Origin of the sequence: Herbivorax alkaliphila, assembly GCF_030848475.1 — a bacterium.
Classification (GTDB): domain Bacteria; phylum Bacillota; class Clostridia; order Acetivibrionales; family Acetivibrionaceae; genus Herbivorax.
The window spans coordinates 1-57671 of the sequence record NZ_JAVDDS010000011.1 but is presented as its reverse complement, the minus strand read 5'-3'; the positions used below and the strand labels follow the sequence as shown (position 1 = coordinate 57671).

Sequence of the window (57671 nt, the reverse complement as noted above, 5' to 3'; positions counted from 1 at the left end):
AGCCCTCCTTAACATATCTACAATTCCTTCCAACATATGCAATGAATTGTCCAGTTTAACAGGGTCACCAATAACTTTTATAGTAAAAGGCGGCATATATTGTCTTCCATTTATCATCCATTTAGTAAAATCTTCCACTCCTTTAATCTCTGACATAGCTACTACTCTTTCATCATTTATCGATATTGCTTGAGCTTCTGATGCCTTTAAATCATTAATTAGCTCACCAAAACTATATGGACGTCTCATCCAAACAGCCATGTCAGCATCAACTGTTATAACAACACCATCTCCTTTTACATCAACTAGTCCTGCAATTATTTCAGCTCTTTCTATTTCTCTTATAATAGTTCGTTCAAGCATTTCAACATCGTCTATAGCATTCTTATACTCAGAGAGCTGATTTTGCAATTCCTCATTTCTACTTTTTAAGCTCTCATTTATTCTCTTTTCTTCAATAAGCTCATCTCTTAAATCTCCAAGCCCTTCACTATATATAGCATCAACAGCTCCCTCACTGTTAATACTTCTATACTGCCAAGACAGCATAGCACCTAACACAACACATACTAAAGCTATAGATATACTTCTGGCAAATTTCATCATCTTAAGCCTCCACTTTTTCTTTGCTGATTTTCCTTTCTTGAATCAATATACATATTTTAACAACGGATCCTCACCACTAATTTTAGGAATTATTATATCTTCCTTTCTTTCAAATTCTACTTCAAATGAACCTCTACGCCATCCTGTTTCAAATATTAATTCAATGGCATATATTAAATAATCTATATTATTAGGTGGCAATATAGCTTTAATAATATATGTTCCTTCATGATAATTGCCATTTATTTTATATACATTATCCTCTACAGCCTCAATCTCTGTTAAAACTGTAATTCTTTCCCCATTTATTGATATTGCCTGAGCTTCCCATGCTCTGAGCTGATTAATAACATTTAAAAAATCGCTTTCCGACATGTATCTATAAATAGGATCTATTGTAATAACAACACCTTCCCCTTTTACATCAACCAACCCTGCCAAAATTTGAGCATTTTTCATTTCTCTTCTTATTGTTTCGTCTATTTTTTGAATATCATCTTTTGCATATATATAATCATTTGTGTCTTTTTTTATTTCTTCAAGTCTTTCTTTTAAATTTTCATTTATTCTTTTTTCCTCAATAAGCTCTTCCTGTAAAGTATAAATATTTGTTCTTTGAGAACTTGTAGATCTATTATTGTTATCAATGCTCTTGTACTGCCAAGATACCATCGTTCCAATCAAAAAACAAATAATTGTCATAACCAAAATTCTTGTAAATTTTATCATTCAATAACCTCCACAACATTAGTCAAAATATCAGTATTTCCACTATATTTGGGTATAACAATATTTTTTTCATCTCTTATTTGATACCTTATGTTGTATACATCAAAAGTCGTAATTACCATAGAACTATTTAAAAAAGCCTCTCTAATTTTCTCTGCATCTCCAATAACTTTTATTTCATAGGGTACAGGGTATCTGTTTCTATTAATTCTCACCGTAGGACCTGCACAAACTATTTCAGTTGTAGATAATATCCTTTCATTATTTATAGATATAGCAATAGGTTCTGCCTTTTTTATATCATTTAACACTTCATACAAACTAAAATCATGCAGTACATAGTTAGAAACATCAGCACCTTCCACCTTTTCAAGTGCATCATTTAAAGTTATAATCACTCCGTCACCAACCACTTCTGTAAGACCTGCTGCCACTCTTGCCCTTTCCCATTCCTGGGTAATATCTGTGCTATCTCCCTCTTCCATTATATCTCTCAATATCGTATCTCTTCTCTTTATGCTTTCATTTAGCTCATCTCTCAAATTATTTCCAATCATTTTTTCACGTTCAAGCTCTTCTTGCAAAGACTCTACTGTTTCATCAGTTGACACCTCTTCTTCATTTGTGCTCATTACACTTCTAAATTGTAATGCCAGCACAAACCCTAAAATCATAAATACAAGCATCATTACATTTTTTTTATCACTTTTTATCATATTAAAACTTCCCTTTAGAGTTTTTAGATTTTAAACACCTTTAATTATAATTCTACAACAAAAAAAACCTATTTCAAGTAAATTAACAAATTCTTAAAAAAGTTTTTTAAGCAGGCTCCCTATAACGGAATTTACTAGTTTAATTATACTTTTTTTTCTAGCCCATGACAAGGCATTAGAAAAATTTTAATTTTCATAAAAATTACACTATAAAACTTTTATTTTGTGGTATAAAATATATAATAGAAAATAAAGCGAGGTGATACATATATGTTTTATCAAGTAAGATACCAAACAGGTGAAATTAAAGATGTTGCTAAAGAAATGAAAACTGGAAAAATACCATGTATGGATGTTAAGGATATGGACGAATTTATGTGGGTTACTAAAGAACTTGTAAAACAAGGTGTGTTTTTAGTTGAAAGTATACCTTTTGACAAAAGTGCAAGAAATCCAATAAAAGAACCTGAGTTTGAATTTAGAGCTGCATTTTCTTCTAATAAACCAGATTCTAATAATCCAATTGACAAGGACAATTTTATGTATATTGACTTTTACTTTGATCCATACGAAGAAAAAGATTATCAATCTATATTTGGAGATTAATTTACCAAAACTTTATATAAATTTTAGGGCATCAAGCCCTTTCGATATGAATTCTTTCACTTTTTTCCAAGACTTTATAAAAGGATGAAGATTTAAAATCTACCAATCTTCATCCTTTTTAAAACATTTTTCTCTTTACTTCTTAAAACTTTCATCAACTTTTATTTATCTCTCTTACTTTGTTTACATATTGATTGGTCAATTCCTCTGCAAATTCAGCTGAAAAACTTTCACTTTTTATTTTGCACAAAGGCTGCTCTGCATCTGGAAGAACTAAAACCCATCCCCCATCTTTAAATATTTTTACTCCTTCTAAAGTCTCTATACTTTCATTTTCATTTTCCTGTATTATTTGACGAATAACTTTTCCTTTAGAATTCCACGAACACTCAACTTCCCTCTCATTTATGTGAAAATCCGGTATCATGTCCACTAAATCTGACAGCATATAATTGTTTTCTTTCATAAAATCTAAAATTTTAACAATTCCAGCTATAGCATCAAAATTAAGTATAAACTGGTCATATACCTGTTCTTTTATATCACTTGCTAAAATCTTATTCATCAAATCCTGATGAGAAGTTTTAGTTCTTACTACTTTCCCATTATTTTTATCTGCCAGCTGTTCAATTACGTGACTGGTTGAAATTGGCACAACCACCGTTCCTCCATCAATGTTACGAAACATAATAAGTGAAATAAGTGCAGTAAACATATCATCTGTAACAATTCTTCCTGCATTATCAACTAGCATCATCTTTTCAGAAGTATCTTCAATAGAAACTCCTAAATCAAAATCTCCCATACTAACCATCTTAGCAAAATACTCTCTATTATTTATATTCATTTCTTTATTTCCATAATTAATATTAATATTTACCTTCTCTATTGAACATCCTAGACCTGTTAACAACTCTGTAACACTATTTAATATAGATTCTGATGAAGAATTTAAAGCAATCTTATAGTTTAATTTTTCAGATCTCACATTATTCACTATACTTCTAAGATAAAACTTGGTGTAATCAGGTATAACCTCAACATCTTTAATAGAACTTCCTTCACACCTACTAAAATCTTCTCTTTGAAACATTGTCTCTATTTTTCTCTCTGTTCCCCTCTCTATATTGCTTCCATTTTTATCTATAAAATCAATTTGCAATCTTCCTACATTTCTACTTGAAGTACCAATATGAATTCCTCCATCTGCACCATAAAATCTAACTGCAGATCTTATAACTGGTAAATGCATGGTTCCAAAGTCTAGCACCTTTAATCCTGCTGATACTAAGCCTGCAACAAAAGAAATTTTCAACATTTTTGCTGGATTTGAATTGTCTGAACTAACTGCCACTCTACCTTTCCCCTTAAATATAGATCCATATGCAGCACCTAATTTAGATGCATACTCCGGCGTTATATCTACATTTATTTCTCCTGCCATTCCTCTGAAACCAAAAATAGAACGTATAAACTTAGATCCCCACACAAGATTTGAGTTAACCTCTGTTTCTTCTTCTACAATTTTATCAGGCCATATTTTTATATTAGGCTTTATTATTGCATTTTCTTTAACAACCGTCCCGTCACCAATAACTGAATTTTCAAAAGAGGATACATTTTCTTTAAGGTTTACCTTATCGCAAACAACTGCACCTCTTAGTTGAATATTACTTTCCAAAACACTGTTTTTCCATATAACGCTTCTTTTTATTCCACTTCTTTCACCAACTATATTATTTTCTCCTAAAACTGTAAAACTTCCTAACACAGCACCTTTTTTTATCTTTGTATTTGCTCCTATTACACATGGAGCTTCTATTATCACATTATCTTCAATACTACAATCTTCCCCTGCCCATACTCCATTCTCAATCTCATTTCCAGGTATACTTACATTTACACGTTTTTCTAGCACATCCTTATGAGCTTGGCTATATGCATTTAAGTCTCCTATGTCACACCAATACTCTTCACTTACATATCCATACATAGGCTTATTATCTTTTAGCAAAAGTGGAAAAAGGTCTTTGCTAAAATCAAATATTTCATCTTTATTATAATACTTTAACACTTCCGGTGAAAGAATGTATATTCCAGTATTTACTGTATCACTAAAAACTTCGCCCCAGCTTGGTTTTTCTAAAAATCTAGTTATTCTACCTTCTTCATCAGTTACAACCACACCATACTCAAGTGGAATCTCAACTTTTTTAAGAACGAGGGTAGCCATTGACTTTTTACTAAAATGAAAATCTATAGCCTTACTCAAATCAATATCCGTAAGTGCATCACCGCTTATGACAATAAAAGTATCATCTAGAAAATCTTCTGCATTCTTAACACTCCCAGCTGTCCCCATTGGTTTATCTTCTATATAATACTTTAAATTTACACCATATTCTCTTCCATCATTAAAATAATTTTTAATTTTATTAGGCATATACTGCAATGTAACAGCAATATCTGTAAGGCTGTGTTTTTTCAGTAACTCTATAATATGCTCCATAACAGGTTTATTCACCATAGGTACCATAGGTTTAGGAATATTACATGTAAGCGGCCTTAGCCTAGTACCTTCTCCTCCCGCCATGATAACTGATTTCATTTAATTCATCCTTTCATTAATTTATTACTTAAAACACAAAAACCATTTATAAACTAATTACTTTTCTCAACTCTCTAAAACAAAGTTTTGCTATACTTTTCTCAAAGAATTTTTTATCATAAGTTTTTAAAAATAAACATTATACAACTCAAAATTTAAAATGTAATTTACTTAGTTTAGTTCTACATAATTAAAGCTTTTGTAATATTGACATATTTAATTCATTTTAAAATTATTCAAGTTTGTTATTTTTTGTTTTTTAAAAGAGAGAATTTCTCTAATAGTAACATTTTATTTTGCTATAAAATATAATAATGCAAAGGGGGAATAATTATGTTTTTTTATAATAGACATTTATATTCACAAAGGCCAAAAATAGAACATAAACAATCAAATAATAAAGAAACCGTAGATATACCAAATCTAAAAAAGGTGATTTTAGAAAGCCTAGAATATCTATCTGACAATATGGATCAATTAAAAGAAACAATTAATAAACTCAATGAAAAAATAGACAATATCGAGGCAAAACAAAATTTTTTAGAAAACCAAATTGACCCGGAAAACCTTTCAGAAGATAGAATTTCCCAATCTGATTTATTAAACATTAAGTCAGAACTTGATTTATTAAAAAAAGAAAAAAATAATTACCAAAACAATGACCATTATTTAGAACCAAATAACCAACCTGTTATGCCTGGCTCTGGATTTGCAAGTATAACAACAGAATACTTAAAAAATCTCAAGGACAAATAATTTATTTTTAAGTAACATAAATTCATTATTTGAATATTATGCTAAGTAATGGTTAGGAAATAACATCCCATTCTCATCGCCCAAAACACGTTAAATCATCAGGATTTTGTCTTTGAGAATAGGGCGTTATTTCTAAGGCATTCCTAAGTCAGTAAAGTAAATTTTTATTTTTGAAAGGAGACTTATATTATGAAATATCAACAGGATTTTATTGGCTCAAAATCTGAATTTGCGGAGTTTATTAAAAAAACCTTTCCAGAACTTTTTGCGGAAAAACTTAATGTAGAAGGAAAAACTGTAGTAATTCCCGGGGATAAAGAATTAAATTACAAATTAAAATTCACTGAAGATAACAGAGGTGCTTCTTTCCTTTTAAAAGCTTCTTGGGATAATGAAATCGAAGAGGAAGACGACGATGACGATGACGATGAAATGTATGTTGACTAAAAAATTAATTCTCACACTATAAAGACACTTTAATGTACTTATCTTAAATGAAGGCAAAAACAAGGATGTGATTTAAATGAGGGTAATACTCATAACTGGAGGCACAGGATTTATCGGCAGTAACTTTATAAAATACTTTATACGTAGAAACAAAGATTTTGTTGTTATAAATATGGATAATCTTGGTCCTATGTCAAATCTCAATAATCTTAAGGAGTTAGAGAGATCTCCAAGATATCATTTTGTAAATGGAAGCATATGCAACCAAGAACTTGTTAACTATGTTATAAAAAGACATAGACCAGATATAATAATTAATTTTGCAGCGGAAACAAATGTAAATAAAAGCCTTGCAAACCCTATGATATTTTCACAGACAAATATACTCGGTACTCTTACTCTTTTAGAAAGTGCAAGGTATTTTTGGGGTAAGAACAATTTTAAAGGCAAACGTTTTATTCAATTATCCACTTCTCAGGTTTATGGAAGTACTTACAAAGAAGATGATTTCTTTACAGAAGAATCCCCTATTTCCCCACAAAACCCTTATGCAGCATCAAAGGCCAGTGCTGATCTTGTTGTAAAATCCTTTTATGACTCTTATGGATTTCCTGCAATAATAGCAAGGTGTTGCCAGAACTATGGACCTTTTCAAAATACTGAAGAATTTATTCCATCATGCATTATTAATATCTTAAATAATAGAGACATTTCTACAAAACCTGATGTATTGACAAAAAAAGAGTGGATTCATGTTTTAGATAACTGTGTTGGTCTAATAAGAATAATTTTTTACGGAAAAACAGGGGAAATTTATAATATAGGTTCAGGATATGAACTTTCAAACTACGAAATAGCTCAGGAACTTTTAAAACTTTCAGGTAAAACTTATGATACAGTTAAACCTGAAAGCAACATACGCTGTGGTTTAAATAGTTACAAATTAAAAAATAATTTAAAATGGGGTGTAAAATATCCTATTGCAGAAGGATTAATAGATACCATCCACTGGTACAAGTCAGCTTTTCTCAATAAGAATATATAGTGACTACAAAGAAAAGCACTCTAAAAATAATGTTTATAGGGTGCTTTTTCTTTGTCTTAAATACCATTATCCATTTAAAAACTCAAAACATAGTCCTCACTTTAGACTAAAGTGAGGACTATCAGTTATCGGTGGGGGTTATCTACTGGAAGTGTTTTTATATTTATATATTAATATCATAGTAGTAGGCTCTCTCAGGTGTTATAACTTCTTTGTATACTTTGCATTCTGGTAATCCTGAGCGTCTTATCAAATCAATTGATTTATTAAGATCTGCATATTGAAATTTAACTCCCAAATTACAAAGATCTGTCATTATTTCTCTTGGCATATAAGTTATTTCACAACTTACACCTTCATCCTTCATTCTGCGTTCAAGTATAAATGCATGTGACCTTACTTCTACACCTGCATAATAATATTCCATAAGCTCACCCCGAATTACTCTTCACTATATTCTCTTTTTTTGTCTAATGGATTCCATTTTTGATCTGGAAAAAATTTATCAGGGAATGGTGTTTTTCTCCTATCATTAAATGTCTTACAGTTCTGAGCATGTGTAACAACCTGCTCAGGAGGCACTGGACAGTATCCATATGATGGCATCAATAACTGTACAACACACTCGCATTTAACAATAAAAAACACTCCTATGTCAAGGGTTAACATACCAGTAGCTTGGTTTAGCACATCATTAAAAGCTTCAGCTAATGCTTCAACTTTTATAAGTGTTCCCTCAGCATCACGTTTTTTCTTTTTCTTAGGACTAGTCCAGAAATTATCACATGTCTTTGCGGCTCCTACCTGTGCTATACAGTTAGGACAGTAAATTTCGTTAACTGTGATATTAAAAGCCGCTTCATCAACCTGTTCTAATTGTTCTACTCCGTCAGAATAGTGAATTCTGTACCTTAACTTAACAAACAACTTTAATTTTTTATAACCTGGTCTTGTAAGTGAGTCTGTTTTTGAGATAACTTTAACTTCCACAATATTAAAGTCAGTGGCACCTTCATAAGTAAATACTGGATGACATATCTCTCCACCTTTTTTCAGGACAACCGTTCTGGATATACAATCTCTTAATGCAACCTGGTCAAATACCTTTGGAACTTGTATACACACCAACTCATTAGGCGGTGGAAAACAACCTGGATTTAAAATCTGACCCGCTTCAATTTTAGGACAACGTTCGCTAGACATAAAAAAACCTCCTTTTTACATAATACCTTAAAATATCCTGATGTCATTTGTGATTTATCCATTATTTTATCCATGCTCATCAATGAGCTGTAAGTATTCATCTACACTATTATTATATTAGGTATTATAAAAAAGGTTACACTTTTAAAGCATTATAGAAAAAAAATTGACATAATCAAATCTCTTTATTCACTCACTAGTAAATAGTTTTTTTTGCAAATTCAAAGTCTCATTCATACTCCCTGTCCTATATCCCTTTAAATCTAAGGCTGTATATAAAAAACCAATTTCTTTTAACTTATTTGATACACCCTCCATTACATTTTCATTAAAAAATTTTGATCTTTCATTTGAAGCTACTTCTATTCGTGCTATATCACCATGATGCCTTACTCTTACCTGTTTAAATCCCAGCTTGAGTAGATACTCCTCTGCCCTATCCACCATTTTAAGCTTTTTAGATGTTATTTTTTGACCATATGGAAACCTTGAAGACAAACATGCAAATGCAGGTTTGTTCCATGTTGAAAGATTCATTTCCTTTGACAATTTTCTTATATCATCTTTTGAAAGCTTTGCTTCTTTTAATGGACTTGATATTTTAAGTTCTTCTATCGCTTTTAATCCAGGCCTGTAATCTGATAAATCATCTACATTAGAACCATCTAAAACATATCTAACATTTTCAACTTTTGCTGACTTAATTATTTTAGAAAATAGTTCATGTTTGCAAAAATAACACCTGTCAGTGGGATTATCTGAAAAGCCTTCTATTTCAAGTTCCTCTGAAACTATTGTTATATGTTTTATTCCATGTTTTTTTGTAAAATTCACAGCTTCTTTGTATTCTCTTTCTGGAAAAGTCTCAGACCTAGCTGTTACAGCAATAGACCTGTTCCCTAATACATCCTGTGAAACCTTTAGCAAAAACGTACTATCAACTCCGCCTGAGAATGCCACAGCTACACTTTCCATAGATTTTAAATTTTCTTTTAATTTATTAAACTTTTCTCTAAGTTCCATAATTACCACCTACTTTAATTTTTTATTGAATTACTATATTATAAATTTTCAAACTCATTAATATAGTCTCTATAAAAAAAGTCTTTCATTTTTATTTTTTTATCTTCTATGTAAGAAATCCCCATAATTCCAATAACAGAATTGGTGACAAAAGCATAATCACAATCTAATAAATCCTCAACACTATATTTACCCTGGTATACCTTTATCCCTAACTTATCAGCTTTTTTTATCACCCATTCTCTTATAACCCCTGGCAAAAGACCACATTCTAAAGTTGGAGTATAAATAACATTATTTTTTACAAAAAACATATTGCACCTTGTTGTCTCTGTTATCTCATTATCTGTATTTAAAAATAATGCATCATTAAAGCCTTCTTCTAAAGCCTTTTGTGAAATAATATAATTTTCTAAATAATTAGAAGTTTTGTGCCTTAAAACATATGATTCCTTACTTTTTTTAACATCAGAAATTTTAAGCTTATATCCGCTTTTATAGTTTTCTTCAGAAAGTGTATTTTCCCTAGTACTGATTATAACTTTAGACTTTATATTTTTTAGTTTGTTACCATATGTTACAGTAACCCTCATTACTTTGTTTTGAATATTATTTAATTCTACATATTTTAATATTTCTCTCTTTAAATTGGATTTTGAAAACTCTAAATTAAATTTTAAAAAGTCCATGGAATTAAAAAGCCTGTTTAAATGACCATCTAACAAAAAAATCTTTCCTTCTCTGTTAACTAAAAATGTCTCAAACAAACTAAATCCATATAATAATCCAAAATCATTTTTATCAATTCTATCTCCTATAACAATACTCAAAAATACCACACCTTTTTTACTTTATGCTTCAAGTTTTCCATCTGTTTTTATGTTTCTTTTATTTAAAAGAGTTGCCGCTGCAACTGCTGTCAAAGGAACAGTTACAACCAGTCCCATACTGCTTGATAATGCCCTTATAATTTCACCTGCTACAATCTCCCAGTTTATCAGCTCAATAAATGAAACATTATACGCCATAGAAAGTAATAAAAGAGGAATTGAAGCACTTGTATATGCTAAAATTAAAGTATTTGCCATTGTGCCCAGTATGTCTCGCCCAACATTCATACCTGCTTTTATTAAATCTTTTGTATTTATATCCTCTTTAACTGCTGCCACTTCGGTTACAGAAGATGCTATTGAAATACCAACGTCCATAACTGCTCCCATTGCACCTATTAAAATACCAGAAAAAAGCAGCCCTCGAAAATCAAGTGCAATATCCAGTGGCGAAAATTGAAGCATTTGAGCTTCTTCACTTCCTAGACCTGTAAGACTTGTAACACTGCCCATTACAAGAGCAATGATACCAGCTGTAACAACTCCTCCAACTGTACCTATAATAGCAGAAAGAGATTTTTTATTAATACCGCTTACCAGTAAAAGTGTTAACCCTATAACTCCTGTGCATATAAGTACAGAAACAATTATAGGATTATAACCTTTTAAAATTAACGGAAGCATAACATAAATAACAGCAACACAAGTAATGCTAAGAGAAATTAACGCTTTAAAACCTTTCATCCTTCCAACAACAAGCATTAATAATATAAACGCTATAAGTAAGTATAAAATATATTTGTCCCTGACTACTTCAACAACATAAGCATTTTCTATTGAACCATCTTGTCCCTCATCAATATATAAAAATACATCCTGTCCTTCTGAAACTGTTATATTATATGCCTCATTAAAAGAGTTTAGTGAATTCTGAGCTTCTATAATTTCTCCTTTATAAATACCTTCAAGTATTTTTACCTCTAACAATTGAGTTTTTATTTCTAAATATCCACCTGAATCTATTTTTTCGCCTTCCATTTCACTTATATTTAAAACTTTTGCTCTAACTTGCTCTGGCAATTGATCTTCATCCTGCATGATTCGCCCAACATCTTCCTGTGCAAAGATAACAGAAAAGGAAAAAAGGAAGCATATACAAATTAAAAATAAAAGACTAAATTTCCACTTTTTCATAATATTCAACCCCTTCTCTTTTAAGTTTTTAATCTCAAAACTCATTTCTTTTGTTTATCTATAATATTTTTAATAATAATAAATTCGCTATTCTTTTTTACTGTTCATTATTAATCTAACCTATTATTGCCTTAAGGTCAATAACTATTTTTTCAATACTTTTTAAAAAAATTCTATGCTTAAAAAAAGATCAAATTCGAAAAGTTTTTATTAAAACCTTCCAAATTTGACCTTTAATTATAAAAAACATCCGGTCTAATTATTTCCTCGGCTCAATAATAAGCCTTATTGCCGTTTTTTCCTGTCCATCAATGTCGACTTCTGTAAAAGCGGGAATACATACTAGCTCAATTCCTAGCGGGGCAACAAAACCTCTTGCTATAGCTACTGCTTTAATAGCTTGGTTTAATGCTCCTGCTCCTACTGCTTGGATTTCAACTGTTCCTTCTTCTTTAACGAATCCTGTTAATGCTCCTGCGATAGAGTTTGGATTAGATTTTGCTGAAACTTTTAGGATGCTCATGGATTTTCTTACCCCCTTTTCTTGATGTACATAAATCATACATCAACAAAGCTTAATGACACTGAACTTGAATTACTACTACTTATTAATATTCTACAAAAACTTTAAAAATCCTCTTTTTGCATATACTACACTTCCAAGATTTTAAAAATCCTTTCTATATTAAGGGTTTTTCCAGTTTTGTCATCAATCTCAATATACACAGCATTAAATTGTGCCTTTCCTTGAGCAACTTCAAATCTCGCTGGCATATGTGTTATAAATTTATTTATAACTGTATCTCTTTTTACTCCAATAATACCTTCATAAGGCCCTGTCATTCCAACATCAGATATATATCCTGTTCCATAAGGTAATATCTTCTCATCAGCTGTCTGAACATGGGTATGGGTTCCTAAAACACAACTAACTTTCCCATCTAGAAACCATCCAAGGGCACATTTTTCTGAAGTCGCTTCTCCATGAATATCTACAACAATAGTTTTAACAAGATTTTTTAAATAGGCAACTTCTTTTTCTGCGGCTTTAAAAGGACAATCTATACTGTCCATATATACTCTTCCCATAAGGTTAAGTATTCCTACTTCACCTTTTTCACTTTTTATTATTGTAGAACCACGCCCTGGAAGTTCAGATGGATAATTTGCTGGCCTTACTATACATTTATCTGAAGAAATGAAATTTATAACTTCTTTTTTAGACCAAGTATGATTTCCAAGTGTTATACCTTGGACACCAGTTCTATACAATTCCTGAGCAACAACATATGTAATCCCGCTTCCACCTGCAGCATTTTCTCCGTTAGCAAAGAAAAAGTCTATCTCTCTCTCTTTTTTTAGCCTTCTAATCATTTCTTTTGCTACCTTTCTTCCAGGATTACCAAAAATATCTCCAATAAATAGTATGTTCAATGTATATCCTCCGTTTCTAGGCTTAAGCAAGATTTCCCACTCAACTTTATATAAGACATTCATAACTAAAAATAATAAGCGTGAATCACGCTTATTATTTTTAGTAGTCTATTTTTTTACATGCTTTTAAGACATTATATGAGTTATTTTCCAAAATTTTAGGTGGAGAACAACTCCACCTAAAATTTTATAATATACTCCACTTTTACTAATTTATTTAGCATACTCAATGAATCTAGTTTCCCTAATAGCATTTACCTTTATTTGACCTGGGTAATCAAGTTCATTTTCAATTTTCTTTACTATCTCTCTTGCAACTAAGGAAATTTCAGGATCGGATACCTCTTCAGGTTTAACCATAATACGTATTTCCCTTCCAGCTTGAATAGCAAAGCACTTATCAACTGAGTCAAAGGAATTAGCTATTTCCTCTAATTTCTCAAGTCTCTTGATATAAGACTCTAAAGTTTCTCTTCTTGCACCTGGTCTTGCTGCAGAAATTGAATCAGCAGCCTGTATTAAAACTGCTACCATTGTGGTTGCTTCCGTATCACCGTGGTGGGATGCAATGGCACTTACTATATCTACACTTTCTCTGTACTTCTTAGCCAAATCTGCACCAATAGTTACATGTGAACCTTCAACTTCATGATCTACAGCTTTACCTATATCATGAAGCAAACCAGCTCTCTTTGCCATGTTTACATCTCCTCCAAGTTCAGCAGCCATTATCCCTGCCAAATGAGCTACTTCAATTGAGTGAGTTAATACATTCTGACCATAGCTGGTTCTAAACTTTAGTTTTCCTAAAAGCTTAATTAATTCAGGATGTAAACCATGTACACCAGTTTCAAAAGTAGCGTTATCCCCTTCCTGCCTGATGGTATTTTCAACTTCTTTTTTAGCTTTTTCAACCATCTCTTCAATTCTTGCAGGATGTATTCTTCCATCGAGAATAAGCTTTTCAAGAGTTATTCTTGCAACCTCTCTTTTTATTGGATCAAACCCTGACAATATAACAGCTTCTGGCGTATCATCAATGATAAGATCAATTCCTGTCAATGTTTCTAAAGTTCTAATATTTCTACCTTCCCTACCTATTATTCTTCCCTTCATTTCATCGTTTGGCAGTGGAACAACAGAAACAGTAATTTCTGAAACATGATCTGCAGAACACTTTTGAATGGACATAGCAACTATTTCTTTTGCTTTTGAATCAGCTTCATCTCTTGCCCTAGCTTCAATGTCCTTAATTAGTATTGCCATTTCATGTCTAACTTCACTTTCAACATTTCTTAAAAGAACATCTTTAGCTTCGTCAACTGAAAGTCCTGATATTTTCTCCAACTCTTCCAGCTGTCGTTTTTGAAGTTCAACAGTTTTTTCTTCCAGCTCTTGAATTTCTTTGTTCTTTTTGCTTAAAACCTCTTCTTTTTGCTCTAATGTATCAATTTTTCTGTCCAAGGTTTCTTCTTTTTGAACAAGTCTTCTCTCCTGCCTTTGAAGGTCATTTCTTCTGTCTTTTATTTCTCTGTCAAGCTCAACCCTGCTTTTATGAACTTCTTCTTTAGCTTCAAGAAGTACTTCCCTTTTTTTACCTTCAGCTAACTTTTGCCCCTCGCTGACTATCTTTTTTGCTTCTTCCTCAGCACTGCCTATTTCAGCCTCTGCCTTTTTCCTTCTAAACTCAATTCCTTTTTTAAAACTTATTCCTGAAGCAATAATTGAAGCAATTACTGCAATTACTATACCAATACTTAATCCAATAATAAAATTAGCTATAGCACACACCTCCTTATTCAGTTTTCAATGGTCAAATTAATATGTTAAAAACTTTGTACATACACGTACTTTTTCATTTTAAACTTTTTTAAATTTTATGTCAAGAATCAATTAGCTTCCCCTTCTCTTATTTTATATCACATATAGAATTTTCCTTTATAGAAGCTCTAAAAAACAGTGTTTTATTAGTTCTTCTTAATTTATTAATTATAGGAAAAATAATTAATAATTTTTCAAAATTTCTGCTTCATCTGTTTTAACTATACTTACACCATCAACCATTTCAACTTTATACCATTTATCCGCCATTTCACTTAAATGTTTATTATGAGTAACCATTATTACCTGTCTTTTAAACATCAAAGTAACTTGCTTCAAAAATTCAGACACCTGTACAATGTAATCATCACTAACATGTTTTGCAGGTTCATCCAAAATAACAGGCCCTTTAATTTCATCATCACTGCATTCTAACATTGCAATTCTTATTGCCAGAGATATAATGTCTATTACACCTCCACCTCGTGCTTCCTGTGGCTTTGTTTTTATAACCTGTCCAGTAAAATTACTGATAACAAAAAACTCAGCTTCAGGTCTTCCCCTGACTTCATTAATTTCAATTCCAAACTCTAAATTAGTATCAAAAATATATTGAAGACAGTTGGTCACCAGCGACTCTATCTGAATCCTAGCCTGCTCTCTTGCAAACTCTGAAACTCTTCCTAGAAGTATTCGAACTTTCTCTAAAAGCTCTATATTGTCAATACAGCTTTGAAGAGTTTTTTCAAGCTTTAATCGCTGTTCCGTCAATTGTTCTTTTCTACCCTTTTGTTTGTAATAATAGTTTTTTATTTTGTCATGTTTTCTTCTGATATCCTGAAGTTCTGTTTGATATCTTAGAATACTTTCTTTTAGCAATTCTAAATACCTTCTTTCTGAAGTATAGCAGCTTTAACTGTATTTTTCATAAGCATTGCAATGGTCATAGGACCAACCCCTCTTGGAACTGGAGTTATTGCTGAAGCCACACCACTTGCTGTTTCAAACTCTACATCACCTACAAGCTTTTTTCCTTCTAATCTGTTAATACCTACATCTATTACCACTGCACCAGGCTTTATAATATCTCCCTTTATAAATTCAGGTTTTCCCACAGCTGCTATTACAATATCAGCATTTTTAACCTTTTTTTCAATGTCTTTTGTTTTTGAATGGCATACTGTAACTGTTCCATTTTGAGCCAACAAGAGCATAGCCATTGGCTTACCAACAATATTACTTCTTCCTACCACTACACATTCTTTACCTGTAATATCAATTCCACTTTCTTTTATTAGTTCCATAACACCAGCAGGAGTACAGGGTAAAAATACAGGATTTCCCGTCATAAGTTTTCCTACATTTATTGGATGAAAAGCATCCACATCTTTTTTAGGATCAATTGAATTAATCACTCTATCTTCATTAATTTGCTTAGGCAACGGTAGTTGAACCAGTATTCCATTAACTTTTTCGTCATTATTTAATTTATGTATTAATTCAATTAACTCATCTTCACTAACATATTCACTTAGGGCATATTCAAAAGATTCTATTCCAATGTTTTCACAGGACTTCTTTTTTGAATTTACATATACCCTAGATGCAGAATCATCCCCTACAATTACAACAGCTAACCCTGGTAAAATTCCTTTTTCTTTAAGCGTCTCCACTTCTGATTTTAACTCACTCTTTATTTTTGTTGCCAATTCTTTTCCGTTTAATACCTTTCCAGCCATTTTTACCTACCTCTCTTTTGTTTTTAATGCTAAACCTAAGATATTTTATCTGATTTTGCATTTAATTTTATCCCTCTCTGATAGAAGGTTTATCTTATACTCTTAACGCTTTCATTTTATTTCATTCTCTTTCTATTGTCAATTTTCCTCTTTCTTCTCTTTCTTTTCAATGGTTTTATAAGACACTTTTTTCCAAACCCTATTAAATCTTCTCTGCCAGCTTTTTTTAAAGCCTCAAAAACAATTTTATAGTTTTCTTTTTTACGATACTGAAGCAGTGCTCTTTGCATTGCCTTTTCTTTACCTGTTCTTGGCACATAAACTTTTTTCATTGTACGAGGATCTAGTCCTGTATAAAACATGCACGTTGACAGTGTCCCCGGTGTTGGATAAAAATCCTGTACCTGCAAAGGTGTATAGTTTAAATCCCTTAAATATTCTGCAAGTTCTATTGCCGCATCAAGATCACTTCCTGGATGGCTGGATATAAGATATGGCACCAGATACTGCTCTTTACCAAGCTCTTTATTTATTTTGTAGAATTTTTTTGAAAATCTATCATATACCCTTCTATCAGGCTTCCCCATTTTGTCCAAAACACGTTGAGATACATGTTCTGGAGCAACTTTTAATTGTCCGCTTACATGATGCTCACATAATTCTTTAAAGAATTTATCATTTTTATCTAACATAAGATAGTCATAGCGTATTCCCGAGCGAATAAAAACTTTTTTTATCTCAGGAATATTTCTCACTTCTTTTAAAATTTCCAAATAGTCATCATGATCTGCCTGTAAGTTTTTACAAGGAGCAGGATAAAGGCACTGTCTTTTTTTACAAACTCCATTTTTTTCTTGCTTGACACAGGACCGATTTCTAAAATTTGCTGTCGGTCCTCCTATATCATGTATATATCCCTTAAAGTCAGGACTCCATATTATTTTTTTTGCTTCATTTACTATTGACGCCTTACTTCTTTTCTGTATAACTCTTCCCTGATGAAAATTCAATGCACAAAAAGAACATCCACCATAACACCCTCTATGGCTCGTTATACTAAATTCCACTTCATTTATTGCAGGAATCCCTCCATCTTTTTGATATTGGGGATGATAAGTTCTCTCATAAGGCAGTGAGTATATTCTGTCCATCTCTTTTTCGGTTAGAGGCATTCCTGGAGGATTTTGCACTAAAAATTGTTCTTTATGGGGTTGTATCAATGTTTTTCCATTAAAGGAATTCTGCTCATTGTACTGAGTAATAAAAGCCTTGGCATACTCATTTTTATTTTTTGAAACTTCCTCAAAAGATGACAACAACTCGTAACTATCTTTACTTTTACCTTCGTACAGAAATTCTTTTATTGAATTTGGAAGATTTTCTTTTCTTGAAATATAGGCAGTTCCATTTATATCTTTTATTTTGCTTATTGGAGCTCCTTTATCTAAAATAGCAGCAATTTGCAGTACAGACTTTTCACCCATTCCATACATTAAAAGATCTGCCCTAGAATCTGCAAGTATTGAACGCCTCACCTTATTATCCCAGTAATCATAATGTGCAAATCTTCTTAAACTTGCTTCAATTCCACCTATTATAACAGGAACATCTTTAAATAGCTCTTTTGCCTTGTTTGTATAAACCATTACAGCTCTGTCAGGTCTTTTATGTGACTTTCCCCCTGGAGAATATAAGTCCTTACTCCTAGGTTTTTTACTTGCTGTATAGTGATTTACCATCGAATCTATAACTCCTGAGGAAATAAGCACTGCAAGTCTGGGCTTTCCCAGTTTCAAAAAATCTTCATTTTTCCTCCAATTAGGTTGTGCTATTATGCCAACTCTATATCCTTCACTTTCTAAAACTCTTGTTATTATTGCATGTCCAAAGCTTGGATGGTCTACATATGCATCTCCACTAATATATAAAAAGTCCAGCTGCTCCCATCCTCTTTCAATCATATCTTTTTTTGTCATAGGTAAAAAACTCATTTATTCACTCCAAAACACTTTATATTATTCTAAACACCTTATATAAGGTTCACTTTAATTGTCATTTCTCATTTCAAGCTCCTGAAGCTGAAGCTTGGTAATTAGTACTTGTCTTGGTTTACTTCCTTCAAAACCTCCTACAATGCCTCTTTCCTCCATCTGATCCACAATCCTAGCTGCTCTTGCATATCCAACTTTAAACTTTCTCTGAATCATAGATACAGAGGCTTGACCTGCTTCAACAACAAGTTCAATTGCCTGTGGTAATAGTTCATCACTATCACCTGAATCTTTATCCATTACTTCTCTTTCAGTATTAATCTCCTCTATTATATCCTCATTATATTCTGCATCACCTTGGGATTTAATATACTCTACAACTCTTTCAACTTCTTTGTCAGATACAAAGGCTCCCTTTACTCTAACTGGTTTTGGCTCCCCTACTGGATAAAAAAGCATATCTCCCTTTCCAAGAAGCTTTTCAGCACCTGACATATCAATTATAGTTCTTGAATCCACCTGAGAAGAAACCGAAAAGGCTATCCTAGATGGTATATTTGCCTTAATCACACCTGTTATTACGTTCACTGAAGGTCTTTGTGTGGCAATTACAAGATGCATTCCCGCAGCACGTGCCATTTGAGCTAATCTACATATTGCATCTTCCACATCATTTGGTGCAACCATCATTAAATCAGCAAGTTCATCTATAATTATCACTACCTGAGGTAAAGTTTCCTCACCTTCATCTGTATTTACCACATCATTATACCCCTTAATATCTCTCACACCCTTTTGGGCAAAAAGCTTATACCTCTCTTCCATCTCCTGAACAGCCCAGTTTAATGCCCCTGCTGCCTTTTTAGGTTCTGTAACAACAGGTATTAACAGATGGGGAATTCCATTATATATACCCAGTTCAACCACTTTAGGATCAATCATTAAAAGTTTAACTTCATTTGGAGAGGACTTGTATAAAAGACTTATAATAAGACTGTTAATACAAACACTCTTTCCAGAACCTGTGGCTCCAGCCACCAATACATGAGGCATTTTTGCTATATCTGCTACAGTGTTTTGACCTGAAATATCCTTTCCCAATGAAAAAGCAAGTTTAGAATCATACTCTTTAAATTCCCTAGACTCTATAACATCTTTTAAAAGCACCGGTACCATTTTTTCATTTGGCACTTCAATCCCAATTGCAGCCTTTCCTGGAATAGGAGCTTCCATTCTTACTCCTGAAGCTGCAAGATTTAAGCATATATCATCTGATAATCCTACAATTTTACTCACCTTTACACCTGCACTAGGCTGCAATTCATATCTTGTAACAGCAGGTCCCATACTCACATTTATTACTTTTGCATCTACACCAAAACTCTTTAATGTTTCCTCAAGTTTTTTTGCCCCTTTTAATGCAGATTTTCTACAATTAACAGCATCACTGCTTATTGTGGAACCATCATCTAAAAGCTCTAAATAAGGATACTTATAATCAATATTGGTTTTAGTTTTTGAATTTATCTCCTTATTAACACTATCTGCAATTTTTTCTACAGCCTCTGAAGAATTCTCGCTTTTTTTAATATCTTTTACTATAAAATCCACTTCTTTATTTTCAACATCTACTTTTTCTAATACTTCACCTTCTTCTAAAGAACCATCCTCTTTTTGATTTTCTTTTTTATTCTTTTTCTTACCTCTATTTATATCAACTACTTTGGGCAATCTTTCACCATTCATAACAATATCAGGTTCATCAGTTTCTTCTATAAGTTCATTTTTTATTTCTTTATCACTTAATTTTAATTTGTTTTCCACTTTTTTAACTAAACTTAAAATGCCGTTTTTAATTTTAACTATAACTCCTGCAATGGATATATTCGTAATAAGGATAACATTTATTATTCCAGCTGTAGTAAGGATAATTATAGTGCCTAACTCTTTAAACATTAAAAGAAAAGGAATACTTATCAATCCGCCTAATACTCCTCCACCAGCTAAGTCTCTCCCATTTACGTAAAAATCTTTTATACTAGAAATCACACCCTTTTGGTGATAATCACCTTCATCGTAAAAACCTGTCTGGACTAGGGCAGATACTAAAAGTACAAGTATAAAACTATAACTTATTTTTAAATTTAAATCACGATTATTCTTTTTAAAAATAATAAAAAATGAATAAACTATTATCAAAGGCGATACAAAAAAACCTGGTGCTCCCATAAACCCTAAAATAATATTTTTAACATAAGATCCAAAAGGCCCCATTGAGTCCTCAAAAAAGATACTTGAAAAGACTATTAGACCTGCTGCTAGCAATAATATGCCTACTATTTCATGATTATATTTTTTTATTCCCTTTTTCTTTTGGGTATTTTTTTTCTTTCTTATTTTTTTCGATTTCACTTAATGCACCTCCAAAAATAACTCAATAATGTACTAACCCTTAGGTTATCAAGTTCACCATCAAAAGACAAGAAAAAACTTTAGCTTCTTCTTGCCTTTTAATCAATTGAAATATTTAAATACTTAGGAATGCCTTAAAAATAGCACCCTATTTTAAAGGACAAAATCTCTATGATTTAATAACCTTCTAACCTTTATCTTGAATCATCATTTTTTAATGATATTGCATATGATATAAGACCGACAAAAATAAAACTTGCACCTATTAATTCAACAGATTCTTCAATCCAAAAATCTACAAGATAAAATCCTAAGCTAACTGAATACCATGCCGCCCTTTCAGTGACAGAAAAAAAGTTCATAATTCCCTCTCCTAGGCGTTGATACCAGTGTCCAATATTTCGTGTAGCAGATGCAAAGGATGCCAAACCATAGGCACAATAACCTATCAGTAGAAAAATTACACTTTTTTTGCATTTTACAGACTTCAAAAGTGATTTTCCATGCATAATCAAAGGAAAAAGCATTAAGAAACCTAAAAAAGCATAAAAGATAAGTTCTGTAGCGATGGCATAGGGATTAGAATTTGAACCAGTATATTCAGAATAAAATAGAATGCTTACAGCCTTAGACATAAGATGCCTAATATTACCTGCATCTTCCATGAGCATAAGAGCCATTCCAAAACCTAGCATTAGAAAACATCTTGATAATTGTTTGTTTTTGATATGCAATCCACTTATAACTCCACATGCAAGTACACTTAAAGAAAGAAAAGACCACTGAAATATTTCAGTTGGACCTCCTTCTGTAAACATATAAATCCAAACCAAGGCAATATCAATGTCCTTTGAAGCTAACCTTGAAACTAACCAGTCTGATAATCCTCCTAAATTCAACAAATCAATAGCAATAACCATTGACCAAGTAACAAAAAGATACGTCAAAACTGCAATAACTATAATTTCTGGCAACTTTAATTTTTTTTTCATTTGTGTTTTCCTCTCTGTTTTATGTTATATTTAAATGACAAGTTTTGTATTACAGAAAAATATCTTCTTTCTGTAATACAAAACCGATAAATCAATTACATAGAAACTACAGAAGTTATGCTTTTAATATCTGGATAGAAAAAACTAATAAAAAATATACCACATGCAATTGAAAAAACGAATATTAAAACTCCCAGCCATGCATATGATGAACTGTTAGCAGGTTTTCCACCTCTATAACAATTTAATTCCTTTGCTAGGGCCACTTGTTCACTATATGTCCTAAGACCCCTTCTTTTCATTTCCTCAAATAAATTTACATTTGGATTCACATTGTTTGAGCGAACTACCTTTCTTTTTTTCTTTTGCATAACAATTGTATCTGATGCTATGTCATGTACTGCTTGTTTATTTTTTGTAAAAATTGAAATGATGAAAAATACAACAGGAACTATTTGAGTCAAAGTAGCCAAAACCTTAATAGATGATCTTATTAAAGCATCAAAAACACTGCTTTTTTTACAGGAAACAACCTCAAGATTTAAAATTAGCTTTCCAGGAGTGCTTGAAAATTTAGAAGACAAAAAAACAATTTCATAAAATAAATACACTAAACCAATAGTTAGGTAAACTAAAGCCACATCATTGACATCCCTCTCTAAAAACCCCTTAATAGGTATGTCCCTTCCTAACATGTGCAAAACCGTTACAATGCCTGTATAAACACCTGTCACAATAATAATGTCAAAAAAATATGCCCAAAACCTCCTTGATAACTTACTAACCTCCATAATATTCCTCCTTACCCCTAAAAATATATAAATAAATTTATTTATTGACTATATTATATACACAACTATATTTTATCAGATATCATTTAGAGTTGTCTATTGTTTTTATCTTTTTTTAAAAACTCTTTATGGCGGATTGTTTTTGTTATCAAAAAGGTTCATTTTTTTAATTCTATGTTTAAAAATCTAACCAGTACCTGTAATTCTATAGTTAATATTTTGACTCCCTGAAAGTTTTTCTATCCAATAAATACTATCTTTAGCGGATTTACCAAAAACAAGCCTGTATACTGGATTATTAAGCTTCTTTTTAAACAATTCTTTTTTCTCATTAAGCTGCACAACAAATTCTTGAAAGCTAAATGCACTGTTATTAAACATATTTTTCATACAGTAAAAGTTTGTATTTGGTATCGCTGAACATATTCTACTAAACAGCTTTCTTTTAAATAAAGGTGAATCTTTAATAAAGGATCCATCATCTAATATTCCTAAACCTATTAAATCAGAAACAACTGTAGTACAATTTTTACTTAATATCTTATAATCCATATTAAGATCAATAATTGCTTTACCATAATATTCTTTTTTATAGTGTTTATGTAATTCCGAAGCTCTTTTAAAGGCCACATTAAAATCACCTTTTACGTAAAGGCTTGTATCAAAAGATGTTTCATATTTTTTGTTGAAATCTTCTAGACTTTTTAAGTATTTTTTATTTACGCGACTTAAAACTACCCCTGGTAATGTGTACTGAAAAAAGTACCAATCTCCTTTTGGACTTTGGATTAAAAGGCAGGTGTCTCCAAATACAGCTACATAATTGGCACTATACTTTTGTAACACAACCACGCCTTTTGAGGCATTCTTATTCATTACTTTTTTAAAATTATAATTCATAACCTTACACATCCTAGTACAAAACAACCTTTACACTCCATACCGGTTGGAGCTTTCTTAAAGCAATTGTTTTATGTCTAGTTTCCCCTTGATTAAAATTTTTCAAGTAAAATATATTATGTAATACAATTATCTTTTGTTATTTATATAATACCATAAAATATTAAATATTTTCAACTATTTTTACAAGTAAAAAATTTCTTATTTTTTTATAACCTTCAATATATATGAAAAAATCGTCTTAAAGTGAACTAGTTTAGCTAAAGCTAAACATAGATTTATGTAGTCAAACGCTAGTACTTATGGTGACAAAATGGACATCTTGGATAATCAAAGTCATGCTCTGTAAAACATTTAGGGCAAGTTTTTTTAGGCAACTTATGCCTGTCTTCATCAAAAGAAATGTTAAGCTGCTTTTCTAGAAAGCGTACTCTTTCAAGTAAATCTCCAATAGTAATTAAAGCAACACCCATTACAATGCTCAAAAAAGTACTTAAGACAGTTACCATTGGTGAATAAACACTGCTACTATGCGTTAAAAACACTACAAGTGATATTATGATAATACCACCACCGGATATACTGAACAATTTCTTCATTAACTCACTCCTCGCCTAAAACCTAACCTTTTTATCCGAAGTTAAAAACCAAAGTTTTTAGCTTCGGGTAAAAAGACAAAGGCAGCTACTTACGCATTAATTGTAAAGTCTCTCTTGCAATAGAAAGTTCTTCATTTGTTGGTATTATAAAAGTTCTCACTTTTGCATCTTTTGTACTTATATCTATTTCTTCTCCTCTAACTTTATTCTTTTCTTCATCAATTTTAATGCCCATAAAATCCATTTCATTTAATATTCTTGTTCTTACATAGTCATTATTTTCTCCTATGCCTGCAGTAAATATCACTACATCAACACCATTCATAGTGGCTGCATAATCTCCAATAAAGCCCTTTACTTTGTGACAAAATATATCTAAAGAAAGTTTTGCCCTATCATTTCCAGATTCAGCTGCTTCCTGCACATCTCTAAAATCACTGCTAATTCCTGAAACTCCAAGAACTCCAGATTTTTTATTTAAAAAGTCACTTATTTCTTTAACTGTCATCCTTTCTTTTTCCATTAAAAATGATATAACCGCTGGATCAATAGTACCACTTCTAGTTCCCATACACAAACCTTGAAGAGGAGTAAAACCCATAGAAGTATCTACCGATTTTCCATTTTTAATAGCACAAATGCTGGCACCATTACCTAAATGACAGGAAATAATTTTTAATTCTTCTAATGGTTTATTTAATATTTTAGCTGCTCTTTCAGCTACATATTTATGTGATGTTCCATGAAATCCATATCTTCTCAGCCCATACTTTTCATATATTTCAAATGGAAGAGCATAGATATAAGCATGTCTTGGCATTGTTTGATGAAAAGCTGTATCAAAAACAGCAACCATTGGAACATCTGGCATGATGTGCTTACAAGCCTCTATTCCTACAATATTTGAAGGATTGTGGAGAGGAGCAAGTTCAACACACATCTCTATTGCTTCCATTACTTTATCATCAATAACTACAGACTCCTTAAACTTTTCACCTCCATGTACAACACGATGACCTACCGCAGCTATTTCTTCCATACTACCAATTACACCAATTTCATCATCAGTTAAAGCATCTATCACTTCCTGTATAGCTAACTTATGATTATACAGGTCTTTTTCAATAACAACAGCATTTTCCCCCACTCGTGAGTGCTTTAAAAAAGAGTGCTCAAGTCCTATTCTATCACATACACCTTTTGCAAGTACATCTTCATTAGTCATATCAATTAACTGATACTTTAATGATGAACTCCCTGTGTTAATAACCAATATTTTCATTTTAAAATACTCCTCTCTTCATAAATTTACTGAAGCTCCTATTTTTCAACTCTAAAACATACTATTTTTTTACTCAATTTTGAGCTTGAATAGCAGTTATTGCTACCACTCCAACAATATCTTCTGCACTACAACCTCTTGATAAATCATTTACAGGCTTTGCTATTCCCTGAGTAATAGGTCCATATGCTTCTGCATTTGCCAATCTTTGGGTTAACTTGTATGCTATATTTCCACTGTTTAAGTCTGGGAAAATCAATACATTTGCATACCCTGCAACATCACTTCCAGCTGCCTTTGACCTAGCTATAGCAGGTACTAATGCTGCGTCTGCTTGAAGTTCTCCATCAATAGAAACATCTGGAGCTTTTTCTTTTGCCAATTTAGATGCTTTAATTACTTTTTCAGTTGACTCACTTTTCGCACTTCCATGGCTGGAATAGGAAAGCATTGCAACTTTTGGCTCTTCCTTTATAATGGTTTTAAAAGACTCGGCCGAAGCTACTGCTATTTCTGATAACTGATCTGAATCTGGATTTTCCACCAATCCACAATCAGAAAAAATAAAAGTTCCATCTTTTCCGTAAGTACATTCAGGTACAGACATTACAAAGAAAGATGAAACAAGTTTTATTCCTGGTGCAGTTTTTAATATTTGAAGTGCAGGTCTTAGTGTGTTTGCCGTTGAATTTACAGCACCTGCTACCATTCCGTCCGCCTCTCCTTTTTTTACCATCATCACTGCAAAGTAAAGAGGATTTTTCATAAATTCACAAGCCTGTTCTAAAGAAATACCTTTAGCTTTTCTCAGTTCATAAAAAGTTTTAGAATACTCTTCACCTTTATCCGACTTTAGCGGATCCTCTATTTTTACTCCTGAAAGATCTAAATCACCTGCCAATTCTAAAATTTTACTTTCCTCACCAACAAGTACAACATTTGCTATCCCCTGTTTTTGGATTACAGACGCAGCTTTTATAACTCTCACATCTGTGCTTTCAGGCAATACAATTGTTTTAACATCTGATTTTGCACGTTTAATTAATTTTTCAATAAAATCCACAACATCTACCCCTTTCTAAATAGGAAACAACCTTAATTATATACAAAATGTTTATTGTATACAAGATTGTATATTTGTTTTTTAATGCGGTAAAAATCATTTGACCTCAAATATTGTCGTTTATTTAGCTTTTTCGTGCTTTTATTGCTGTTTGGATATAAGATGCTCTATTTCTTCTAATTGACTCTTCATTTCTTCTTTTGTTAAATTGCTTAAAAATGATACATTGTAATTATTACCTTTTTTTATGATTTCTAGAGCGTCCTCTAATTTATCAAGCTTTTTCAAAACAAGACTGTAATTGTAATAAGCCTCTGGAAATTGTGGTTTTAACTTCATTAGTTCTTTATAAATCTCATCTGATTTAGAAAAATCCTCAATCAAATAATAAACATATCCTAAGTTATCAAGTATAATTGGATCAGCATCATCATAATCATATGCCTCTTTATTAAATTCAAGAGCTTTTTTTAAATCTCCTTTTAATATATAAAGATAACCTAAGCTTCCATAGATAACTGAACTTTCATATTCAGAAAAAACCTCTTCTAATAGCTCAATTGCCTCATCAATTTTTCCATCTTTCCATAATACCAGAGCATAATTAGACTTTGCTTTTCTCTTGCTGTCTTCATCAATATTTGAACCAATCATTTCCTTAAATACTTCTGAAGCTATGTCAATCTTGCCTGCTTTAAGCAGTAGATAACCATATGTTATTTTAGGTCTTGTATTTTGAGTTGTTTTTGAGGCTTTTTTAAAAAGACCAATTGCCTTTTCCATCTCTCCTTTGTTATGAGCTTTAGTTGCAAATACTTCATAGAATATACTTCTATTTGAAAAAAACATGTAAACAACAAATACTCCTAGAACCACTCTTCCAAGTACAGGGTTAAACAAAAATGAGAAAAAAACCGCTGCCATCGAAAGAACTATTTTAATTGGAAATTTCTTTTTCATTACTATCTCAAACCTTTCAATAAATTTATACTTTGTACACTCATCCTAATTCATTTTTAAGTATTTTGTTTGCAATTTTAGGATCTGCTTTTCCTTCTGTCTCTTTCATAACCTGTCCCATTAAAAATCCAAAAGCTTTTTTCTTGCCGATTTTATAGTCTTTTACAGATTTAGAGTTTTTCTTTAAGACTTTTTCAACAATGTTAAGCATTTCTTTTTCATCACTTATCACTTCAAGACCCTTTTCCTTTACTATAATCTCAGGATCTTTAACATTAGTGAACATTTCTTCAAAAACCTTTTTCCCAATTGTTCCACTTATTGTTCCATTATCAATTAATGTTATGAGCTTTGCAAGGTGCTCTGGAGAAAAAGGTACTTCTTCAATTTCCATCTGTCTTTCCTTTAAAACTCTTAAAACCTCACCCATTATCCAATTACTTGCTGATTTAGCATTTTTGCTTTTCACAGCAGTTTTTTCAAAAAAGTCCGCTAAAACCTTTGAACTGGTAAGAATAGAAGCGTCATATTCAGGAAGCAGAAAATTGTGTATATATCTCTTTTTTCTGTCTTCTGGAAGCTCAGGAAGATTATTTTTGATTTTTTCTTTCCACATTGCATCAACTTCAATCGGCATCAAATCAGGTTCAGGAAAATATCTGTAGTCATGAGTCTCTTCCTTGCTTCTCATTGAATAACTCGTCTCTTTCTCATCATCCCACCTTCTAGTCTCTTGTGAAATAGCTCTGCCTTCTTTAATTTCTTTAATCTGTCTAGCTGCTTCACCTTCAATTGCTCTTACAATAGCTTTAAATGAATTTAAATTTTTCATTTCAGTCCTTGTACCAAATTTACTTTCACCTTTCCTTCTTACAGAAAGATTTACATCTGCTCTCAATGAGCCCTCTTGCATTTTACAGTCAGATACATTGATGTACTCTAGTATTGCCTTTAAGTTTTCTAAATAGGTTTTTACTTCATTAGCTGAACGCATATCAGGTTCTGACACAATTTCTATAAGAGCAATTCCACACCTGTTATAGTCTACTAAGGATGCAGCCCCATCTTCATCATGCATAAGTTTTCCTGCATCTTCTTCAATATGTATTCTGGTAATACCTATTCTTTTTTGTTCACCCTCTACCTCTATAGTTACATATCCATGATAACAAAGAGGTAAATCGTACTGGGATATTTGATATGACTTTGGAAGGTCTGGATAAAAATAATTTTTTCTATCCTGCTTACTGTACTCGGCAATATTACAATTTGTAGCTAAACCAGCCTTAACTGCATACTCAACCACTTTTTCATTTAAAACTGGAAGCGTCCCAGGCATACCTGTACAAATTGGACATGTATGTGTATTTACATCTCCACCAAACTCTGTTGTACAGGAACAATATATTTTAGATTTTGTTGAAAGTTCTGCATGAACTTCAAGGCCTACAACAATTTCATACTCCATTACACTGCTCACCTCAAATCCTGGCTCTATTTTTATGAAAATCAGTATTTTGTTCAAAAGTATATGCTACTCGAAGTAATGTACTCTCAGCCAAAGGCTTTCCAATAAGTTGCAAGCCTATGGGAAGATTATCCTTATCAGTTCCACATGGTATGGATAATCCCGGAAGTCCTGCAATATTTGCCGCAGCAGTATATACATCACCTGAATACATTTTTAAAAGATCTTTTTGTTCACCTATTTTATTAGCAGTTGTTGGTGATGTAGGTCCTATTATAACATCATATTTATCAAAAGCCTTTGTAAAATTGTCCTTTACAAGTGTCCTCACTTTAAGAGCCTTTTTATAATATCGGTCATAATATCCAGAACTTAATGCATAGGTACCAAGCATTATTCTTCTTTTGACTTCTCTTCCAAAACCCTCGCTTCTGCTCTTTCTGTACAGATCTGAAAGATCTTTGTATTCCTTTGCTCTATGTCCATATTTTATTCCATCATACCTAGCAAGATTAGAACTTGCTTCTGCTGAAGAAATAATATAATATGCTAAAATTGCATACTCAGTAATTGGAAGGGAAAACTCTTCACACTCTGCTCCAAGTTCTGTTAAAACCTTTGCTGCATCTAGAACAGCTTTTTTAACTTCAGGATTAACTCTACCTGAAATATATTCTTTTGGTATTCCTACTACCATACCTTTAATGTCATTAATTAATGCTCTGGTATAGTCAGTATATCCAATATTTAAAGATGTAGAGTCCCTTTCATCATGTCCTTGTATTGCATTTAAAACCAAAGCACAATCAGTCACATCTTTAGTTATAGAACCTATTTGATCTAAAGAAGGTGCTAATGCAACCAGTCCATAACGTGAAACCAACCCATAAGTAGGCTTCATTCCTACAACACCACACAGTGAAGCAGGTTGCCTCACCGAGCCACCTGTATCAGTACCTAAAGAGAATGCTGCCAGTCCTGCCGAAACTGAAGCTGCTGATCCTCCACTTGACCCTCCAGCTACTTTTTCAAGGTTCCAAGGGTTTTTGCAAGGTTTATAAAAGGAATTTTCTGTAGAACTCCCCATTGCAAACTCGTCCATATTAAGCTTTCCCATAAGAACGGTATCTTCTAAAAAAAGCTTATTATACACAGTTGCATTATATGGTGGCACAAAATTATCAAGCATTTTAGAAGCACATGTAGTTTTAATGCCTTCTGTGCATATATTGTCCTTTAATGCCATTGGAATACCGCTAAGGGGGAATTTTGCAATTTTTTTGTCAATTTTCTCCTGAATAATTTCTGCCCGCTTAATTGCTTTTTCTTCTACTATTGTTATATAGCTTCCTATTTCTTTGTCAACTTTTTTTATTCTATCAATTGTAGCTTTAGTTAACTCCCTCACACCAAGTTTTCTGTTTTTTATCAAATTACTCATCTGGTGTACTGTAAGTTCATGTAAATCCACTTTATGTCCTCCAGTTATTCAACAATTTTAGGTACTTTAAAGCATCCATCTTTTTTTTCTGGTGCGTTTTTTAATATTTTCTCTCTTTTAAAATAGTCTTCCACTTTGTCTTCTCTAAATACATTTTTTAGTTGTATAACATGTTGGGTAGCTTCAACATATGAAGTTTCTAATTCATCTAATTTATCAACATATGAAATAATCTTTTCCATATCAAGAATTAACTCTTCTTTTTCTTTATCTGTGAAATTAAGCCTTGCAAGATTTGCAACATGCTCTATTGTATCTTTTGTAACTTTCAATTGTACTACCTCCCATTCCATAACCTATTATATAAAACCATATATGCCACGTCAATTATTGTTACTTAAATGTATGTGTAAATTTTTTATAAATGAAAATATGGAAGAAACATTGTAAAAATCCCATCTAAAACTTCTATTTAGCTAAAGGTTTTATTTATCTATCTAACAAGCTGATAAGAGTCTGTCCTATTTCATTATTGTCTGCATAGCAACTTAAAACTTTGTTACTTTTATTAGAATTAAAATCATAAGACCCATCTGACCATCTTCTGGTCTTATTAAAAACCAACCCTGTATTTTTCTTAAAGTATACAGATATGCTCTTTTTACCCTTAGAAAACCCTCTCCAATTTTTACTATTTAGAATTTTCATAAGTTTCACATCTGAACAAAAATTTTCACTGTTACACATAGCCAAAGTCTTTCTTATAAAATTACCTAGTTCATCTTTTTTATACGGAGAAAATAAAAATTGTGGCTCTTCTACAGCCCTTCCAACACCATATTTATCTTTTGCATAGGGAATAACAATTACATTTTTTCTCCTATCAAAAAAGACGCTTACACTTCCATACTCAATTTTAGAAACTGTCTTTTTTCTTAAAAGCTGCTCTTTTTTCCCCGAAGCCCAAAGGAAATAAGCAGTTACAATAAGGACAATTATTAGTATTAAAATAAAAATATATATAATATATTCTCTCATAAATTTATCCTTTATCACTCTTTAGTCATTTGTAAAAAATCATTTTCATCAATTATTTTTACTCCAAGTTTCTTTGCCTTTTCCAACTTACTACCCGCTTCTTCCCCTGCTAAAACATAGTCTGTCTTTTTAGAAACACTTCCAGAAACCTTTCCTCCAAAGCTCTTTATTATTTCTCCTGCCTCATTTCTCTTTAAATTCTCAAGAGTCCCTGTTAAAACAAATGTTACACCTTCAAACCTAGCATCATTTAGTTTTCTTTTTCCCTTACTCTTTAAATTAACTCCTGCCTTTTTAAGCTTATCTATTGTATCATCTGTTTGTTGCTGCTTTAAAAAAATACTCAGACTTTCTGCCATTTTTTCACCAAATTCAGGTATCTTTGCAAAATCTTCCACAGAAGCCTTTCTCATATCATCTATAGATTCAAAATTTTCGCCTAAAAGTTGTGCAGCTCTGAGTCCTATATGTTTTATGCCAAAACCATTTATAAGTTTGTCAATATTATTGTCTTTAGTTTTTTCAATTGATTTTAAAAGATTTTCTACTGATTTTTCTCCCATCCTATCTAACTTTAAAAGTTCATCTTTTGATTCTTTTAAATAGTATAAATCCGCTATTCCCTTAATAAAACCTTTTTTAAGCAATACTTCAATTATGGCAGGCCCTAAACCATCAATATTCATTGCATCTCTTGATGCAAAATGAATAATGCTTCTATAAAGCTGTGCAGGACATTCAATACCAGTACATCTATGTGCCACTTCCCCTTCTTCCCTTACTACATCTGCATCGCATTCAGGGCATTTTTGCGGCATAACAAAGGGCTGCTCTTTTCCACTTCTTTTTTGTTCTATAACTTCTATAACTTCTGGTATTATGTCTCCAGCTTTTCTTATTTTTACGCTGTCACCAATGCGAATATCCCTTTCTTCGATATAATCCATATTATGAAGAGTCGCTTTGCTTACAGTTGTACCTGCAATTGGTACAGGTTCTAATACGGCATTAGGAGTAAGAACTCCCGTCCTTCCTACATTAACCCATATTTTTTTTATCACGGTTTCTTTTATCTCAGCAGGATATTTATAAGCTACTGCCCATTTTGGAGCTTTTGAAGTACTTCCTAACTGCTCCCTTTGATCTAATGAATTGACTTTTACAACTGCACCGTCAATTTCAAAGGGCAGTTCTGCTCTTTCTTCACCAATTCTATTTATTTCTTCTACAACCTCTTTTATATTCTTACACACTCTGTATCTAGGGCTAACTTTAAGTCCTGCTTCTTTCATGAATTCTAGGGATTCACTGTGAGTCTCAAAACTTCTTCCCGATATATCCTGTACATTAAAAATAAAAATATCTAACTTTCTCAAACTGGCAATCTTAGGGTCAAGTTGTCTTAACGAACCTGCAGCAGCATTTCTAGGATTGGCAAAAACTGCCTGTTCTAATTTTTCCTGATGCTCATTTACTTTAACAAAGTCTTTTTTTGATATAAAAACCTCTCCCCTTACCTCCAATAGAGGTAATTTATGTTTTAATGAAAGAGGAATTGACTTTATTGTTTTTAAATTTAATGTTACATCTTCCCCTATAAATCCATCTCCTCTAGTAGCTCCTTTTACAAACATTCCATTTTCATATTTTAACGAGACAGATAAACCATCTATTTTTTTTTCAACAACATATTCAACATCACCATCAATAGCTTCCCTGACTCTTTTATCAAAAGCATATATCTCCTCTTTGTTAAAGACATCTGAAAGACTTTGCATATGTACTTTGTGTTCAACCTTTTCAAAGCCAGACAAAGGCTCTCCACCTACTCTCTGAGTAGGTGAATCCGGTGAAATTAAATCAGGCCTTTGACTTTCAAGGTCTTCTAATTCTTTATAAAGTTTATCATATTCGTAATCACTTATTTCAGGTGAGTCCTCTACATAATACTTATAGTTATAATAATTTATTGTATCTTTTAATTTCTGTATCCTCTCTTTAATGTTCAAAAAACCTTCCCTCCAGTTAAAACTTAAATTAAATTTATCTTCTTGAACGTCTTGACGGTTTTATTAATAACATGTTAAATAAAAGCACACTGATTACAAGCCAAATCATTGCCCACACTAAAGGTGGCAAAGGCGTTATTTCACTTAATTTTACAATGTACTCCGGTGGAGCACTTCTCCAACTGCTAACTATATTAAATCTTTGATTAATGGTAAGCAAAATAGTATCAACAAATGTATCATACATAATATACACAATAGATGATATGCCTACTATGTCAATCACCCATTCATCCAATGAATTATTTCTAATCATATATAAAATAATAATAATAGCAACAAAAAATATTATATATATCCAAGTAAATTGAAGTGCTGGATTAATGATAGAAAACATCATGTATATAATCGCTATAATACCAAGCAAATAATTTTTAACACGGGTTTTTTTCAGTCCCATTATTATCACAAAAAACAGAGCACTGCTTATGTACCCACCATTTAAAACAAGAAAAGAAGAAAACCAGCCTTGAACACTTAACATTGTGACACCAAGATTTTCAAATGTAGCTGAAAAAGCTTCCTGTCCATATCCAGAAATAAAGGCTATAAAAGAATAACCTATTTTATGAAAGAATATAGACAGTATTCTTATAGGTCTTAGTATAAACTGATTCCATAATATAATTATAGCAACAAGTATAAAAATATATCTCCACAAGTGTTTCATTATTAAAACCTCAAAGTATTAGTATTTTTAATTATATAATATATAATTAAAGGTGGCAAGAATTTATAGCTTTATTATTCTTAAAATCATTTTTGCACTCTCCAAACTCCTTCTTCATCTACTTTAGCCTCCATCACTTCAAGTGCCTCAAAAACTGAATCTGCCAAAGCCTGAGCTGCTTTTTGTTTAAACTCATCCTGCCTTAGCAATTCCCTGTCTGAAGCATTTGTCACATATGCAATTTCAGCTATAACTGCAGGCATAGCTGTTTTTCTTAACACAGCCAGATTAGGTCTATGAAGGGTACCATTATCAATGGTATTTAATGTATTTACCAAGTTTTTTTGCACAATAGAAGCAAACTTCTGACCATCCATTTTGCTGTAAACCGGGGTTTGGGGGGCACAATAAAGGGTCTCTGTGCCCCTGTAATTGGGATTTCCCGGCATTGCATTATTGTGTATGCTTACAAATAAGGTAGCATCTAAAGTATTTGCTATAAAAGCCCTTTCATCAAGTGAAACATCTTCATCTTCTGTTCTGGTATAAACTACATTTATACCAGCTTCTTCTATTATAGGTCCCATCCTAAGAGATATATCTAAATTTAAGTCCTTTTCAAGCATATCCCTATAATACGTACCTAAATCCTCTCCACCATGACCTGGATCAATTACAACAATAACTTCATCATCTTCTATTTCTTCTTCAATCATTAATTCCCTTATTAAATCCATTAATGATTCTTCATTTTCGTCATCATCTTCTTTGGTGCTATCTTGTCCATTTTCTATATAGCTGTTATCTTGATACTCATTTGCTTCTAGTTCAAGATTCTCCTCTTTACTATTAAAGGCACTGCCAATTATAACACCTAAAATAAATACCATTAAAAAAACCAAAAGTTTCTTTTTGCCTGATAATTTCAAATAATAACTGTGAATTTCATTCAATAATTTAATTAACCTCATACATACACCCCATTTGATAAAATTTAAAAACTAAATTTTTCATTTACTTGTCTATATATTTATTATCGAACAATTTTATCAATTTGTCCATATTCTATTTTTTTCATAAGTTGCATTTTTTTCATATAATCTTTTTATGTTCTAAAATAACCGTCTCACTAACAGGGGAAGGATAACTTGTTTATTATCCACAAATTTTTATTACAGAAAAATCACTGTAAGTATCTGTTCACATCATCTAAGTTTATACCTTGATGTAGTGCAATATTTAGTCCATTTGCTATTACTTTTGCAACCCTGTCAATGACATCATCAATTTCTTTAGGTGTTACAATTAAATTCCCAACATATGGCTGTAACACTTCCTGTATCAATTGATATTTGTCACCTCTGTCTATATTCTTTAGCATATTGTAAAAATCTTTTTCTTCTTTAGACTCATTTATTAGGCTGTCTATCACTTTGTCAATTGTATCATTAGCCATTGTTGCCGCATCAACAACAGTGGGAACTCCTATTGCTATAACAGGTGCCCCAAGAGTTTCTTTAGAAAGTGCCATACGCTTGTTTCCAACTCCTGACCCCGGTGAGATACCTGTATCTGCTATTTGAATGGTTGTATTTACACGCTCCATTCGTCTTGAAGCCAGTGCATCTATTGCTATGACTACATCAGGCTTTACCCTGTCTACAATTCCTCTAATTATCTCACCTGTTTCAATACCTGTAATCCCCAGCACACCAGGTGCTACTGCACATACAGGCCTCACCCCTTCGTCTACTTCTTTAGGAATATATTCTAACAAATGTCTTGTAACCATAAGTTCTGATAGGGTTTTTGGTCCTAGAGCATCTGGCGTAACATTCCAATTCCCTAATCCAACCACTAAAATTGTAGAATTTGAATTCAAATTTAATATTCTGTCAAATTCCTTTGCTAAAGCTTTACATGTATCTTCATACAAAGTTTGATCATTTTCTTTTAGCTTTGGAACTTCCAGTGTAACATAATTGCCCATTGGTTTTCCTATTGCCTCTTCTCCTACAGGCGATGTCACCTTTACTCTTGTTATCTTTATATCCTCAGTACCACTGTTATCCACATCAACGCCTGGTGGATCTTTTTTTTCATTTAACTCTTTTTCTTTTATCAGTTCATGAGCCTCTAAAACCAAATCAGTTCTAACATTTTTACTCAAATCAATCATTCCTTTCGTAATTAATTTATATATCAACTATTATTTTTTCATATAATTTAGAAATAATACCTAATAAATAAAAAATCAACACATTAGCTATAAAACTCATTTTTCATCAAATATTCCCTAAATAATAACTAAGCTTTTTCAACGCAAACAAAATGAATAATTTCCCTTGCAATTTAGATATATTCATGATAAAATGATTTTTGTTAATTAACTCGCAGGAGGTGAATGAGTTGCCAAATATAAAATCTGCTATGAAAAGAGTTCGTATAACAGAACATAAAACACTTAAAAACAATATAAGAAAATCGTCTTTGAGGAAAAAAATAAAAAAGTGTAAGGAAGCTATTGCTGGTTCAGATGCAAAAGCTGCAGATAGTTTTAAGGATGCTGTAAAGGCTATAGATAAGTCAGTGGCTAGAAATGTTGTTCATAAAAACACTGCTGCGAAAATGAAATCTAAACTTGCAAAAGCCTTAAATTCTACTAAATAAATAAGAAAACGTACAAAAAGTACGTTTTTTTTATTTGTTTTTATTCTGCTAATTTATAAATAAGAATTTCTGTTGCTATTCTATCATTTATCTTTCCTGTCTTTATCGCTAAATCAAGCTCCATTGCTTCTTTCATGCCATCTTTAACTTTGTCAGTAGAAAGACTTCTTGCCTGACTATATATTTTGTTTCCTACATAGGGAGTTATCTTCATTTTAGAACATGCTGCTTTTTTGTCTAACCCATCATTGCACAAAAGTTTCATCTGAAGTATAAGCCTTAGCTGTCTGGCAATCATAAAAAGTATTTTAGGCAACGGCTCTTTCAACATAATCATATCATTTAAAAGCTTTAATGCTATATTTATTTTTTTCTCAGCAACTGCATCTACTAAATCAAATATTCTGCTTTTAATAGACTTTGTACAGACTTTATCAATATCTTTAATTTCAACGTTTTCTTTTTCACCTAGAAAAGATACCAATTTTTCTATTTCATTTAATATTTCAACCATCCCAGGTTCACTTATGCTTACTAAATAGGATGCGGTATTTAAATCAATTCTCTTTTTGTAAGACTTTAATACTTTAATAACCCACTTAACTAAATCTGGTTGCTTTGAATATGAAAATTCAACCAAAAGTCCATTCTTTTTAATACTGCCAACAATCTTTAGCCTTTTATCAATGCTCTCTTCATAAAATATCAAACATGTATACGGTGGAACATTTTCTAGATATTTAGACAATTGGTCATTTTCACTGCTTTTTGACTTTGAACCACCCTTTTTATTAAACTTACCTGACTTTTTTACAACAACAAGCTTTTGCTGTGAAAAAACTGGCATAGTCTCACATGCTTCTATTATTTTATCAACTTCTGCATTTCCATCTAATACTATTTTATTAAGGTTTGTAACATCATCTTTTAAGATAATATCTTCAATCTTTTCTATATAATATTTTTTTAAATATTCTTCTTCTCCATAAAAAATATATAGATTTTTTAAATTATTTTTCTTTATTTCTTCCTTCAACATTTTAACACTCATACTATAACACCATACCTACCTTTAATTTGCTTAAAAATAACCAAGTAATAAAGTTTCATTTATAAACAGGTGTTTATTCACTCCCTATCTATAATTAAAAACTCTTATTTCTTCTCCATCGGACTTAACTATCACAGCACCATCTTTATCAGTTCTTAATACATGGACTTCTTGTCCTTTTAGAAGATCTAACACATCACTTGATGGGTGTCCAAAATTATTTCTCCCAACGCTTATAACGGCAACTAATGGATTAACCCTTTCTAAAAACTCTGGTGTAGTAGAACTTCCCGAACCATGATGTGCAACTTTTAACACATCTGACTCCATAAAGACTTCATCATCTATAAGCATCCTTTCTGCCTCAATTTCAATATCTCCTGTAAATAACATGCTTACATCTTCATAATACAATTTTAGCACTAATGAGTTGTTATTTAAAGCCGATTCATTAATATAAAAATCTCTCTTTGGATGCAAAACTTTAAAATGAGTTTTTCTGTCCAAATCAATTATATCACCTTTTTTACAACTTTCAATATTAATATCCCTTTCTTTAGCTATTCTTAAAAGCTCCTCAAGTCCATCCATTACTGGAACATCCGGAATTATAAAGTTTGACACATCAAAACTTTCAAGCACCGGCTCTAAACCTTGAGTATGGTCGATATGTCCATGAGTTACAGCAACAACGTCAAGCTTGGTAACCCCATAATCTAAAAGAAATGGTATAACTACATCATCTCCAATATTTGAATCATCATCAGCATCTAAGTATCCTCCTCCATCAATCAATACCGTTTTGCCAGACTCTGTCCTTATAAATGCACTATCCCCCTGCCCCACATCTAAAAAAACAACTTCAAGCCCTTTTGGTATAAATAAATTTATCAAAATTACAATAAAGACACTTACTCCAATTATGACACGATGCTTTAACATTAACTGTACTTTATATTTGGGTTTATACCAGAAAAAATAAAACAAACAGGTATAGTAAGCTCCAATAAATAATATCGAAGGAGTTATAACTCTCACTGTCGCAAATGGAAGAGAGGAAATTCTACTTGAAACAAAAAGTACAAAGCTAAGAAGTGCATTGTTACACAAACCCACTGCCTGGGAAAAAAATATATGTATCTGACCTAAAACTGCCATAACCAAACCTAAAATTGTGATAATCCCAACTACCGGTGCAACTAAAACATTGGATATAACCGACACTAAAGATATCTCATTAAAATAAAATGCAACAACCGGTATTACTCCTAATTGAGCTGCCAGCGTCAAGGAAATAATACCAGTTATGTATTGAGGTAATATTTCATTATCAAGTAGCTCTTTTATGTTTTTGTAAAATAATACAATTGAAATTGTTGCAATAAAAGATAATTGAAAACCAACACTAAAAAGAAAAGCTGGGTTGTATAAAAGCATAATAAGAGCTGCAAAAAAGATGCTGTTTAATACATCCGCTTCCCTTTTTATTATCTGACCTATTAAAACTACAGACGCCATAATAACAGCTCTAATAACAGAAGGCCCAAACCCTGTCATTAATGCATAGCCCCACAAAATAATAATTATAATTATATTTGCAAAGCTTCTTTTTACTTTACATTTTCTAAAAAAAATCACCAGACCCAAAAGAATATAACCTACATGCATTCCTGAAACCACAATAACATGAGCCAGCCCGGCACCTCTAAACATTCCTTCAACTTCGTCTCCTAAATCACTCTTGCATCCTAATAGGATTGCATTTAAAAGTGCAGCCTGTGAAGGAGGTAGGCTTTTATTTATGACATTTAAAACCCTTTCTCTTAAAGCCAGTCCATATTTAACTGCTAAATTGCCTTTATATCCATCTTTAACATCTATATTTTGTTCTGTTGCAAACATTGTAGCTGATATTTTAGACTGATTAAGATAGTTTCTAAAATCAAATCCCCCTGGATTTCTTCGCCCAGTTGGAATGTTTAAACGCCCTGATACTAAAACTTCCCTTCCATACTGGATAAGCTCAGTATCATTTAAAGTAGAAAGCCGTACTTTTCCTTTAATCTGTATTCTTTCATCTCTTAATATTATTTCTTCAGTATTTATTATATAGGTAACTCTAGATTCTTTAATATCAGGTTCAGAACCAATATACCCTTTTATTGTTACATGCTCTTGGTCATACTCAAGGTACTTGTTAAGATTATTGTTATAGTTATATAAAAAGCTCACTCCACCAATTAAATAAAATAGAGCTATTCCAAATAGCATGAAACTTTTTTTATCCTTAATTTGAAACAAGACAAGTAAAATTAATAAGATTATTAAAAAAGAAAAAATTATAAATAAATAGGATTGTATTAGATGTGATACTAGTATACCAGCCATGAGTGACAGGGAAAAAATAATAAGAGGTCTTTTCATAAGCACCTCGCATTAATTAATTTTTTAAGCTAAATTTTGACACAGCACTTTTGATTTCAATAATATTAAAATATCATTTTTCATATGTTTATTAGGCTGAAAAACAACATCCCATTCTCATAGTCCAAAACCCGTTAAATCATCGGGATTTTATCCTTTAGAATGGAGCGTTATTTCTAAGACATTCTTTAGGTGAGAAAAGTTTATATTTTCTCACCTAAAGATATTATAAAACTCATTTAAAAAAATTTTCTAGCAGTCATATATGTCCTCTGATAAAAGCCAGTGGTCAAATCACTTATTACAACACAACCGGCATTACGTCCAGAAGATGCATGAATAAACTCTCCTCTGCCTATATAAATTCCAACATGATTTATATAACTTGCATTTCCTCTGGTATCAAAAAACACTAAATCTCCAGGAATAAGATCCTCTTTTGCAACCCAGCTTCCTTGGTTTGCTTGATCTGACGCCACTCTATTTAAATCAATACCGTGATTTTTGAAAACATACCACACAAATCCAGAACAATCAAATCCACTTGGACTACTTCCACCATAAACATAGCTTACACCTAGATAGTTTTTAGAATCCTCTACTATATCACTTCTAAGTTTTACTACATCATCTGAACTTCTTGAACCTGAACTTCCACCTCTAGTTGCAACGTTTTGAGGAACGGTGGAAACATAAGAAGCATAAACCCAACCTTTAGTTCCAGAATCTGTAACAATTTTATACCAGTTATCATCTTGACCTTCTATTGTTATTGCTTCATTTCTCATTACAGTGTCTACTTTTTCAAAACCAGTACCTGCTCCTTTTCTTACATTTAATGCCGAAGCAGTAACTACTCCTGTTTGCTTTTCAATTTCTTCTTCACTTTCTTTATCGGTTTCAGCTAAAATTTCTTTAGTATCTTCATCTGACAAAATACTATTTGCCATCATATTATTATAAGCAGATCTATACAGTTCATTAAAATTGCCCTGTATACCAATTGAATTTTTATTTAAGAATTCTATTAAATTGCTTTCAGATTGTTCTTTATTAAAGACATTAGCGGTTATTACTTCTGTGTTTTCACTTTGAGCATATGACAGAGTTGTCCAGACTGACACAAGAAAAACAAAAGAGGTTATGTACAGAAACATTCTTTTAAAACTTAACATCAATTAAAGCCTCCTAATTCCTTTGTACTTCAGGCTTACAAAAACATACATAAAAACCTTGACTATGCTCTTGTAAAACGCTTTTGTAAAACAATACATTTACCAAATTCCCAATTAAAATTAATTATAACCTTATGATTTTTTTTTGTCAAATTTATTTCTCACCTAGGTTTCGGCTCACCCCCTTTAAGAAGCTATTTGCTTTACATAATGTTTAACATTTTTCAAGATATGTCCAAAAGTTTCTTTCATATTTTCATTTACATAAATTAAATACATCGGCATATATAATAATTATCGACATTTTGTTTATGTTAATAAACCTTTTGTATGTTTTTACATAAAAATAGCAATTTGATTTTTTTTTCATTTGAATTAATATGGTTTTCTACTTCTTCAAATCCTTGCTTTTTCCAAAAGTCACATGCCCTCTTATTTTCCTTGGCTACAGTGAGATATATTTTTTTTACATCGGTTTTTTTTATAAGGTAATCCAATAATAAATTTACCGTCTTTTTCCCATAACCCTTACCTCTAAATTCAGTTCCAACCATAAGAGTTTTTATCCATACAACCTTTTCTTTAAAGATAACCCTACCTTTTAACAATCCTACCATATTATCCAAAACATTATATATTCCCACAAAAAACTCTTCAGATGAGGACATAATGTTAAAATACTTCCTTAACATATCATCAAAGGTTATTGGGATGTCAACTCCTGTGGCAAACCTATATTCTCCAATATTGTTGTACCATTTATGTATCTTAATAAGCTGATTTAATTCTACATTTTTAAAATATATCTCATCGCTATTTGTATTTAAAAAAAACATCTGTATCCTCCTTATATCACTATAACCAAAAAAAAGATGTATTTTTTTTAAATTTTGGTCATTATGACAGTTAACAATTAATTAAAAATGTTATATACTATAATTGTACAGAGAACTTTTTAAGTACTTTTTCCTCTATATATATATATTGTATACTGCAGGTGTTAACTGCAGTTTTTTGTTAGAGGATGGTACCATATTTTTAAAAATAAGTGTAACAAAATTTTATAATATTTATTGTAACACATTTTTCTCAATATTTTTGCAATTTACTTTTTAATTTATATAGAAAAATAAAGGGGCGCCCCCCCTTATGCCCCTTTATTACCAGTAACTCATTTAAATAATACTTACATCTTCTCCTTTTAATGCTTTGTTTGTATTTCTGACAGCACACATTTTTCCACACATTGTACAGGTATCTTTATCTTCTGGAATTGAACTTTCTCTATACTTCTTTGCCTTCTCATTGTCAATTGAAAGTTCAAACATTCTCTCCCAATCTAAATTTTTTCTCGCTTCACTCATTTTATAGTCCCATTCTCTAGAACCTTTAATTCCCTTTGCTATATCTGCAGCATGAGCAGCTATTTTTGTTGCAATTATTCCCTCTTTCATATCATCAACATCTGGAAGTCTCAAATGTTCAGCAGGTGTAACATAACATAAAAAATCGGCTCCATTTGCAGCTGCAACAGCTCCTCCAATAGCACTTGTAATATGATCATACCCTGGTGCTATATCAGTAACAATTGGACCTAAAACGTAAAATGGAGCTCCGTGACACAGTCTCTTTTCAAGAACCATATTGGCAGCAATTTCATTTATAGCCATATGCCCCGGACCTTCTATCATTACCTGAACATTTTTCTTCCATGCTCTTTTAGTAAGCTCTCCTAAAACAATAAGCTCTTCTATTTGAGATGCATCTGTAGAATCATTTATGCTTCCCGGTCTTAATGCATCGCCAAGGCTTATAGCAACATCATATTCCAAAAGAATATCTAATAATTCATCATAGTGCTCATAAAACGGGTTTTCATTCCCTGTGATTTCCATCCAGGCAAACATTAATGAACCGCCTCTTGAAACAATATTTGTAAGTCTTTTGTTCTCTTTAAATCGTCTGGCTGTTTCCCTATTTATTCCTGCATGTATTGTCATAAAATCTACACCATCACTGGCATGTTTTTTTACAACATCTAAAAACTCCTTTGATGTTATTTCTTTTAAATCTTTATCATAAAAACCCACTGCATCATATACAGGAACTGTACCAATCATAGCTGGTGAAATTTTTACAACCTGCTGACGAAATTCCTGGGTTTTTCCATATGAACTAAGATCCATAATTGCCTCAGCCTTTAAATCAATTGCTCTTTTGACCTTTTCTATCTCTAACTGAAAATCACAACAATCTTTTGAAATTCCTAAGTTTACATTTATCTTGGTTTTTAGACCCTCTCCTATCCCCTCAGGATCAAGACTTTTATGCTTTTTATTTGCAGGTATTATTATCTTTCCTTCTGCAATAAGCTTTTGAATTTCCTCAGCACTCTTTTTTTCTTTTTTTGCTACAATTTTCATTTCATCTGTCATGATGCCTTTTTTTGCTGCATCCATTTGTGTTGTATACATTTTACATTTCCCCTTCCAAAATCTTTCTATTTATTTTTTTTACTTTTTCTTCAATATCTTTTGCCTCTGTAATTTCTGTAACCATAGAAATACACTTAGCTCCCTTACATAAGACCTCACTTAAGTTGTTCTCTTTTATACCACCTATTGCTACATATGGAATGTCAATATTTTTAATTACATATTCTAAGTACTCAAGCCCTACTGGATCACACACATTCTTTTTTGTATAGGTTTTATATATCGGTCCAACACCAATATAGTCTACATCCTGCCCCACTGCATCCTGAGCCTGCTTTGGTGAATGAGTTGAAAGTCCTATAATCATATCTTCTCCTACTAGATTCCTTACCTTTTGAACTGGATAATCATCCTGTCCTAAATGTACTCCATCAGCTTTAACTATCATTGCCATATCAACATAGTCATTTATTATAAATGTCACCCCTGCTCTTTTGGTCATCTCTCTTATTTTTGTACACTCTTTATACATATCAATAAAACTTTTATCTTTTTCCCTGTACTGAACTATTTTAGCTCCTGCTTTTATAATGTTTTCTACAACTTCTATATTGCTTCGACCTTTTGAAAACTCATGGGCAGTTATACAGTAAAGTCCTTTCAATAAATTAGATCTCTTTTTTTGCTGGAAAATTTTTTTAAAAAAATCTTTTTCCAGCTGATATGTATCAAATCTAAAACCCTCATAAACTTTTGAAAGCTTATATTTATCAATTACCTTTAAGTTTTCTTCTATGGTTCTAAGAGCTTCCTGAAGTCTTTTGAAATTAGCTGTCATAAGTTCTTTAATAGAAACTTTGTTGTCAATTTCAAGTTCTTTTGACACATCTACTCCTACATCTTTTATAGAATCTCTTCCCTCTAAAAGGTATGGAAAAAAATCCATAACCTCTTTTCTTATTCCATGTCTTATTTCCTTTAATCTTTTACTTATATCTTTATCATCATAGTAAAACCGTGCTAAATCTTCTAAAACTCTTATCCCTTCAGATGCCCTGTTTACATTGGCATCAATTATTCTATAAAATTCATCCATTTTTATCACACCCCTCCTTCTTTTAAGAAATAACTTAAAATCACATCAGCCTGTTTTGCAGCAGCAATATTTACCTTTGGAGATATTGGAGGTGCATTTTCGCTTACTTCAGTGACAAAATCACCTATCATATAAAATTTGTCATGAACCTCCCGAATTCTTATATTATCACTGTTTCCCCATCCTGCAAGTCCTGACGCACAAACTAAAAGTTTATCTGATAATAAAAAATTTTCTACAATTAACTTTTTATATTTAACTTTATCAAATGCTTCAACTACAACATCAAAATGGCAAAATAATTCTTTTATATTTTCCCCGGTAACCTTTTTACAAACTGCTTCAATTTCAATATCCGGGTTAATTCTTTTTAAATTTTCTTTTAAAGCTTCAACCTTAGGCATATTTATTTGATCTAAAAAGAAAAACTGTCTGTCTAGATTTGACGGTTCAACCACATCAAAATCCACTATTTTAAATTTTTTAAAACCACTTCTAACAAGGTTAAACGCACAATTAGAACCTAATCCACCTGCTCCTGCCACTGCTATTTTTACATTTTGAAGTTTTTTAAGCTGCTCTTCTCCAATGAAGCCTAAAAGCCCCTTTTCAAAATCATTATACATAAATAATCACCATTTTCTATTACCTTTAAAATTATAAGTAAAAAACTCTTCTTAATATAGTCCTTTACATCATTTATTTTAGTTTTTTAAAATATTGCCTGCCAATCCTTAAATACAGGTTGAAAACCTTTTTTATAAATTGTATCCTTCATTTCTTCAACACTTCTTTGATCTGATATATCAAACTGACCATCACTTTTTTCATCCAATGTATGTCCTCCCACTTCTGTTGAAGAACCAGCGGACATTTTGGTAACACCTAGCCCTATAAGATTATCTCTAAATTCCGCATCTTCTCTTGTAGATATTGTAATACCTGCTCTTGGCATAAATAATCTTAACGCCAGCATTATTTGAACTATGTTTTTATCTTCTACATAAAATATAGAATTAAAATCCCCTGTATGAGGTCTTATTCTTGGAAGAGAAACTGATACTTCAGTATCTAAGTATTTATTTTGAAGATAATCACCATGCAGGCCTGTAAAAAAGCTTTCCTTTCTCCAGTCTTCAAGTCCTAAAAGTGCTCCAATATTTACACTTCTCATTGTTGCCATGCAAGCTCTCTCAGGCGCATCCAATCTAAACTTGTAGTTTTTCTTAGGCCCACTTATGTGAAGCTTATCATAAGTATCTTCATTATACACTTCCTGATATACTGTAAGACCGTCAACTCCAGCCTCAATCACTTCTCCATATTCCTCTGTACTCAAAGGATAAATTTCTATTGTTATGGATGTAAAGTATTTTTTTAAAACTTTTACACAGCTTTTTATATAACTTACAGGTGTATTTTCTTTTGATTCGCCAGTCAATATCAAAATATGCTTTAAACCTGTCTCGGATATCTTTTTAGCTTCCCTTTCAACTTCATCCATTTCAAGCTTCTTTCTTGTAATTTTATTTGTTATATTAAACCCACAGTAAGAACATTGGTTTACACAAAAATTTGCTAAGTATAAAGGAGTATATAAAAATATTACCTTTCCAAAATGTTGCAGTGTAAGTTCATTTGCTCTTTGTGCCATCTGCTCTAAATATTTTTCTGCCCTTTTTGATAAAAGAGTCAAAAAATCATATTCATTAAGCCTTTCTTTATTAATTGACCTTAAAACATCATTATCAGATAACTTATTAAAAAAATCATCAAAATCAAAATCCCTGTACTTTATGTATTCATTATAAAAACTCATTATCATCCCCCTTTGATATCAACACTTTCACTTTATCTTATTCTAAGACTTCTGTATTTGAAATTCCACCTCTTAATCTTTTTATGCTAAAAAACCAGTAAGAGGTGAGGAAGCCTCTGCATATTCCTTAACTGCACCAGTGCCCGAAAGATATGCTATTCTTCCAGCTGACACTGCTTTTGCAAATGCTTCTCCCATTGAAACAGGATTTTTTGCTGTTGCTATAGCAGTGTTGACAAGCACCGCATCTGCTCCAAGTTCCATAGATTCACAAGCTTCAGATGGTTTTCCTATTCCTGCATCCACTATAATAGGCAAATCAATTTCATCAATTAATATTTTAATAATTTCCTTTGTTTTCAGCCCTTTATTTGTGCCTATCGGAGCACCTAATGGCATTACTGAAGCAGCACCTGCATTTACAAGTCTCTTTGCATCCATTAAATCTGGACTAACATAGGGCATCACTGTAAATCCTTCTTTAGATAAAATTTCAGTTGCCTTAATTGTCTCATGGTTATCTGGAAGAAGATATTTGTTATCTGAAATAACCTCAATTTTTATAAAATTACCACACCCAGCAGCCCTTGCAAGCCTTGCAATTCTTACAGCTTCCTCTGCATTTCTTGCTCCTGAAGTATTAGGCATTAAAGTACACTCATTAGGAATGTGATTTAGCATATTTTCTTCTTCTGAATCAAAGTCAATTCTTCTTAATGCAACAGTAATAACCTGAGCATTAGAACTCCTAATAACATCAGGAATCATTCTATTTGAAGAAAATTTACCTGTTCCCACAAAAAGTCTGCTTTTGATTTCTACTCCTCCAATAATTAATTTATCATTCATTATTTAGCCTCCCCCTACAAATCTTAAAACTTCAAGATTATCATTTTCTTTTAAAATAGTTTTCTCCCATTCACATTGATTCAAAACCTGATAATTGTATTCAACAACTATTCTGTCAGGCTCAAGCCCTTTTTTGTTTATAAGTTCTTTTAAAGTTATTCCCTCTTCAATTTCTATCTTTTTACCATTTAGTGATATAACCAAATTATCACCTCCAAATTTCACAAAGATGTATTAAATCAAAAAAAGCTCACCTTTTGTAGGCAAGCATAATTTTAAAAACACGATTAAATAAGGCTTCCCTACGACGGCACTATCCGCGTCAGGTTCAAAGGGTTAAGAGTTCTTTACTCTTTCTCAGCCACAAGGCACCCCTAGCTGAAATATTCACTTTTCATATTTATATTGTACATATTATTTTTATATAACACAAGTATTATTTTTAAAATTTCAAAAGACCACACCTATATTTAAAAATAAGTTATAATCTCATTCCATAATTTATCTTTTCCCTGCTTTGTCTCAGAAGAGTAGGGAATTAGATTTATAGAACTATCTAGACCTAACGTTTTAGTTATATCAGATAATCTCTGCTGTACTTTTGAGCGAGGAATTTTATCTAGTTTTGTTGCAACTATAATATAAGGAAATCCCATACTCAAAATCCAATCATGCATTATCTTATCATTAGAAGAAGGAGAATGTCTTATATCAACAAGCATAACAACCAACTTTAGCTGTTCTCTTTTGGTTAAATAAGTTTCAATAAACTGCCCCCAAGAAGCTTGCACCGATTTTGACACTTTGGCATATCCATACCCTGGAAGATCTACAAAGTATAATGTATCGTCTATATTATAAAAATTTATCACCTGTGTTTTTCCTGGTGTAGCTGCAACTCTTGCCAATTTTTTTCTATTTAAAAGAGAATTAATCAAAGAGGACTTTCCTACATTTGATCTTCCCACAAAAGTAACCTCCGGTATATCACTGACAGGATATTGTGAAGGCTTAACTGCTGTCACTTCATGTCTTGCATTATTTATATTAAAATCCATTACACTGTACCTCTTTTTCATTATCTTTTTAAAAACATTATACCATTAAATTCTCAAATTAAAAGGTTTTAAAGATAATTTATATATTCTCCAATTCCTTTATTACAAACCATATTGATTTTATCTCCAAAAAAACTTTTATATTTTGATATTGTTAAATTGCTATTTAATAAAACCACATCGATAATTAAATCTTTATCTCTTTTATGAGAAAGCTTTAGTTCTGCTATTTTTAAAAGATGTTTGAATTCATAATCAATTTGGGTCAATGAATAACCTACAAAAATCCATTTATTTGAACTTGTAAGTAGTTTTTCAGCTTCGCTCCAGACATTAGAAAAAGAATTGACTTTAAAAGAATTTTTATAACTCTGAGTGGCTATATGGGATGATAAAATATTTTCACAATGAAAACACTTTGTATTATCTATTTTATTATCAGTAATATTTATTCCTTCTAAATCATTAAGAAGCATGATATCCTTTTTAGTAAAACCTGTTCTTTTAAGTGGCGAAATATCATTTTTTATATCATTTACAAGCATCCTGCAATTATTACAATACATCCAGTTGCATGAACCATGAACTTTTATAACTTTTATAACTTTGCTTATTTTTAATAAATTATATGCCTTTTTAAATTCTTCTCCGCCATTTGCATAATCTATATCTATATTTTCTTCAAGGCCACAAATATACTTTTCTAAGACAGTGTCCCAGTTTAATGTAATAAAATTTATTTCATCATATTTATTTAGAAGCAGCCTTATAAAATTTGCAGCATGCTCAGAGTATTTATAAAATCCATCAAGTATAGAAATAATTTTGTATACAATAACCTTTCTTATTGCCTCTAAATGTACATGAGAATATTTTAATCCTAGATTATGTCCTGAATTAATTGCTATATCAATGGATGTTAATATATCATCCAGTTGAGGAAATACATTTCCCTTTGAATACCCAAAAACATTTTCCATATATTTTTCTATTATTGTGCTGGCTGTTTTATCAAAATCATCAATAGAATATCTTTCTATTAAATGATTAGAAAAATCTGACTGTAAAGGCAATCCAGAATTTTTTGAAAATCCTGCACCAAGTATAACTGTAGTCTTTTTTGGCAAAAAATAGTTCTCTCCCTTCTATTACTGAGATATTATACTTTACCTAAATTGAGTATCTGCAGTTATCTTTAATATTATTATTTTTTATAAAAAAACCTCCTTTATAATTGAATTATCAACTATAAAGGAGGTTTTTTAAATGACTTTTTTATAGACCATCCAACACTACATCTGCAAATTTAAATAAACCATCCCTTGCAACTTCAGAAAATTCTCCTCTTTCTAACCTCTCAACATAATCGTTGTATTTTTCTATATATCCTTTAATTTTCTTAGCTTCTTCTACGTCCTTTCTTGCTCTTTCTAAAATTGGATTTAAAAATTCAAACTCAACTTTAATACCCACCGTATTCCTTAATGTTTCCCTAATATTATCCAATATAGATTCTCCAATCAGTCTAAAGCCTTGTGCTTGCAGCATCCTTGCTGAAGTATAAGCATCAGCTAATTCAAAATTTCCTGCTAAAATACCCTGTAAATATACTTCTTGAGATCTTGCCGCAGGTTCTATAACATAATAAGCTATATCTATACTGTCTTTAAGTATATTTAAATTCATCTTAGTATGATTTACTCGCACAGATTTTAAAGTTGGAAGAGTTATTGTAATCTGTATTAAAAAGAATTCTCCTGATGGATCAATATAGTTTGATGGATTATTGCCACAATAAGTATATTTGTTTAAAGTTCGTGGATCATATATAGCTCCTGGATGTTCATCCATACTTATGAATCTTCCTGCAGAAGGGCTATACCACCTTGCCCTCAAATAATAAAAACCAACATTGATGTCATACTGTTCTCCCGTAAAGAAAAATTCATTAACTGTTTCGCCTTCTCTAAATATTATATTTCCAAATGCATCGTAGTTATATTTATCAGTAATGTTTCCATCAGAGTCTGTAAGAATTCTTGTACTTCCAAGCCCATCAAATTGATAATAACTAATCTCTTCTCCTCTTTTTTGGCTTACTAAGTCATCGCCATAAGTATATCTTACAACCAGTTCTCCTTCACCATCTCTCTCTTCTAATACCTGTGAATATTCCCTATTATCGTCCACTAGATAAGTACTTACCATTTCATTAGATACCTTTTTAATTCTTGTACCATCTACATCATAAGAATACTCTACTTTTTCTGTTGTATTCTGGTCTGCTTTGGTAACTTTTATCAATCTGTCTTGATAGTCATAAGTATACTTTTTAGAAACTTCCCCATCTGTCTTTTCAACCATATTTCCATTTTTGTCGTATTTGTATGTATGTTCTCCCTCTTCTATCAACCTATCATTATCATCATAAACATACAATGTTACATCTTCATCATCTGTTTTTGATAATCTGTTTCCTACTTTGTCGTATTCATAATAAATAGTCCTGCTATCTGAATCAGGTTCATTTATTGTTTCACTAACAAGTCGGTATAAGTCATCATAAACATACTCCACTACCCTTCCATCATTTTCTATGATTTTAGTTCTATTTCCAGCTTCCCCAAGCTCATACTTATATGAAGATAAAACTTCACCGGAATCTTTTTTATTTATTAGCTCAACTAATCGATTTAGTTCATCATATTTATATTCTGTAATTGTACCATTATCATTTTCAATGCTTTTACGGTTTCCAACAGAATCATAATCATACAATGTCTCATTTCCCGACGAATCAACTACCTTAATAAGTCTATTTAAAGCATCATACTCATAAGTTGTCTTACCATTAGAAGTTTTTACAACTGTTTTGTTGCCAACTTCATCATAATCATATTCTATCCATGACTCATCAGGGTTTTCTACTCTTATAAGTCTATCCATTAAATCATACTGATATTCTGTAATCCCTCTTGAGTCCTGTACTGTTTCACGCATTCCTGTATCCGTATAAGTATATACTTCAATAGAATCGTCCGGAAATTCTTTCTTTACAAGCCTTCCATTTACATCATACTCATACTTAATAGTATTTTCGTTAAAGTCTGTATGAGATTTCAATCTCCCCATTTTATCATATTCGAAAGACTCTGACATTCCCATAGGTAAAATTCTTTTTGTTCTTCTTCCCAGTTTATCATATTCAAATCTAGTAGTTTTACCTTCTGCATCTGTCTGAGATATTAGATTTCCTAAATGGTCGTACTCAAATACAGTTTCATTACCTAAGGTATCTGTTACTTTTATAACATTTCCTCTCCAATTATATTGAAATTTTGTTACATTTCCAGCTTGATCTGTCTCTGATATTTTTCTTCCATTTGCATCATACTCATATTGCATAAAAGTACCATCTTCGTATGTTTTACGTATTACTCTTCCCAGTGCATCTCTTTCATATTTTACTCTGTTTTCTCGTGCATCAATCATTTCTATTATATCGCCTCTTGCATTATACTTATAATATGTTGTATTTCCATCTGCATCTGTTACAGACGTATTTCTTCCAGCCTCATCATAACTATATAAAGTAGTACTTCCCTTTGCATCTGTCTCTTTAGTAATTCGTCCTGCCTTATCATACTCTTTTTCCAGCCAAGTTCCATCAGCATAAGTTGTCTTTATAAGCCTTCCTAAAGCATCATAAGTATATGTTTCTTCTCTGCCAGCTCTATCAACAAAGGATGTTTTTCTGCCTTCAACATCATATTTATAAGTCTCTTCTGTGTTATCAGGATAAATAACTTTTGTTACATTTCCCATATAATCATATTCGTATTCAGTTACATTTCCTTTTTTATCAATAGCACGAGACTTTTCTCCTATAGAATTGTATTCTATTTTTTCACTATTTCCATATGGATCAATAGTTTCAATCAATCGGTTCATAGCATCATAGACATAACTTATTGTACTTTCTTCTAATCCTTCAGAAGTTTGTGCAACAACCGTTTTTGTAATTATATTTCCGTTTTTATCATAGCTATAATTAGTCACTGTTCCAGAAACATCTTTTTGAGAAATTCTATTCCCCATATTATCATATGTATATTCTAAAACGTTTCCCATACTATCCTCGATGCTTATAATATTTCCACTTGAATCATAGGTATATTTGTGGTACTGGCCTGAAAAATCCTTAACCAATGTCAAATTACCTTTTTCGTCAAAATCATTTTCCATTGTATTTCCATTAGCATCTTTTATTGAAAGAATCCTTCCAATTTCATCATACTCATATTCAACTGTATGTCCTAAAGGATCCTTTTTGATTTTTAAATTTCCCATTTCATCATATGTGTACTCTGTTGTATTTCCAAGAGCATCAGTTTCTGAAGCAACATTATTATTGGAATCATATGTATATGAAGTAGTATGTCCTAGAGAATTTGTTTCTTCAATAACATTTCCATTTTCATCGTAGTAAGATACACTCTGCCTTCCATTTTTATCTATAACTACTTCCTGCCGTGCTTCTGTGTCCCTTAAGTATTCTATTTCATTTCCATTTGCATCTATATGCTTTATAATTCTACCTTCATCGTCATACTCATTCCGTGCTGCTTTAACTCCTCTTGGATCTATTATATCTACAAGACCATGAGTTGAATTATATGTAAATCTTGTTAAATGACCTTCCTGATCTGTTACTTTTACAAGATCCCCATAATAATCATATTCATATGTTATTACATTCCCAATTGGATCTTCGATAGAAGTAATTCGACCTTCTGAATCTCTTTCAAACAAAACGCTCTTTCCACTTGAATGAATTATTCCATCCCTACCTACAGTTATTTCATTTCCATTTTTATCAGTGATTCTCTGAATCCCATTTGTTTTACTTATTATCAATTCCATTCCATCAGATGTTGTAAGCCTAAATCTTGTAGGATTATATAGCATCCCACTTGTATCATCAATAAGTTCTACATCGCCACTACTTGATTTATCTAGCATACATTCATTATTCCCTAATGCCTCAAGTTGTGAAAAAGTACCTTTTTTAGGTAAAAAACTCACTGATGTTTGACGTATTGGATATAATTCACTATGGTCAGGATTTAATTTAACATAAAACTCATCTTTTCTTCCGTCTGGATACGTTACCATTACCTCACGAGGCTTTGAAGGTACAATATCATATATATTACTACCTAAAAAGCCCTCTGGTCTAACAATCTCAAGCCAATCTTCACCTAAAACACCACTGGTAGTTATTTTAATATCACTAATCCCTAAAGTCCAACCAATACCAAAATCACCTTTTTGTTTATTTCGACTATCATATTTTCTGTTAATTGTTATTGGAATGCCTGCCATTGGTATTGTTAAGTCTTCAAATTCCATACTAAAGTTACCTACTTTTGTTTCTCCATCAATTTGCCATGTAGTATATGTTTCTATGTACTTTCCACTTGTATCTTCTGCTGTAAGCCTAATATCATAAAAACCGTTTTCCATTAATGTTGGATCAATGGTACCTAATACGTCATTTTCAACAGGTTTAGTACCTCTTGCAAACTCAATAAATTGATTAGCATCTTTTATTGAATACTCAAGTATGTATCTGGTAAGTTTTTCACTACTTGCTGTTCCAACAACTTCTACCGGCATATTAATTTGAGAATGTTCTTCTGGCGAGTCAATAGAAACGTCTAAAGGTACATCATCACCTTCCTCAATAAATCTTATTTCTTTTGTTGAATATCCTTTATTTCCTGCTTCATCATATGCATAAGCATTCACATCTAACACACCTGGTGTATCTGATGTATATGTAGCTTCTCCAAATTCGTCCAGCTCAACCTCAGTTTCATTTATAATGAGCTTTGTCTCTACAACCTCTACATTATCAGTAGCAATTATAGAAATATGAACATCATTTCCAACATCAACTATCTCAGGCTTTGCAGATAACTCAACAATTGGTCTTTCAAAATCAATTTCTGGTGTTGGCTCTGGCGTCGGTTCCGGCGTTGGCTCTGGTGTTGGTTCTGGCGTTGGTTCTGGCGTCGGTTCTGGCGTTGGTTCTGGCGTTGGTTCTGGTGTTGGTTCTGGTGTTGGTTCTGGTGTTGGTTCCGGCGTCGGTTCTGGCGTTGGTTCTGGTGTTGGTTCTGGCGTTGGTTCTGGTGTCGGTTCCGGCGTTGGTTCTGGCGTTGGTTCCGGTGTCGGTTCTGGTGTCGGTTCCGGCGTTGGTTCTGGAGTCGGTTCCGGCGTTGGTTCTGGCGTTGGTTCCGGCGTTGGTTCTGGCGTTGGTTCCGGTGTCGGTTCTGGTGTCGGTTCCGGCGTTGGTTCTGGCGTCGGTTCCGGCGTTGGTATTTCAAATCCTTTTGACCCTATTGTAAGGTCTAATAGTTCAGGGCTAAAACCGTCACTTGAAATCTCAAATTCAACTAAAGCCTTTATATACCTTCCTTCTTCTATATCAAAAGTACTATAATTTGAAACTTCCAAAGGCTCGCAATAATCTTCTCCATCACTACTTGTTGATACTTCCACACTTATTTTATCATCACTATATATCTTGTCATTCCAATAAATACTTCCCCATTGTGTATTTGATCTTTTACTGTCAAATACAACACTCCATGTTCCATATCCTACATGCTCACTAACTGGAAGTGACACATCATCTACCTCTATAATAATCCTATCATTATTTCTATCAGTGTACTCAAGTGTTGTATTTTCTAAAATGGTCTTTTGCGTACTACTTACAAGATCTTCAAAATCAAAAGATAATAATATATCTTCTTCCTGCCCCATTCTCAATCTTCCATAATTCCACTGATACTTAGAACTTCCATCTTCATTTTCAATTATATTTGTTGGTTCAGGTAATACTTCAAAATCTACTACATTATCTTTTAATATTGTTGTCTCTAGTACAACATTTCTTCCAGAAGCATCAAACACTGCCTCTGCAATATATTCCATCATTGCCCCTAATTCCTCTTCTGTAGGACTAAATTTATACGTTCCTCCTCCAATTTCACATATTTCTAAAAGCAGTGATTCGTCAATTCCTGAACCTAAACCTACTGAATGCACTATTATTCCATTTTCATTTGCTATCTCAGCTTGTTCTATAACCCGGCTTATACTCCATCTATTTTCTCCTCCATCAGACAAAAGAAGTATACTCTTGCTTCTTTCTGGTGAGCTTTCTTCCTCAAATTCAGCTATTGCCTGTTGCAAACCTGCTCCAATAGCAGTAGCTCCACTTGGTCCTGGCATTGAATCTATCGCTTCACTTATTTTATCTATATCACCTTCTAATCCACTATGAATCTGTGCATTAGAACTAAAAAGAACTATTCCAACTCTGTCTTCTTCCCCAATGTGATTAAGTACGTGCTTAGAAGCTTCTACAGCAGCACTCCACCTATTCCCTCTCATACTTCCTGAACGGTCAATTACAAGTATAAGGTCAACAGGATTTCTCTCAGGCATATCAGGTGTTCCATGTCCAAAAAGGTTAAAGTTTGTCTCAACTGAATCCTCGCCCGGCATTAACACAGACTTATTCACCTTCTGATTAACTTCAATATGTATGGGGTCTCCACTTTTACCATATACCATTTCTGTAGTTCTAAAATCTCTTTCAATAGTTTCTACATCTTGCTTTTCAAGTACCAGCCTGTCCTCTATTTCAGTACTTACATTATAAAGTTCTCCTTCATTAAAATCTTCTGTTGTAGTATATGTACGATGTACTGGTCTTGGAGTAGATGGCGTTGTCCTTCGTGGTGTATCCCTTCTCACATATGGAGTAGGCGTTGGTTCCTCCGTTGGCTCTGGAGTTGGCTTCTCTGTTGACTCTGGCGTTTCTGGTGGAATTAACGGTGGCATTGTCCATTCTGGTACCTCGATATAATCAAGCACCACGTTCAACATTTGAACTGCTTCTGCCCTTGTTATTAAATTAAACGGTTTAAATTTTCCATCAGGATAACCTTGAACTATATCATAAGATGCAAGATTTTTTATGCTTTGATATGAATATTCAGAAAATTCATCTTCATCTTTAAATTCAAACTCGGATGCACCTTCAAAAAAATCTACTTCGAAAAGTCTGGATACAAGTACAGCTGCATCCTGCCTTTGCATATTTTCCATTGGTTTAAATGTTTCATCATCATATCCAGCTATTAAACCTTCACTTGCTGCATAAGACACGGCATTATAAAACCAGTCATTTTCATTTACGTCTGTAAAAGTACTTCCTTCTATCTTTTCTTCTTCCCTAAATATGTTTACAACCATAGCTGTAAACTCTGCTCTGGTTACTAGCCTGTCTGGACGAAACAGTCCATCGTCATAACCTACAACCCAATTGTTGTCTAAAAACTTCTCTATAACATCGCTGCCCCAATGACCTTTGATATCAGGAAAAGCCTGATTTTGATTTGTACTTTCAGATGCAAAAGGTTGCAACCCAGTCATCAAAATACAAATAATTAGTAAATAAGAAACACATTTAATTTTTACTCCCATTATAAACCCCCCTAAATAGATTGTTTTATTTTTCCTCTATAATTACTACGATTATATAACAAAAAATCAAATAAATAAAGTCTTATATATTATTTAGCT

At 32.1% G+C, this 57671-nt stretch carries 49 protein-coding genes and 1 riboswitch (1 of these 50 running past the window's edge); of the genes, 5 read left to right on the top strand and 44 right to left on the bottom strand.

Features of this window, described 5'->3' with window-relative positions:
- The 3 genes in view from RBH29_RS05925 to RBH29_RS05915 are tightly spaced (at most 42 nt apart) and all read right to left on the bottom strand, a layout consistent with a single transcriptional unit that may run on beyond the window.
- Positions 1–606: the 5' portion of a DUF881 domain-containing protein gene (locus RBH29_RS05925; RefSeq protein ID WP_306695853.1), read on the bottom strand. The gene continues 102 nt to the left of window position 1, outside the view; only the first 606 of its 708 coding nucleotides appear in the window; the start codon lies at positions 604–606; its stop codon lies off the left edge, out of view.
- Positions 607–648: 42 nt separating this feature from the next.
- Positions 649–1335 carry a DUF881 domain-containing protein gene (locus RBH29_RS05920; protein ID WP_306695852.1) on the bottom strand — a complete coding sequence of 229 codons (687 nt, stop codon included), beginning with the start codon at positions 1333–1335 and terminating at the stop codon, positions 649–651.
- Entirely contained in the window at positions 1332–2051 is a 720-nt protein-coding gene (locus RBH29_RS05915) for a DUF881 domain-containing protein (RefSeq protein ID WP_306695851.1), read from the bottom strand. Before RBH29_RS05915 ends, RBH29_RS05920 begins: the two co-directional genes overlap by 4 nt.
- 270 nt (positions 2052–2321) lie before the next feature.
- On the opposite strand from RBH29_RS05915, the gene RBH29_RS05910 reads away from it, so the two are divergent.
- Positions 2322–2657 (top strand): hypothetical protein, encoded by a 336-nt coding sequence (locus RBH29_RS05910; RefSeq protein ID WP_306695850.1) that lies wholly within the window; start codon positions 2322–2324, stop codon positions 2655–2657.
- 154 nt (positions 2658–2811) lie between these two features.
- On the opposite strand, the gene RBH29_RS05905 is transcribed toward RBH29_RS05910, so the two are convergent.
- Positions 2812–5265, bottom strand: coding sequence for a mannose-1-phosphate guanyltransferase (locus RBH29_RS05905; RefSeq protein WP_306695849.1), 2454 nt, complete (start codon positions 5263–5265; stop codon positions 2812–2814).
- A gap of 333 nt (positions 5266–5598) precedes the next feature.
- Between RBH29_RS05905 and RBH29_RS05900 the strand changes: the two genes are divergently transcribed.
- From RBH29_RS05900 to RBH29_RS05890, 3 genes are all read left to right on the top strand, one after another.
- Positions 5599–6021, top strand: coding sequence for a hypothetical protein (locus tag RBH29_RS05900; RefSeq protein ID WP_306695848.1), 423 nt, complete (start codon positions 5599–5601; stop codon positions 6019–6021).
- A gap of 189 nt (positions 6022–6210) precedes the next feature.
- Complete coding sequence (locus RBH29_RS05895) at positions 6211–6468, top strand: transcription initiation factor IIE (protein ID WP_306695847.1); 258 nt, start codon at positions 6211–6213, stop codon at positions 6466–6468.
- A 76-nt stretch (positions 6469–6544) separates the two neighbouring features.
- A complete protein-coding gene (locus RBH29_RS05890; protein ID WP_306695846.1) occupies positions 6545–7513 on the top strand; it encodes a dTDP-glucose 4,6-dehydratase in 969 nt (322 codons plus the stop codon).
- A 163-nt stretch (positions 7514–7676) separates the two neighbouring features.
- Here the strand turns inward: RBH29_RS05890 and RBH29_RS05885 are convergent, their stop codons facing one another.
- The 27 genes from RBH29_RS05885 to gpr form a co-directional block, all read right to left on the bottom strand.
- Positions 7677–7940 carry a DUF3343 domain-containing protein gene (locus RBH29_RS05885; RefSeq protein ID WP_306695845.1) on the bottom strand — a complete coding sequence of 88 codons (264 nt, stop codon included), beginning with the start codon at positions 7938–7940 and terminating at the stop codon, positions 7677–7679.
- Between the two features lie 14 nt (positions 7941–7954).
- Positions 7955–8716, bottom strand: coding sequence for a hypothetical protein (locus RBH29_RS05880; RefSeq protein ID WP_306695844.1), 762 nt, complete (start codon positions 8714–8716; stop codon positions 7955–7957).
- A gap of 189 nt (positions 8717–8905) precedes the next feature.
- Complete coding sequence (gene larE / locus RBH29_RS05875) at positions 8906–9739, bottom strand: ATP-dependent sacrificial sulfur transferase LarE (protein ID WP_306695843.1); 834 nt, start codon at positions 9737–9739, stop codon at positions 8906–8908.
- Positions 9740–9777: 38 nt separating this feature from the next.
- A complete protein-coding gene (locus RBH29_RS05870) occupies positions 9778–10569 on the bottom strand; it encodes an aminotransferase class IV (RefSeq protein ID WP_306695842.1) in 792 nt (263 codons plus the stop codon).
- 21 nt (positions 10570–10590) lie between these two features.
- Positions 10591–11763 (bottom strand): YibE/F family protein, encoded by a 1173-nt coding sequence (locus tag RBH29_RS05865; RefSeq protein ID WP_306695841.1) that lies wholly within the window; start codon positions 11761–11763, stop codon positions 10591–10593.
- A 259-nt stretch (positions 11764–12022) separates the two neighbouring features.
- Positions 12023–12286 carry a stage V sporulation protein S gene (locus RBH29_RS05860; protein WP_306695840.1) on the bottom strand — a complete coding sequence of 88 codons (264 nt, stop codon included), beginning with the start codon at positions 12284–12286 and terminating at the stop codon, positions 12023–12025.
- A 128-nt stretch (positions 12287–12414) separates the two neighbouring features.
- On the bottom strand, positions 12415–13197 hold the full coding sequence (locus tag RBH29_RS05855; RefSeq protein WP_306695839.1) for a TIGR00282 family metallophosphoesterase: 783 nt from the start codon (positions 13195–13197) through the stop codon (positions 12415–12417).
- A 213-nt stretch (positions 13198–13410) separates the two neighbouring features.
- Complete coding sequence (rny, locus tag RBH29_RS05850) at positions 13411–14952, bottom strand: ribonuclease Y (protein ID WP_459076760.1); 1542 nt, start codon at positions 14950–14952, stop codon at positions 13411–13413.
- A gap of 249 nt (positions 14953–15201) precedes the next feature.
- Entirely contained in the window at positions 15202–15897 is a 696-nt protein-coding gene (locus RBH29_RS05845; RefSeq protein ID WP_306695837.1) for an ATPase, read from the bottom strand.
- 2 nt (positions 15898–15899) lie between these two features.
- A complete protein-coding gene (folD, locus tag RBH29_RS05840; protein ID WP_306695836.1) occupies positions 15900–16757 on the bottom strand; it encodes a bifunctional methylenetetrahydrofolate dehydrogenase/methenyltetrahydrofolate cyclohydrolase FolD in 858 nt (285 codons plus the stop codon).
- Between the two features lie 116 nt (positions 16758–16873).
- Positions 16874–18748: a YgiQ family radical SAM protein gene (locus tag RBH29_RS05835; protein WP_306695835.1), complete on the bottom strand. Its 1875-nt coding sequence runs from the start codon at positions 18746–18748 to the stop codon at positions 16874–16876.
- 54 nt (positions 18749–18802) lie between these two features.
- Positions 18803–21160 (bottom strand): FtsK/SpoIIIE family DNA translocase, encoded by a 2358-nt coding sequence (locus RBH29_RS05830; RefSeq protein WP_306695834.1) that lies wholly within the window; start codon positions 21158–21160, stop codon positions 18803–18805.
- Positions 21161–21354: 194 nt separating this feature from the next.
- A complete protein-coding gene (locus RBH29_RS05825; RefSeq protein ID WP_306695833.1) occupies positions 21355–22152 on the bottom strand; it encodes a hypothetical protein in 798 nt (265 codons plus the stop codon).
- Between the two features lie 95 nt (positions 22153–22247).
- Positions 22248–22943 carry an RDD family protein gene (locus RBH29_RS05820; protein ID WP_306695832.1) on the bottom strand — a complete coding sequence of 232 codons (696 nt, stop codon included), beginning with the start codon at positions 22941–22943 and terminating at the stop codon, positions 22248–22250.
- Positions 22944–23129: 186 nt separating this feature from the next.
- Positions 23130–23843 carry a hypothetical protein gene (locus tag RBH29_RS05815; protein ID WP_306695831.1) on the bottom strand — a complete coding sequence of 238 codons (714 nt, stop codon included), beginning with the start codon at positions 23841–23843 and terminating at the stop codon, positions 23130–23132.
- A gap of 293 nt (positions 23844–24136) precedes the next feature.
- Complete coding sequence (locus tag RBH29_RS05810) at positions 24137–24442, bottom strand: hypothetical protein (RefSeq protein WP_306695830.1); 306 nt, start codon at positions 24440–24442, stop codon at positions 24137–24139.
- Positions 24443–24527: 85 nt separating this feature from the next.
- Positions 24528–25724, bottom strand: a complete 1197-nt coding sequence (locus RBH29_RS05805) for an acetate/propionate family kinase (protein WP_306695829.1) — start codon at positions 25722–25724, stop codon at positions 24528–24530.
- 73 nt (positions 25725–25797) lie between these two features.
- Positions 25798–26787, bottom strand: a complete 990-nt coding sequence (pta, locus tag RBH29_RS05800) for a phosphate acetyltransferase (RefSeq protein WP_306695828.1) — start codon at positions 26785–26787, stop codon at positions 25798–25800.
- A 141-nt stretch (positions 26788–26928) separates the two neighbouring features.
- On the bottom strand, positions 26929–27747 hold the full coding sequence (locus RBH29_RS05795) for a tetratricopeptide repeat protein (protein ID WP_306695827.1): 819 nt from the start codon (positions 27745–27747) through the stop codon (positions 26929–26931).
- 40 nt (positions 27748–27787) lie between these two features.
- Positions 27788–29215 (bottom strand): Asp-tRNA(Asn)/Glu-tRNA(Gln) amidotransferase subunit GatB, encoded by a 1428-nt coding sequence (gene gatB, locus RBH29_RS05790; protein WP_306695826.1) that lies wholly within the window; start codon positions 29213–29215, stop codon positions 27788–27790.
- Between the two features lie 13 nt (positions 29216–29228).
- Positions 29229–30686, bottom strand: coding sequence for an Asp-tRNA(Asn)/Glu-tRNA(Gln) amidotransferase subunit GatA (gene gatA, locus RBH29_RS05785; RefSeq protein ID WP_306695825.1), 1458 nt, complete (start codon positions 30684–30686; stop codon positions 29229–29231).
- Positions 30687–30700: 14 nt separating this feature from the next.
- Complete coding sequence (gene gatC / locus RBH29_RS05780) at positions 30701–30988, bottom strand: Asp-tRNA(Asn)/Glu-tRNA(Gln) amidotransferase subunit GatC (RefSeq protein ID WP_306695824.1); 288 nt, start codon at positions 30986–30988, stop codon at positions 30701–30703.
- Positions 30989–31145: 157 nt separating this feature from the next.
- Positions 31146–31694 (bottom strand): hypothetical protein, encoded by a 549-nt coding sequence (locus RBH29_RS05775; protein ID WP_306695823.1) that lies wholly within the window; start codon positions 31692–31694, stop codon positions 31146–31148.
- A 14-nt stretch (positions 31695–31708) separates the two neighbouring features.
- Entirely contained in the window at positions 31709–33703 is a 1995-nt protein-coding gene (gene ligA / locus RBH29_RS05770; RefSeq protein ID WP_306695822.1) for an NAD-dependent DNA ligase LigA, read from the bottom strand.
- A 34-nt stretch (positions 33704–33737) separates the two neighbouring features.
- On the bottom strand, positions 33738–34433 hold the full coding sequence (locus tag RBH29_RS05765) for a M50 family metallopeptidase (protein WP_306695821.1): 696 nt from the start codon (positions 34431–34433) through the stop codon (positions 33738–33740).
- A gap of 86 nt (positions 34434–34519) precedes the next feature.
- On the bottom strand, positions 34520–35404 hold the full coding sequence (locus RBH29_RS05760; protein WP_306695820.1) for an N-acetylmuramoyl-L-alanine amidase family protein: 885 nt from the start codon (positions 35402–35404) through the stop codon (positions 34520–34522).
- A 212-nt stretch (positions 35405–35616) separates the two neighbouring features.
- Positions 35617–36612, bottom strand: a complete 996-nt coding sequence (gene gpr, locus RBH29_RS05755; protein WP_306695819.1) for a GPR endopeptidase — start codon at positions 36610–36612, stop codon at positions 35617–35619.
- A gap of 230 nt (positions 36613–36842) precedes the next feature.
- On the opposite strand from gpr, the gene rpsT reads away from it, so the two are divergent.
- Positions 36843–37103 (top strand): 30S ribosomal protein S20, encoded by a 261-nt coding sequence (gene rpsT / locus RBH29_RS05750; protein ID WP_306695818.1) that lies wholly within the window; start codon positions 36843–36845, stop codon positions 37101–37103.
- 40 nt (positions 37104–37143) lie between these two features.
- On the opposite strand, the gene holA is transcribed toward rpsT, so the two are convergent.
- The 13 genes from holA to RBH29_RS05685 all read right to left on the bottom strand — a co-directional run bounded on the left by holA (position 37144) and on the right by RBH29_RS05685 (position 57572).
- The gene (holA, locus tag RBH29_RS05745; protein ID WP_306695817.1) at positions 37144–38154 is read right to left on the bottom strand and encodes a DNA polymerase III subunit delta; all 1011 of its coding nucleotides are present in this window, start codon (positions 38152–38154) and stop codon (positions 37144–37146) included.
- A gap of 84 nt (positions 38155–38238) precedes the next feature.
- A complete protein-coding gene (locus RBH29_RS05740; RefSeq protein ID WP_306695881.1) occupies positions 38239–40542 on the bottom strand; it encodes a DNA internalization-related competence protein ComEC/Rec2 in 2304 nt (767 codons plus the stop codon).
- A gap of 275 nt (positions 40543–40817) precedes the next feature.
- Positions 40818–41753, bottom strand: a complete 936-nt coding sequence (locus RBH29_RS05735; RefSeq protein WP_306695816.1) for a C40 family peptidase — start codon at positions 41751–41753, stop codon at positions 40818–40820.
- A gap of 314 nt (positions 41754–42067) precedes the next feature.
- Positions 42068–42589 (bottom strand): GNAT family N-acetyltransferase, encoded by a 522-nt coding sequence (locus RBH29_RS05730; RefSeq protein ID WP_306695815.1) that lies wholly within the window; start codon positions 42587–42589, stop codon positions 42068–42070.
- Positions 42590–42928: 339 nt separating this feature from the next.
- On the bottom strand, positions 42929–44227 hold the full coding sequence (gene thiC / locus RBH29_RS05725; RefSeq protein WP_306695814.1) for a phosphomethylpyrimidine synthase ThiC: 1299 nt from the start codon (positions 44225–44227) through the stop codon (positions 42929–42931).
- A 1-nt stretch (position 44228) separates the two neighbouring features.
- Positions 44229–45284, bottom strand: coding sequence for a thiamine phosphate synthase (locus RBH29_RS05720; protein ID WP_306695813.1), 1056 nt, complete (start codon positions 45282–45284; stop codon positions 44229–44231).
- Positions 45285–45289: 5 nt separating this feature from the next.
- On the bottom strand, positions 45290–45910 hold the full coding sequence (gene thiF / locus RBH29_RS05715) for a sulfur carrier protein ThiS adenylyltransferase ThiF (RefSeq protein ID WP_306695812.1): 621 nt from the start codon (positions 45908–45910) through the stop codon (positions 45290–45292).
- Between the two features lie 86 nt (positions 45911–45996).
- The gene (gene thiH, locus RBH29_RS05710; RefSeq protein WP_306695811.1) at positions 45997–47103 is read right to left on the bottom strand and encodes a 2-iminoacetate synthase ThiH; all 1107 of its coding nucleotides are present in this window, start codon (positions 47101–47103) and stop codon (positions 45997–45999) included.
- Positions 47104–47184: 81 nt separating this feature from the next.
- Positions 47185–47952, bottom strand: coding sequence for a thiazole synthase (locus tag RBH29_RS05705; RefSeq protein WP_306695810.1), 768 nt, complete (start codon positions 47950–47952; stop codon positions 47185–47187).
- A 3-nt stretch (positions 47953–47955) separates the two neighbouring features.
- The gene (thiS, locus tag RBH29_RS05700; RefSeq protein WP_373463297.1) at positions 47956–48177 is read right to left on the bottom strand and encodes a sulfur carrier protein ThiS; all 222 of its coding nucleotides are present in this window, start codon (positions 48175–48177) and stop codon (positions 47956–47958) included.
- Between the two features lie 57 nt (positions 48178–48234).
- Positions 48235–48338, bottom strand: a riboswitch (TPP riboswitch).
- An 84-nt stretch (positions 48339–48422) separates the two neighbouring features.
- On the bottom strand, positions 48423–49010 hold the full coding sequence (gene yihA, locus RBH29_RS05695; RefSeq protein WP_373463296.1) for a ribosome biogenesis GTP-binding protein YihA/YsxC: 588 nt from the start codon (positions 49008–49010) through the stop codon (positions 48423–48425).
- A 68-nt stretch (positions 49011–49078) separates the two neighbouring features.
- On the bottom strand, positions 49079–50137 hold the full coding sequence (locus RBH29_RS05690; protein WP_306695808.1) for an SIR2 family protein: 1059 nt from the start codon (positions 50135–50137) through the stop codon (positions 49079–49081).
- A gap of 148 nt (positions 50138–50285) precedes the next feature.
- The gene (locus RBH29_RS05685) at positions 50286–57572 is read right to left on the bottom strand and encodes an S-layer homology domain-containing protein (protein ID WP_306695807.1); all 7287 of its coding nucleotides are present in this window, start codon (positions 57570–57572) and stop codon (positions 50286–50288) included.
- Between the last annotated feature and the right edge of the window lie 99 nt (positions 57573–57671).

Bases quoted from the DNA above. Each gene is read 5' to 3' on its own strand.
- RBH29_RS05920 (WP_306695852.1), bottom strand. From the start codon at position 1,335: ATGATAAAATTTACAAGAATTTTGGTTATGACAATTATTTGTTTTTTG.
- RBH29_RS05915 (WP_306695851.1), bottom strand. From the start codon at position 2,051: ATGATAAAAAGTGATAAAAAAAATGTAATGATGCTTGTATTTATGATT.
- RBH29_RS05910 (WP_306695850.1), top strand. From the start codon at position 2,322: ATGTTTTATCAAGTAAGATACCAAACAGGTGAAATTAAAGATGTTGCT.
- RBH29_RS05905 (WP_306695849.1), bottom strand. From the start codon at position 5,265: ATGAAATCAGTTATCATGGCGGGAGGAGAAGGTACTAGGCTAAGGCCG.
- RBH29_RS05900 (WP_306695848.1), top strand. From the start codon at position 5,599: ATGTTTTTTTATAATAGACATTTATATTCACAAAGGCCAAAAATAGAA.
- RBH29_RS05895 (WP_306695847.1), top strand. From the start codon at position 6,211: ATGAAATATCAACAGGATTTTATTGGCTCAAAATCTGAATTTGCGGAG.
- RBH29_RS05890 (WP_306695846.1), top strand. From the start codon at position 6,545: ATGAGGGTAATACTCATAACTGGAGGCACAGGATTTATCGGCAGTAAC.
- RBH29_RS05885 (WP_306695845.1), bottom strand. From the start codon at position 7,940: ATGGAATATTATTATGCAGGTGTAGAAGTAAGGTCACATGCATTTATA.
- RBH29_RS05880 (WP_306695844.1), bottom strand. From the start codon at position 8,716: ATGTCTAGCGAACGTTGTCCTAAAATTGAAGCGGGTCAGATTTTAAAT.
- larE (WP_306695843.1), bottom strand. From the start codon at position 9,739: ATGGAACTTAGAGAAAAGTTTAATAAATTAAAAGAAAATTTAAAATCT.
- RBH29_RS05865 (WP_306695841.1), bottom strand. From the start codon at position 11,763: ATGAAAAAGTGGAAATTTAGTCTTTTATTTTTAATTTGTATATGCTTC.
- RBH29_RS05860 (WP_306695840.1), bottom strand. From the start codon at position 12,286: ATGAGCATCCTAAAAGTTTCAGCAAAATCTAATCCAAACTCTATCGCA.
- folD (WP_306695836.1), bottom strand. From the start codon at position 16,757: ATGGCTGGAAAGGTATTAAACGGAAAAGAATTGGCAACAAAAATAAAG.
- RBH29_RS05835 (WP_306695835.1), bottom strand. From the start codon at position 18,748: ATGAGTTTTTTACCTATGACAAAAAAAGATATGATTGAAAGAGGATGG.
- RBH29_RS05825 (WP_306695833.1), bottom strand. From the start codon at position 22,152: ATGAAAAAAAAATTAAAGTTGCCAGAAATTATAGTTATTGCAGTTTTG.
- RBH29_RS05820 (WP_306695832.1), bottom strand. From the start codon at position 22,943: ATGGAGGTTAGTAAGTTATCAAGGAGGTTTTGGGCATATTTTTTTGAC.
- RBH29_RS05815 (WP_306695831.1), bottom strand. From the start codon at position 23,843: ATGAATTATAATTTTAAAAAAGTAATGAATAAGAATGCCTCAAAAGGC.
- RBH29_RS05810 (WP_306695830.1), bottom strand. From the start codon at position 24,442: ATGAAGAAATTGTTCAGTATATCCGGTGGTGGTATTATCATAATATCA.
- RBH29_RS05805 (WP_306695829.1), bottom strand. From the start codon at position 25,724: ATGAAAATATTGGTTATTAACACAGGGAGTTCATCATTAAAGTATCAG.
- RBH29_RS05795 (WP_306695827.1), bottom strand. From the start codon at position 27,747: ATGAAAAAGAAATTTCCAATTAAAATAGTTCTTTCGATGGCAGCGGTT.
- gatB (WP_306695826.1), bottom strand. From the start codon at position 29,215: ATGGAGTATGAAATTGTTGTAGGCCTTGAAGTTCATGCAGAACTTTCA.
- RBH29_RS05775 (WP_306695823.1), bottom strand. From the start codon at position 31,694: ATGAGAGAATATATTATATATATTTTTATTTTAATACTAATAATTGTC.
- RBH29_RS05765 (WP_306695821.1), bottom strand. From the start codon at position 34,433: ATGAAACACTTGTGGAGATATATTTTTATACTTGTTGCTATAATTATA.
- RBH29_RS05760 (WP_306695820.1), bottom strand. From the start codon at position 35,404: ATGAGGTTAATTAAATTATTGAATGAAATTCACAGTTATTATTTGAAA.
- gpr (WP_306695819.1), bottom strand. From the start codon at position 36,612: ATGATTGATTTGAGTAAAAATGTTAGAACTGATTTGGTTTTAGAGGCT.
- holA (WP_306695817.1), bottom strand. From the start codon at position 38,154: ATGAGTGTTAAAATGTTGAAGGAAGAAATAAAGAAAAATAATTTAAAA.
- RBH29_RS05740 (WP_306695881.1), bottom strand. From the start codon at position 40,542: ATGGCTGGTATACTAGTATCACATCTAATACAATCCTATTTATTTATA.
- RBH29_RS05735 (WP_306695816.1), bottom strand. From the start codon at position 41,753: ATGTTAAGTTTTAAAAGAATGTTTCTGTACATAACCTCTTTTGTTTTT.
- RBH29_RS05730 (WP_306695815.1), bottom strand. From the start codon at position 42,589: ATGTTTTTTTTAAATACAAATAGCGATGAGATATATTTTAAAAATGTA.
- thiC (WP_306695814.1), bottom strand. From the start codon at position 44,227: ATGTATACAACACAAATGGATGCAGCAAAAAAAGGCATCATGACAGAT.
- RBH29_RS05720 (WP_306695813.1), bottom strand. From the start codon at position 45,284: ATGGATGAATTTTATAGAATAATTGATGCCAATGTAAACAGGGCATCT.
- thiF (WP_306695812.1), bottom strand. From the start codon at position 45,910: ATGTATAATGATTTTGAAAAGGGGCTTTTAGGCTTCATTGGAGAAGAG.
- thiH (WP_306695811.1), bottom strand. From the start codon at position 47,103: ATGAGTTTTTATAATGAATACATAAAGTACAGGGATTTTGATTTTGAT.
- RBH29_RS05705 (WP_306695810.1), bottom strand. From the start codon at position 47,952: ATGAATGATAAATTAATTATTGGAGGAGTAGAAATCAAAAGCAGACTT.
- yihA (WP_373463296.1), bottom strand. From the start codon at position 49,010: ATGGATTTTAATATAAATAATGCAAGACATGAAGTGACAGCAGTTAAG.
- RBH29_RS05685 (WP_306695807.1), bottom strand. From the start codon at position 57,572: ATGGGAGTAAAAATTAAATGTGTTTCTTATTTACTAATTATTTGTATT.